The sequence below is a fragment of the Serratia proteamaculans genome (genome assembly GCF_008830365.1).
Classification (GTDB): domain Bacteria; phylum Pseudomonadota; class Gammaproteobacteria; order Enterobacterales; family Enterobacteriaceae; genus Serratia; species Serratia proteamaculans.
In genome coordinates this window covers 798,165-855,302 of record NZ_WBKI01000002.1, presented here as the reverse complement: position 1 = coordinate 855,302, position 57,138 = coordinate 798,165, and the positions used below count along the sequence as shown (strand labels likewise).

The window sequence follows — 57,138 nt, the reverse complement described above, 5'->3', positions numbered from 1 at the left end:
CCAGCGTGTTGACCGGCGGATCGCTGCGTCTTAACCGTGCCCATATTGTCGAACTGGTTCGCCAGTGCGCACAACAGCATGCAGCGGGTCACCGCATCGTTATCGTCACCTCTGGCGCGATTGCCGCCGGGCGCGAGCATTTGGGCTACCCCGAACTCCCCGCCACCATCGCCTCCAAGCAGTTGCTGGCGGCGGTCGGGCAGAGCCGGTTGATCCAACTGTGGGAGCAACTGTTCTCCATTTATGGCATTCACGTCGGGCAGATGTTGCTGACGCGCGCCGATCTGGAAGACCGCGAACGCTTCCTCAACGCGCGTGACACCATGACGGCGTTGCTGGACAACCGTATCGTGCCGGTAATCAATGAGAACGACGCGGTAGCGACCGCAGAAATCAAGGTGGGCGACAACGACAACCTGTCGGCATTGGCGGCGATCCTGGCCGGGGCCGATAAACTGTTGTTGCTGACCGATCAGCAGGGGCTGTACACCGCCGACCCACGCAATAACCCGCAGGCAGAGCTGATCCGTGAAGTGCACGGCATCGACGACGCCTTGCGCGCCATCGCCGGCGACAGCGTTTCCGGTTTGGGTACCGGTGGCATGGGCACCAAGCTGCAAGCTGCCGACGTGGCCTGCCGCGCCGGTATCGACGTGATCATCGCCGCCGGCAGCAAGCCGGGCGTAGTGAGTGACGTGATTGAAGGCAAACCGGTGGGCACCCGTTTCCACGCGTTGGAAACCCCATTGGAAAACCGCAAACGCTGGATCTTCGGCGCACCACCGGCCGGTGAGATCACCGTCGACGACGGTGCGGTCGACGCCATTATGGCGCGCGGCAGCTCACTGCTGCCGAAGGGCATCCGCGAGGTCAAAGGCGATTTTTCCCGTGGCGAAGTGATCCGCATCCGCAACCTGACGGGGCGCGATCTGGCGCACGGCGTCAGCCGTTATAACAGCGATGCGATGCGCATGATTGCCGGTCACCACTCGCAGGAAATCAGCGAAATTCTCGGTTATGAATACGGCCCGGTGGCAGTTCACCGCGACGATATGATTGTCAGCTAAGGAGTGAGCATGCTGGAGCAGATGGGGAAGGCCGCCAAGCAGGCCTCCTGGCAACTGGCGGTGCTGAGCACGGCGAAGAAAAACCAGGTGCTGTCGGTGATTGCCGACAGACTGGAAGCCGAAAGCGAAGTGATTTTACAGGCTAACGAACAGGACATGGAACAGGCACGCGCCAGCGGGATGACCGAAGCGCTGCTCGATCGCCTGTTGCTGACCCCGGCACGTCTGGCGGCGATCGCCAACGACGTGCGTCAGGTATGCCGCCTGAACGACCCGGTCGGCCACGTATTGGACGGCAGCCTGCTGGACAGCGGGTTGAAGCTGGAACGCCGTCGGGTACCGCTCGGGGTGATTGGCGTGATTTATGAAGCACGGCCGAACGTCACCATCGACGTAGCCAGCCTGTGCCTGAAAACCGGCAACGCGGTGATCCTGCGTGGCGGTAAAGAAACCCACCACACCAACCAGGCGACAGTTAAAGTGATCCAGCAGGCGCTGGAACAGTGCGGCCTGCCGGCGGCAGCGGTACAGGCGATTGAAAGCCCGGATCGCGCCTTGGTGAATGAACTGCTGCGCCTGGATCGCTACGTCGACATGCTGATCCCACGCGGCGGCGCCGGCCTGCACAAGCTGTGCCGCGAACAGTCAACCATCCCGGTGATCACCGGCGGTATCGGCGTTTGCCACACCTATGTAGATGACAGCGTTGATTTCGACAAAGCGCTGACGGTGATCGAAAACGCCAAAATCCAACGCCCAAGCGCCTGTAACTCGTTGGAGACGCTGCTGGTGAACCGCAATATCGCTGCAGAGTTTTTGCCAGCACTGAGCAGCAGAATGGCGGCGGTCGGCGTCACCCTGCACGCAGCGGAGAACGCCATGCCACTGCTGCAAGACGGCCCGGCAACGGTGGTGGCGGTCGCGGCGGAAGATTACGACGATGAATGGCTGTCGTTGGATTTGAACGTGGCGCTGGTGGATGACATTGATCAGGCCATCGACCATATCCGCACCCACGGCACCAGCCACTCCGACGCGATCCTCACTCGTTCACTGAGCAGCGCCGAGCACTTTGTGCGTGCGGTGGACTCCAGCGCGGTGTACGTCAACGCCAGCACCCGCTTCACCGACGGCGGCCAGTTCGGCCTTGGCGCAGAAGTGGCCGTCAGCACCCAGAAACTGCACGCCCGCGGCCCAATGGGCCTGGACGCACTGACCACCTACAAGTGGATCGGCTACGGTGATGATTTGGTTCGTAACTAAGGTTTAGTTCGGTGTTTAGATATAGGGGCGCAGTTCATTTGGACTGTGCCCTTTTTGTATTTGAGGGGATCGTAGCGTTGCTGGCCTAAGCGGAACCTTATCTGACAGTCGGCTTTGTGCCAAGAACAAACGTTGGTCACATCATTGCCCATCAATCAATTGACAGTTATTAACTTTATATATCTGTAAGATACAGACGGTGGGTAACTTTATCGACATCTACTAGCGGAATAAAGCCAGCACGTTCATAGAAGATGAATGCTGATTGAGGCGCGTTAGTGTTGATAAAATCAAACCAGCGGCCAGAACCCTCCAGTATTGCCCTGAGCAAAGCAATGGCAACTTGCCTTCTTCTCCATTCAATTCCTACATAGAGATGACGGAGTCGTCCAGTCCGAACTGAAGGCGTGTAGGGGTCTTGGTTTAATCCACACACGCCAATGAGTAGCCCGTCGGCATAAAAACCTAACAGGTTCTCACCTGCCTTATCAAAGCGGTTTTGCCCGTTCAGCCAGTTTTCTTCCAGTCTGTGTAGCATGTTAAATCCAGCAGCCATGCTCTCTGCTTTTAACGCAAAAAAGCCTTTGTTATCCGGGGTAATGCTCTCGATAAGAATATTCATGAGTAGTCCCTTTGCATTTAAAGTATTAAGTATCCCGAATAGCTGACTGTGCGCCAGGAGCGGCAGTTAGATCCGATAAATGCAATCAGTACAATGACTTTGAGAAACAGACGGCTTCTTCTCTGCCTATGTATGGGCCATAATTATCAATACGAACATATCCATTTTTCTCGTAAAAATTGACAGCCCGGAGGTTGATATGTCGGGTTTCCAGCTTAAGTTCTCGATATCCCATTTGCTTTGCAGAGGTTTCCAGAAAAGTAAGTAATGCACTACCCACGCCTGGCTCGCTTCGGTCCGAAAACATTCTTTTAAGCTCAGCTATGTTTTGTGTTAATGGGCGGATTGCACCGCATCCTATCGCGTCGCCATGTGCATTTTTTGCCAATACCCATAATGCTTTGTCATTGTTCATAGTTTCAACGGTGAAGTTGGTTTTGCCATTCTCGCCAGTAATAGCGGCAAGTTCAGCTGACAGCATTTCGATTAAGCGATGGGATTCTGAAGAAAATGGATCTGATTTCTCTAATGTTATCATGGTTATATCCTGCAAAGGGAGTTTAACCAGAATAAAGTATGCTGCCTGAAAAATCACCATATTGGAACAGATAATGGGACAACCCTGATCCTTGGCTTTATCGGGGATGCAATGTCCGCTCCTCGCTCATAGCTGCCGAAGTCTTCAATGGGAGTTCCAGTCCAACTATAGGGCAGGATCGTCTAGCGACACAGAGTCAGTCACCAATGGACCGGAAGTGCCTAATTTACCCATGGCGATTCGATACGCATTGATATTGGTTCTATTTACGAATTCGTAATGCAAAGGTCGGCGGTTAGATTTTTATCTAACACAATGGCGCAACCCGCCCACCAATCATTCCCAGCACAGCCCCGGCATCAACCCCAAGCAACCGAGCGTTCAAAGCAAACTCCACCACATCGAGTTTGCGCTCGCCGTTCTCAACCTTGGCGATAAACGACTGCGAGCATCCCGAAGTATTTTTATAACTAATTGATACTCGGTTGAATAAACTGAAGTCATGGCGATTCCCGCGAGTGATATCCCAAAATCGAATATCTGCCATTATCCCCAAACGGGATTGTTAAGCAATCAGTTAACCCGGTGGACGTTATCGTTTTATTAGACAAGGGGCCATGGCAGTAAAAACCACCAAAGCCCCCAGTATTACCCAATTTATATGCCCGCTACTTCTTAACCATAAGCTGTTTGCGTTCCTCTTTACTCATCGCCTTGTCTGAGCTGGAAATAACGCAGTTATATTCTTTACCTTTATTAATAATCATAAAGGTGCTGACCGGGTTTTTAAAATCCTTGTCGATGGTGAAATAAACATAGTCTTGCGGTAACACATTGGGTTTAAAGGCACCAAAGGCATAAACCCCTTCGATGCCGAGTGGGGATAAATCAACCGTCAACTCTAGCGGTTGGGTAGCCATCGGGGAGGGCAGCATCGATTTCGCCGACATCATCATCGAGCTGGTGTTAACGGTGTATTCGCTGGTGACTTTCATCCCGACATACTTGGACGTCGGCATAGAAAGCTCTTTCATACAGGCGGCATCGTGCTGGGGCGCGGGGCTGCCATTTTCTTGCACGGCATGTACGTGCTCCAGGGTAACCGTCTCTTTGCCGGTCACCGGTTGTTTGCTATCTGCTGCGTGCGCCATGCCCGCTATTGCGAGGGCGGCAACGGTAGGTAAAATAACGCCAGTTATTATTTTCATTACTTTGCTCCTGACTTTTATGTTTGGAAAAGTAATATTAACTTTCCCGTGTGTGTAGCCGATGGAATTTAATTAATGAAATCATGGGTGCACCGCATCGCCTTGTGTTTCCACAGGGCATGACACAGCTCTCCTGAAAAATAACTGGCGTTTTTAAGATAAATATAATGAGTGGTTAATAATATTGGTTGCGGATCTTCGTCAGCCCGTGGGCTTATAATTTGTATGAATAACCTTAGTCAATAAACGGAATAGATACAACTCGCCGGATGCAAATTTATTTTCAATCGCCATAAACTATAAAAACAATAAGCCAATGGATTATATCTATTGGCTTATATATACATGCTTATTATTACACTGTGGGTATTGTCACCTATAGCTAAGGCTTTTTCAGCCATGGCAGCATACGCACCAGCGCATTGTCCTTAACGAGGTAGTGATGGAACAGCGCCGCTGCGGCATGCAGCCCAATAAGCCAATAGCCGAAGGCTGCCAGCGTCTTGTGCCAGCCGATAATCATCCGCGCCTGTGGCCGGTCGGCGACTTCGGCAAAGGGCATCGGCAGCCCAAACAGAAACCACTCTTTTCCGCCCAGATAGCGGGAATAAACCCCCAGCACCGGTAGCGTCAGCAGCAACAGATAAATCAGGCTGTGCACCAGATGGGCAGCGCCGGTTTGCCATTTAGCCGGTTTCGGGTTGATGGCAGGGCTGGTGTGGCGCCAGCGCAGCAACAGACGGGCGATCATCAATACAAATACCGTCACCCCACAGCTGAAGTGGGTCACCACCAGCACGTACCACAGCGGAGTGCCCGGTACGCTAAAGCCTCTCAGCTCAATCGTCGTACAGGTCACGATCAACAAGATCGCCACCAGCCAGTGCAGGCGGATCTGCATCGGCATATAAGAGTTCTGCACCGGTTTGCCTTCGAATGTTAAATCACAGTGCTGATGAGAGTAACCAAATGTTACAGATGAGGAAAGCGCCGGATGTGAATATCATCCGGCGCTGGCTGCGACTCAGTCGACCTTGGCTTTGGCGAAGTCACTGCCGTTAACGTCAACCACATAGCCACTGACGTTGCTGCGGGTGGCGTAGAACACCTTGCCGTTAGCCAATGGCAGCAGTGGCACCTGTTTGGCAAAAATCACCTGCGCCTGCTGGTAAAGCTTGGCGCGTTCGGCCGGGGCGCTGACCGAAATTGCCTGATGGATCAGCTTGTCATAGCTGCTGTCGCACCAACGGGCCACGTTGGCACCGGTCTGTACGCCAGCGCAGTTGAGCAGCGTGGCGAAGTTGTCCGGGTCGCCGTTATCCGACATCCAGCCGTACAACGCGCTCTGCTGTTCCCCTTTGCGCAGCCCGGCCAGGTATTGGCCCCATTCCCAGGTGACGATTTTGGCCTTCACGCCCACTTTCGCCCAGTCGCTCTGGACCATCTCGGCGATGCGTCGTGAATTAGGGTTATAAGGCCGCGCCACTGGCATTGACCAGATGTCGGTCTCAAAGCCTTTTTCCAGCCCGGCCTGTTTCAGCAGTTCACGCGCTTTGTCCGGGTTGTAAGCGTATTCCGGCAGCTTGTCGTTGTAGCCCAGCATGCCCGGCGGCAGTATCGAGTTAGCCGTGGTGCCACTTTCTTTAAACACCGCCGCGACGATGGCCTTTTTGTCCACCGCGTAGCTCAGCGCCTGGCGCACCAGCACGTTATCAAACGGCTTCTTCTGGGTGTTGAACGCCAGATAGCCGACGTTCAGGCCGTTGATATCGTGCAGCTGCAGGTTTTTGTCGCTCTTGATGGCGTCAAACTGTTCCGCCAGCGGGGCAGGGATGATCTGGCACTCGTTGGTTTTCAGCTTCGCCAGCCGGGTTTGCGGGTTAGGTGTAATGGAAAAGATCAGGTGCTTGCTGGCCACTTCGCCCTGCCAGTAATGCGGGTTGGCGATGTAGCGGATCAGTGAATCCTGTTTGTACTGTTGCAGCGCGAACGGACCGGTACCGATAGGCCAATTGTCGACATACTCTGGCGTGCCTTTTTTCAGCATGGCATCGGCATATTCGGCGGACAGGATCGAAGCGAAGTCCATGGTCCAGTCTGCCAGAAACGCGGCGTTAGGTTGGCTGAGGGTAAAGCGCACGTGGTCGTTATCGACCGCTTCCACCTTGGTGATCAGTTTGTCCAGCCCGGTGTCGGTAAAGTACTCGTAGTTGCCGCCGGACACCTTGTGATACGGATTATTGGCATCTTTTTGACGCATCACGGTGAACACCACGTCCTCGGCGTTAAAGTCACGTGTTGGGGTGAAGTACTTGTTGCTGTTGAATTTCACGCCCTTGCGCAGCGTAAAGGTGTAGGTCTTGCCGTCCGGGCTGATGGTCCACTCGGTCGCCAGTGAGGGAGCGGGGGTTTTATCGCTTTCACGCAGCGTCAACAGGCGGTTATACAGCACCTGCGAGGTGGCAATAAAGGTGGTACCGGAGCTTGAAAGCTGCGGGTTGAAAGACTCCGGTGAGGCCACGGTGCAGTAGACCAGGGTATCGCTGGCGGCCAGGGCATTGCCCGCCGTCAACAGGCCGGTTCCCGCTAATAACAGACCCACAGTGCTTGGTTTTAAACGCATAAAATGGATGGCTCCCTCAGGTTGATTGAGGACACTGCCGCCGCTGTGGCATTCAGGCAGCCCTCAAATTAAATATAAGTGATTGATAGCAGATATGGGAACTGGGGGATGAGAGTTCTCTCCCGATCTGCCGCTTCGTCATGCTCCGGTTAGTCAAGCCAGTTTGCGGTTTGAACAGGTTGTTCTATATTCATGAAAATGATAATAAGTGTTATTATCATTTTCATTTGTAACTGAATCGAAACATCTTCCGTGCTGCGGTTGCTCAGTCAAGTGGCCCACGCCGTCTCTTTTTAACCTGTACCAGGGAGGTCAGGCACGCCAACCACAATAAGAGGGATCACGCCGGGCAGCCCGCGAGCTGGCCGTCCAGCCGTGTCCGGCATTCACCCCGTTTTGGCCGCTATCAGATGCACTTTGCGGCGGTGGGGTTTTAGCTTCTGTTGTTTCAACATTTGTTTATGGCTTATCAAAGGTAGGTAACATGTTGGGAACTGTTTTGGCTACTGAATGGCTGCCGCTAACACCGGCGCAGTTAGACTTCTGGGAAGAATTTACTCTGCACCCTGAGCAGCCGTTTTCCACCGTCGCCCACGTCACTGAATTACGCGGTGCAGTGGACGAGGCAGCGCTGTCTCGTGCAATTACGCTCACCATGGCGGAAACGCAGGCGTTTGCACTGCGCTTTGGTGCCGACGCGGAGGCGCACCCACCGCTCCAGCGTTACGATCCTCAGTGGGTGCCCGAGTTGCATCGCATTGATCTGCAAGCACAGGCCGATCCTTATCAGGCCGCGATGCGGCTGATGCAGGCGGATGTCGAACAGCCGATGGACTTGTGCAGTCAACCAGTAGCCGCGGTGTGGTTGCTCAAACTGGGGCCAGCGCGCTTTATCTGGTATCTGCGTGCTCACCATATTGTGATTGATGGGTTCGGGATGGCGCTGGTCGAACACCGCTGTGCCACGCTATACGCGCACTTCCTTGGCAGCGGCACGGCGGGGCAGGCGCTGGGCTCCTTCAGCGCTTTCCAGCATCATGAACTGGCCTATGCTGCTTCTGAACGCTGCTCAAAGGATCGGCATTTTTGGCAGCGCTATCTGCCGCCGTCGCAAACCTTGCCGACGGTGCGCAAGGGCGGTCGGGAATACGGCGTGAAATGCCTGAGCACCAGCACGGCACTGCCGGAAGAGATCTCGCAGCGGCTGCGTGAGCTGTCGGAGCGTAGCGGTATCGGCTGGCCCGATCTGCTGTTGGCGCTGTCCGCCGCCTGGCTGTTCTTTACCTTACCGCCGTTGCCGCATGATAAAGGCGATACGCGCACCCTATGGATGCCGGTGATGAATCGCCGCAGCAGCCAGGCGACCAATACTCCGGCGCTGGCGGTGAATACCTTGCCGCTGTTGGTATCACTGCGCCCGGAAGAAACGCTGGGGCGTTTTCTCTCTGAGATGGCACAAACACTGCGCGAGCTGCGCAGCCATGCTGCTTATCGGCTGCGGCAGATAGCCGCCGATCGTGGTGTGACGCCTGCTTCTCGTTTATTTATCTCCCCGTTTATTAACGTCCAGCCGTTTGATCCGGCTGGTTTCAGCGGTTGCACCAGCACGCGTCGGGTATTGGCCGGTGGTTCTGGCGACGGCGCAAACCTGACCTTTCGTGGCCGCACCGATGCCGGCGATCTGTATCTGGACATTGATGTCTACGTGCAACAGTTCCCTACGGCAGGGGTTGCCGACTACGGCAATGCCTTGCAGGAATTTTTACTGCGTGCGTTGCGGGAAGAGGCGTTGGAAACGGCGGTCGGTGAACTGGTGGCGGTGCCGGCCTGATGGCGATCCGGTAGGGGGCGAACACGTTCGACCCGATTTACCCTTGGGTGATGTGAGAGGGCGCAGCATGCAGCGCCCCTACGTTTAAACAGTGTTAACGCGCCAGCAGCGCTGCAACCTCCCGGGCATTTTTACAGGGGATCAGCAGTGTGGGCGGCAGACGGGTGCCGAAGGCCTCATTGAGCTGCGCAGCCACCTGTCGAATGTGCGGCAGTTTCAGCCCCATGCTGATAAAGGCAGTTTCTTCCCCCCACTCCGGGCGCGGCGTTGTGCCGATCGCCTGCCAATAGATAGCCAAAATCTTGCCGCTGTTCGCCGGTGGTGCACTTGGCAACGGTGCTGCACAGGCGTTGAGTCCCGGCGCTGCCCGATCGGTGCTGAAAGCGGCACGGATGCGGTGGCGGTCTGTCTTGCCATTGCCCGAAAGCGGCAGCGCTTCGGCGTGGATAAAGCGCGTCGGGATATGAGTGCAAGGCAAGTAGCCGGTTGAGAAGGCGCGGATCGCCGCCAGTGACAGCGGTTTACCGTCGTGGGTAAGGTACATCGCCCCCAGCGTGGCCTCGGCATTATCACCCCCAGGGTAATCCACCACCACGATATCGAGGATCGCCTCGTGTCCTCGCAGAACATCTTCAATCTCCGGCAGCGAAACGCGCACACCACGGATTTTCACGTAGCCGTTCACCCGGCTGGCGAACAGAATGTTGCCGTCCGGACGATAGTAACCCTGGTCACCGGTACGGAAGGTGCGCAGCGGTTGCCCATCGGGGCCGTCCAGCGTGACGAAATCATGCTGTTTTAAATCGCCGTCTTCCAGATAACCCAATGCCAGATTCACCCCTGCAGTGTGGATGCGGCCAACCACGCCGACCGGGCAGTGGCTGCCGTCGTCATGGCAAATAAAGTATTGGTTGGCCGGCAGTGGCTGACCATAGGGCACGGTTCCGGTGTCCTGCGGCGCAATCGGGTGCCAGATACTCCAGATGGTGGTTTCGGTTGGGCCGCCAAGCGAGAACAGGCTGATATCCGGACGCAGGCGGCGTAGTTGCTGCACCGTGGCCGGTTTGATGTAGTCGCCGCCCTGAGCCACCAACCGCAGTGAGCGCAGGCTGTCGTCGGTTTTGCAGGTGAGCAGCATCTCCAGAATGGCGGGAACCGAACACCACAGGCTAACTCGATGGCGCTCCACCAACTGGTTCCAGCTGATGGCGTCTTTTTCCTGATGCGGTGCCGGTAACACCAGTGTCGCACCGGCGCTGAGCGAGCCGAACAGATCAAACATCGACATGTCATGGTGCGGCGGGGTGACCGAGATCATCACGTCATCGGCGGTGACTGCCCAGCGTTGCAGAGTCTGGCCGATAACGTTAGCGGTGGCGCGGTTGTTGAGTACCACGCATTTTGGCTTGCCGGTGGTGCCGGAGGTATACAGGTAATAGCTGGCCTCGGTACTGGCGCTGCGATCGGCCAGCGTCTGGCTGTCCGGGAGTGCCGCATTGCCCGCCGTTGGGACGAGCAGTTCCGCAGGCGTGACCCCGTGCGGCGTATCCAACTCGCCGTGATGCACCACCAGATCCGGCCGACAGTTGGTCAACAGATAAGCGGTGCGCTCCGGCGGCGAGTTGATGTCGATCGGCACCCAGATAACGCCCAACAGCGCACAGGCTAAGGAGATAGTGACATGTTCCGGGCTGCGCGCCAGATACAGCGCCAGCACGCTGCCGGGCCCCAGACCGCGCTGCTGCAGATTGGCCATTACCGTGCCGACCTGTTGACCAAGCTGCGGATAAGTCAGGCTCTGCTGATCGCAGATTAACGCCGGTCGTGGCTGTGGATCGTTAAACAACCGCTCAGCCAGTTGCGTCAGGTACGGATAGGCGGTAAATGCCGCCTCGCTGTGGTTATGCCGGTAGTGCTGGTAATCGATAAATTGCGCCGGAGCAATTTCCAACTCGCCCTCTTGGCACATCAGCGTCACCCGGCGTTGCAGCGCGTCCAGCATCGCCTGCACCTGTTCGCCATCCAGCGCCTGCTCGGCGTAGTCAACGCACAGCAGCAAATTCTTGTCGGCATCCTGCGTCAGCCGAATATCGATCGCCACCTGCGGCGTCTGGGTCACGCCGTCATGGTAATGCACCGACGCATCGGCCGGCAGCGTCTCCCAGCCCAGGCAGTTGGTAAGGATCACCGGTAGCGCAGGGGATCCCTGGCTGTGATTCAGCAACTGTCGCGCCAGATCAATGCCGGAAAATTTCAGGTGATCGAGCGCGCCCAACACATCGTCTTGCAGCGCCTGCGCGCGGCTGACAAAGGTGCCGCCCAGGCGGCTATAGCGCACTGCCACAAAGGTGGAGGCGTTACTGAGTGAGCCATCCGCCGCCGGAAATGCCACGGGTACGCCGACGCAAAGCTCGCCGTCGGTGGTCCATTGCGCCAGCGTATCGAGGATCAACGCCGAAAGGCTGCTGTTGCGCAGCAGGGCATGGGCAGAACCCAGGCGTGAAAACTGTTTCAGCACTTCGCGCGGCAGGGTCAGGTTGGCGCGACGGTAGCGCGAAGATTTGATGTTGGCCAGCGGAGTGAGCCATGGCAAGGCCGACGGGGTGGTGATGCCCTGTAGCTTGGCCTGCCAATAGGCGGCATCGGCCTGGCGTTGTGCCGCCGTGGCAGCGACCGGTGGGCTTGACGGGGCGATTGGCGGCAGTGGGACATCGTCAAACAGCCGGGCGATCACGGTGGAGATGCCCTGACCGTCGAGGATCAGCGCGTCGAAGCTGGTGAAAATCACGGTGTCGTAGTTATTGCCCGTTACATCCGGCGTTACAGGTAACTGAATGGCGGCAATGCGCCACAGCGGCTGTGCGGGATCGTGGCGCTGGTGCGAATACTGTTCTCGCAGGATCGTCAGACGTTGTTGCGCGGCCTGAGGATCGAGTGCCCGCAGATCGTGCCGATCCAGATTCAGCGTGGCTTCTGATCGTACCCGCTGAGTAAAACGCTGGGGATCGATGCAGGTGCGAAGCGCTGCGTAGTGTTGCACCAGTTCGCTCAGTCGGGCTTCCAGCCGGGCCAAATCCAGCTTCAGACCGCGATATTCGCGAAAATCGTGCATTGCCACGCCGCCGAGCGGCCATTGTTCGCTGCGGCCGAGCAGATAAGCCTGCTGCAGTGCGGTTAATGGTGTCTCCATGGTATTTCCCTATTGTCGCTAACCAACGAAAAAGAAAGCAGGGCGCATGAGGTTACGCGCCCGGAACCGATATCAGGCTTTGGGGGCCAGTACCTTCAACAGCATTTGCACCGCCTCGTCGGCGTGGGGTGCCCGCTCACAGATCAGGGCGGCAAGGGCGGCCGGGGTAGGGTGAGTTGCCACGTCTGCCGGGGTCAGCGCCACCGGCAGATATTTGTTAACCACCTCCAGCAAGGCCAGCAGACCGGCCTGCGGCAGTTGCAGGGTGTTGATGTCATCGTCGTCGCCCAACCTGGCATCCGGCACGACACGCGCCAGCAACCGGTGCAGCAATTGACGCACCGGTATTTGGCGGGCCAACGCGGCTGCGGAGCATGGTTCCAGCCACTGTGCCAGCGGCTGCCTGAAGCTGTCAGGCCGGTTGGCGGCCCGTTTCAGCAAGGCGCCGTAGGTGGCGAACAACTGTGACAGCAGCCGATCTGGAAAGGCGTCCAGGCGCACGTCCCAGTTGATCAAAATGCCGCCGTTGGCGTGTGCCACCTGAGCATCCAGCGCCACCTGTGGCCCCTGGGATATCACCCATTCCAGCGGGCCAAAGGTGTGGGTGACGTTGTCGGAGAACAGCGCCTTACCGTGGATGCCGAAACCGGCGGTAAACACCACCGGTGAAGGCTGAATGCTGCCCTGCAGGCGCGACAAATCGCGCATCACGCTGACGCCCGGATAGTCGGCATGGGTAATCAACTCCGCCAGTTGCGCCATCAGGCGTTGGCAGAAGGCAGGCAGGTTTTCAGCAGGATCCAGCTCCACGCCGAGCAGCACCAAATTGGAGAAGTCGCCAATGATATTGCCGACGTTCTCCTCGGCCCGATGGAATAACGGCACGTTTAGCCGAAAACGCGACAGGTTCCAGCCGTGGCCGACGGTGACGGCGAACAGCGCTAAAAACAACGATGAAAGCGTGATGCGGTGCGCTTTGGCCGCATCTTCCAGTGCTTTGGTTTCTTTGGCGTTTAGTTGCAGCGCCAGCCGATCGCTACGGCAGCGGTCCGGCGTTCGCAACAGGTGCGGGGCGGGTGGCAATTGAGCCAGGCGTTCCCGCCACCAACCCTGAGCGTGGGTGCGGCGTACTTGCAGCGCCGTATCGGCATGCTGTCGGTCGAGGTAGTCAAAGTAGGCCACGCCGTTGTCGTTGGGGGCGGCGGGACACTGATGATAAAAGCGCGCCAAATCTTCCATTAGCACACGGAAACCCATGGCATCTCCGGCGATCATGTCCAGATCGACATGCAACCGGCTGTGGCCACCCGGCAACAGACTGAGGCTGATATCACAGGGGATACCCTGTTCCAGCGGCAACTTTTGGCTGCTTTTTGCCAGACGTTTTTCGGCAAGCCGGTGGGTGACATCGACAGTATTCGCCTGGCTAAAATCGTCCAACTGCAGGCCATGCTGCGGGCCGCAGGGGGCGATGGTCTGCTGGCCGTCGACGGTGATCTGCAGGCGCAGCATCGGGTGATGCTGGTAAAGAGTGGCAACGGCCTGTCTCAGTCGTTCGACGTCCAGGTCGCAGCAGTTAAATTCCGCATACAGGTGGGCGGACACGCCCCCCAGCGGCGCTTCGGATTGCCGGCCCACCCAGTAGGCGGCCTGCATCGTGGTCAACGCTTTCATTGGGTTTCCATCAGTATTGAGAGACTGTAAGAATATATTGCAATGTTAATGGGAATGAAAATTATTACTATTTTTATTTGTTGGTATAAGGCGCGGGAGTAATGAGGTTAATCACGGTATTTCCTCAGGGTGATAAAATAGTAATATCGATATAGTTATGTTTTATATTCATTTTAAATGAAATCATTGGCTTTTTTGGTGATTTGAAAATTTCGCTTTATTGCTTTCCCTTCTGATTGTTTTTTAACGCGCTCACTTACTTAAGTGATAATGATTTGCATTAAAAAATGTAAAATATTATCATTATTAACATTTCTTTACGTTTCCAGACAAAAAACCGCTTCCGCCCGCAGTCTCTCTGGCGTGGGGCGGTTGTCCGCGGCAGGGATATGCATAGCAAGGTCAGGAAGGCCGCAATGCCATTGTCAGTGTGAGAATCAGCGTCGTTACCTATGTGAAAACAATTAAATTTTTGTGCATCTGGGATGAAAGGAGAATACATCTATGAGCAAGCATTCAGCGGCTCAAAGGCATAAAATCGTAGGAAACAAGGAAAAAGCAGGCTTACAGGCCATTGGGGCATTTTCCTCACTCTTTCTGGGTCTTTGCTCTTTGTCGGTGGGCAGCGTTAACGCCGCCGTCGTGGACGAGAAGGTTCAGGAAACCGCCGACAGCAAACGTAACGATAATTGGCAGGACTCGGAGAGCCTGTTGGTTACCGGCGAAAAAATTAAACGCAGCATTTTTGATACCGGCTCCAGCGTGCAAGTGTTCGACAGTGAACGTATTGCATCTATGCCCAATGCATTGCAGATCCCTGATTTGCTACGTATGACCACCAACGTGGTGGATTTGGGTATTGGCAACAATTTGCCCACCGTGCGCGGTATCGATGGCTCCGGTCCTAACACCGGTGCCAATGCCTTTCTCAGCGGCACCCGTCCGCGCCTCAATCTGTCACTGGATGGCCGCTCGCTAACCTATAACGAACAAGCCTACGGCCCGCAGTCGCTGTGGGATCTGGATCGTGTTGAAGTGTTCCTCGGCCCACAGAGCTATATCCAGGGGCGTAACGCCATTGCCGGTGCCATTGTGATGACCAGTAAGGATCCCACTTTCGACTGGGAAAGCGCCTTTAAGGGCGGGGTTGGCAATCAGCATTCTTCGCAGTTGTCCGCCATGGCCTCCGGCCCATTGGTGGAGGATCAGTTGGCGTTCCGCGTCAGCGTTGATCGTCAGCGTCGCCGCAGTGATGCCGACCTCCCTGCTTATGAACCGGTGGGCGATCCGCGCGAGGTAGAAGCTACCACCGCCCGCGCCAAGCTGTTGTTCAACCCGGCAGGTATGCGCGAACTGACCACCAAGCTGACCTTTAACCATTTTGGCAGCACCTCACCGCAAAACGAGAGCCTCAACCCACTGGTTCACCCTACTAACCCACGCCACGATCCCCGTCGCGCGGTGTTTAAAAGCAACAACAACAGTGGTGTTTGGGATATCGCCTGGGAACAGTCCGACAGCCTGACGCTGGAAAACCGGGTGATCTACACCGACTTTAATATCAACCGTCCTACTGCTTACAACATTCAATATGCTGAAGTTAACGGTAAAGAGGTGCATGTGGAGCCGGTGGCACGCTTTGGTGGGCCGGATAGCCGTCTGCATGGGTTGGCGGGGTTGCGCTATTTCCACGCCAAGCAGGATGAATTCGTCAATATTTTCGGTGGTTCCAGTTTCAAGGATAAAACCGACACTAATTCAGCCTTTGCCGAACTGACCTTTGCCATCACGCCAAAAGTTGATCTTACCGCTGCCAGCCGCCTGGAGCACGAGCATCGCCGTCGTACCGGCGGCAGCAACACCGCGCGTATCGACTTCGACGAGACCTACGACGTGTTCCTGCCGAAGCTCGATCTGGCCTGGAAACCGACGGATACCCAGACCTACGGTGCCAAGGTGGCGCGCGGTTATAACGCCGGTGGCGCAGGCATCACTATCGGCACGCCGGTGGTCAACTACACCTATGGCTCCGAGTATGTCTGGAACTATGAGCTGTATTCCCGTCATCACTTGAAAGATGCCAACGTCATCCTGACCAGCAACGTTTTCTATAACGACTACAAGGATATGCAACTGCCTTATTCTTTGGGCGAGAACTCGAGTGTGATACGCAATGCCGACAAGGTGGAAACCTACGGTGCGGAAATGGGCGCTACCTGGCAGCCGCGCTGGGACTTCGAGCTGTTCACCAACGTTGGCCTGCTGAAGACCAAGATCAAGAAGTTCTCGGGTAGCGGCGTAGAAGGGCATGAGTTGGCGCGCGCACCGGCCTATACGGCCAACATGGGTGCCAAGTACCAGCTGATGGCCGGGCTGGAATTGAGCGGCAACGTGGCGTTCTCAGACTCTTACTACTCACAGTACGACAACGACTCACGCGGGCATATCGGTTCCTATTGGTCGGCAAACACCCAACTGGCGTACACCTTTGCCTATGGCCGCGCCACTCTGTATGCACAGAACCTGTTTGATTCGGAACGTCGCGTGATGGTGACCGGCAATGATGTGTATACGGCGTCTCAACAGCGTCCGCGTATGATCGGTGCGGCACTTGAACTGACCTTCTGATGCGTTAGCAGCCAGTCTGCACAAGGGGCGTATCGACGCCCCTTCTTATCATCAGCGTTCCCCGATGTTCCGGCGTGGCCGGGCACAAGGAGATAGAGCAGTGAGCGGTTATTTTGACAATATTCTTAGCGATGACGAGGCCCAGCGTCTGGATCTGGCGTTTGAGAAGCTGGGCGCGCGGGCGGCAGAGGCCTCTCAGCCATTAAGCGAAGCGGAAGAGCTGGCGTGGTTTATGCACCAGCAGCGGGGTGATGGTGGCAGCCAGCAGGCAATGGCTTGGCGATTAGGCGGTGAGCCGGATATCGGCCGGTTGGTCAGTGCGCTTGAAGCCCTGACGCGGCTAATGCCAGAGCTGGACGTGCGTTATGACTTTGATGACGAGCAGGGCTTATGCAAGTTGCGCGGTAACGCGACGCTAAACCCGGTGAGCATTCAGGCAGTGACAGATGAACGACAGGCGGTTAGCCGTGTGTTGCAGGTGCAGGCCACGCCTCTCGAACTGGCGTGTGAAGCGCCGATGCGTTTTCTATTATTCACCGGTGTTGGTACGGTACTGGGCGTGGTGGCACACGATATTTTGGCCCCAACGCTCTCCTGTCGGCAATTATTGACCACGCTGTCGGCGCTGTATAACGGAATTGAGCCGACGCAGAGCTTTGCCACGACCCCTGCGGTGGCCCCGCAGCCGGAAACGGCAGATTTGGTACTGCCGTGGCCACGTCAGGCGACGGCTCTGCGGGATTACCAGACATCCGTACCCCAGGATGCGCTTCTGGCACAGGCCGGGGTGCGTATAGCGACCCGCGTAGCGCGCAAAGTCTTGCCGGTCGCAGACAACCCGGCGACGCTGCTGGCGGCGATTGCCGTGCGCTTTGGTCGCTTTATCTCAGCTCAATCCGGCGGGCTGCCGGTGCAATTGAGTGTGCCGCAGGACGACGCGCAGCAGGCGAGTGGTCTGGATGCCTGGATGAGCATGGCACGATTGAAACGTCTGACCCTGCAGCCTACGGATCCTGCGGCGGAAAGCCGACTGCTGGCACAGCAAACGGCAGAAGCGGCCAATCCTCAGTGGGCCCAACTGCTGGTGACCTGGCTGGCGGACCCGTCGGTGGCGCTGCAACTTGACGGTGTCAGTGCCGAACGGCTATTACTGCCGCCGCTGCACACCCCTTTTGAATTGGTGCTGGCGTTGAGCCTGCCGGATCCGGATTCGGTGGTGTTGGAACTGGTGGCCGATCCCCGCTTAACCCCACATGCAGCCCCTTTCCTGCTGGAGCAGTTTGTCGCTTTCCTCGCCGGAGGGATGATAACCACGGCGCTGCTTGCCGCTGCAGAACCACCGTCCACCCTGGCCGAGTGCATTTTGGCCGTCGAAGATACGCAGGAAGAAAATGCAGAGATCGCCCAACTGATCCTGGCGGAATTCCGCGATGCGCTGGTCGCACCGGAGATGACCGCCGATGAAGATTTCTTCGACCGTGGCGGACACTCGCTGGTGGCCACCCGCGTCATCGGTCGTTTGCTCAGCCTGCACCGCATCGAACTCAATATTAACGATCTGTTCAGTCACGCCACCGCCCGAGGATTGTCGGCTTACGCCAAACGTCATGCGGTGGCGCTACCGGTCGCGCAGGAACTCGCCACGCAATCCCAGGGCGAAGCCGTCCAAGCACCGTTATCTCTGGCGCAGCATTCCCTGTGGAAAGTTTACGAGGCGTTTGGTCACGACGAGATCTTCAACCTGCCCTTTGCCATCAGCTTCCTCGATCCAGTAGACGAAACGGCGCTGCGTCAGGCGTTTATCGACGTGATGACGCGCCATAGCGTATTACGCTCGCTGTTTATTCAACGTCAGGGGGAGGTGTATCAACAGGTGGTGCCGGTCGCTGAGCTGCTGGATTACGCCTGGTTCTCTTTCTCCGATGACACACCGGCCGGTAAGGCCAGCGAGTTGCTGGCCAGGGCGGGGGATCACCGCTTTGACCTGACTGCCGAATTGCCGTTGCGCGCCACCTTCCTGCGTGATGCGGCAACCGGTCAGCAATTGCTTTCGCTGTTGTTCCATCATGTGGTGATCGACGAGTGGTCGCTGAACCTGATGATGGACGAACTGGGCATGGCTTACCGTGACCGCATGGCGGGGCAGCCAGCGCAGTGGAACAGTGAAGTACCGCAGTTTCATACCTTTGCCCGACAGCAGCAGGCGGGCGGCGTCGTCCAGCAACACCTGGATTACTGGCTTGATAACCTGCGCGATGCGCCGGTCGGCCAGCCATTGTTCCAGCAGGAACCCTCGCACCACCCTGCGGTACCGGCAGAGGCCGACGTCAACGGCGGCTGGCTGGAGTTCGACATCGACCCGGCGGTGGCCGATGGGCTGTATGCGCAGGCCAGAAAGAACAACGCCTCACTGTTCAACGTAGTCTACGCCGGTATTACCACGGCGCTGCGGCTGCTGGGTGGTCCGGCGGATCTGCTGGTGGGCACCTCTACCTCAGGCCGTAACGACGCCGAGTTCTTCGACACCATCGGCTACTTTACTACCGTGGTGGTGCACCGGGTGCGCTTTGGTGAACAGCTTACGGTGGCGGGGCTGATCGACCAGGTTAAAAACACCATTAACGGTTCGATGCCCTACACCGATATTCCCATCGATCTGGTGGAGGAAGGGTTGTTTGGTGTAGATGCCGATCGCAAGAACCACATGTTCGAAGTGTTTATTCAGATCCACAGCCGCATCAAGCTGAACGGCGCATTTACCCTGCAGGACGGCAGCACGGTAGCCTACCGTCAGGTGGAGCCGGAGAAAACCGAATCCTTGCTCGGCCTGCAGTTTGAAGTGATGGAAGAAAATCTCGATGGCGTGAAATCCCTGCGCGTGATGATGACCTACCGTACCGATCACTATACCGCGCAACAGGCGGGGCTGATCGCCGGCACCATTGAGCACGTGTTTTCGCATTTTTCTCAGCAGGCAAGTGGGGAGATGCAACTTGCGGCTCTGCCACCGGCACCACAGCAATGACGTTGTTCACCCTAACTGACTTTATTACTTTCATGGAGATAAACGGATGTCTGGAACACCAGGAACACCTCGCGCTTTATTGTCACTGTTGATCGCCACGTCGTTGGTGGTAGCGGGGGCGGCACAGGCCCGTGATAGCGGGATTAAGCCAGAGGATATCAAGCGTCAGCCGTTGTCGTCGGCGGTGGTGGAGATGGCCTATAGCCCAAGCCAGCAGTCGCTGTTTGTTAGCGCACCGGACTGGAAGGAAGAGGCGAAATCTCGCGTGCTGCGTCTGGATCCGGCCACGCTGGCGGTGCAGGCGGAAATCCCTCTGCAGGTAAAAGGCTTTGGCGTGGCGCTGGATGATGCCGGTCATCGACTCTATCTGACGCAGGGCTTCAATGGCACTGTCGGCGTGGTGGATACCACTACCAACCTTGCTCTGGACAGCATTCCCGTGACCGAAAAATCGATGCTGGCAAAGACCTACAAAGATGCCGGCATCAGCGGCAAGCGGCTGGAGTTCCTGCTCGAGGAGCTGAAGCGCTTCAAGATCACCGAGGATTATCAATACCGCATCCGTGAGGCAAAATATGATGCGCAGACCGGCCGCCTGTTCTTGCCGGGACTGGGGTTCGGGGTCGACAGCGTGCTGTTTGTGGTGGACACCAAAACCAAAAAACTGGAGAAAACCATCCCCGGTTTCGGTTACAACGCGGTGGGGATCACTATCGATGAAAAAGGGCGGCGGGTCTTCGTCTCCAACATGCAGGGGCAACTGATCACCCTGAATGCCGATACGTTGGCGATCGCCTCCACTCAGGAGATCCAGGCGGATCAATTGCTGAACCTGGTGTATGACGGCAAGAACAACCGCTTGTTAGGCGTAGATCAGGGCATCGATCGCGATAACTACCGTAACACTCATTTGGGGCATGACTACGCGAAGCGCAGCAGTGGCCATCGGGTGTTTGCACTGGATGCGGACAGCGGCAAGGTGTTGGCCAGCGAATTAACCGACGAAGTGCCGATCGGTCTGCTGCTGGACGATCGTAACCAGCGGGTTTACGTCGCTAACCGTAAAGGGATCCGTGTCGATCACGGAGCAGGTACCTTGACGGTGTTCGATTCGAAGACTCTCAAACGCCAGCAAAGGGTAGAACTGCCACCGCACCCTAACAGCCTGGCGCTGGACACCCGCAACAACGTGCTGTTCGTGACGGTGAAAAATGACGGTGCCAGCACCAAGGCCGGTAAACCGGAAAGCGTCGTGCGCATTCAACTGCCAAAAAACTAGTTTTACCCTGCTGCGTCAGTGAACGCTGACGCAGCGTATTCCCTTACTAATAGTGATTAGCGGAGCGGCTCTCTGGCGTTTGCTTATTCTGTTGTTTTAAAAGGGCGGGTTAATATCCCGCCCTGAGCATTTCATCGCGTAATACATCGATAATGGCCGGCTCTATATGGGGGAACTTACGTTTAATCTCTGTGATGGCTTCTGCCACGGAAGGGGCGGCAAAGGTCCCGGAGAATGGCAGCAGGGGAAGGCTGGCATCGCTGTCCGGGAATTCACCGCTGATGGTGCCGGTGATCATGTCGGCTCTCTTTTGCGCGGTGAAGTCGTATTCGCCAATGTTCTTATTAATCGATGTCATTTTAACCTCGGTATCGGATTTCCTGGTGCCGCTACGCACCGGTCAACGCCTTCCTTTAAGCATAGTCCCTGAGTTGGAGAGCACCACCGACTCTCAGCCCGACACCTTTGATATGGGTCAATTCCACATAGATACAAGGTAATAAAGCCTGGCCTTGAACCGATAATTTGATTATAAACAACGGCGTTAGGGACAATGTTCTCATCTGAATTGGAGTATTTAAGTTGGCTAAAGTGAATCGACTGCTTGCCGGTGCGTTACTGGCGTTATTGCTTCCTGCTGTCGCTGCGGCGGCGGATTACCGCGCGGGTGAACAATATACCCGCCTGGATAAGCCGGTGGCCTCTGCCCCTGCGGTGGTGGAGTTTTTCTCTTTCTATTGCGGCCCGTGCTATCAGTTTGCCGAGACTTACCATGTGGGTAGCACCGTCAGCCAGGCATTGCCTGAGGGCACCAAACTGACCAAATACCACGTTGGCCTGATGGGTAAACTGGGGAATGAGCTGACCGAGGCCTGGTCGGTGGCGATGGTGATGGGCATTGAGGACAAAATCGAAGGCATGCTGTTCGACGAGTTGCAAAAGAAGCGTGCCATCAACAGTGAACAGGATATTCAGCGGGTGTTTGCCGCTGCCGGTGTCGATGCGGCCACCTATGAAAATGCGCGCCACAGCCTGCTGGTGAAGGGCATGATTGCCAAACAGAATGAAGCGGTCAAAGCGCTGGACGTGCGCGCCACGCCATCGTTTTATGTTTCCGGCAAGTACAAGATCGACAATGCCGGTATGGCGAGCCAAAGCGTTGACGGCTACGCCAAAGAGTACGCCGCCGTGGTCCGCTATCTGCTGACCACCCAGCCTTAAGATTTTCCCCTTACTCTTGTTTTACCTACCCGGCTGCGGCCGGGTTTTTCATGTTGCGTGGAGTAAGGCGCAATCTGTGATCCCAGTGCCAAATCCCGGCTCCGGCATTGCTTGTATGTTATCGGGTTGTTATGTTGATTTTCTGTTCAACGCTGATGTTGGAAGAGGTAAAGCATGGCAATTTCCGCACAGGTCAGGGAGGCCGGTTTCGAGGAGTGGTTGGCGAAAATCAACTCCGCCTGCGGCCGCTTTTGCGCCAGGACATTGGGGCCTGGCTTTAGCGGTGCTATGCAGGAATTCCGTGCCCACGCGCTACGCCTGAGCGTGGTGGATGCCGCTCAGACCCGGTTGTATCGTACCCAACAGGAGATTGTCCGTAGCGACGGTTCGCACTTTTTCACGGTATTTCAGCTACGTGGCAGCTCATTGATGGAGCAGGGCGATCGGCAGGCGGTGTTGTCCGCCGGTGACGTCACGCTAATCGACGCTTCGCGCACCAGCAGCTTTACCTTTCAACAAGACTCCCGCCAAATTTCATTGCTGATGCCGCGCAGCTATCTTGAGCAGTCTGCGTCCGATGTACAGTGCGTGCGGCGGCTTGATGCGCAAAGCAGCGTGGTGCGCCTTAGCCGGCAACTGGTGCTGGGGTGTATGCAAGATTCACAGATGAGTGCTCCAGAGAGTGAGGCGATCCTGAACGCGGTTGCGACGCTGTTGCGTCCGGCGCTGGTCGATCGTGTGGTGGGGGAAGACAGTCCTCCACGCAGCTTCAGCCGTACGCTGGCGTTTATCGATACGCATATTCAGTCGCCGCAGTTACGGCCGGAGTGGATCGCCGATGAGCTTGGCGTTTCGGTGCGCAGTCTGTATCGGATGTTTGCTCGTCAGGGGCTGGTGGTGGCGCAATATATCAAGCACCGCCGCCTGGATTTGTGCGCACAGGCGTTACGCAGCGCGCCGGAGCGGCAGAAACTGGCCACTATCGGTTATGACTGGGGTTTTGCCGATCACAGCCACTTTTCCACCGCCTTCAAAAGCCGTTTTGGCGTTTCGCCGAGCGAATACCGCAAGCAGTATCAATAGCGCCTTCTGCGGCGCTATTGATGATGAAGGCGCTCTTTAGTAACGAATGCACACCGATTTGGATTCGGTATAAGCATCCAGCCAGTCCGGGCCGAAGTCGCGGCCACTGCCCGATTGTTTAAAGCCGCCGAAAGGCATGTTGGCGTCAATCAACGTATGGGTATTGACCCAGACCGTACCGGCCTGAATGCGTGGCGTATACGCCATTGCTGCCTGCAGACTGGTGGTCCACAGACTGGCGGTCAGACCGTAGTCGGTGTCGTTGGCTTTGCGCAGCGCTTCTTCGGCGTCCGCCACCCGAATCAGATTCACCACCGGACCAAACACTTCTTCGCGCGTCAGGTTCAGCTTATCGTCTGGGTTAATTACCAGTGTCGGCGGAATATAAAACCCCTGCGAATCCGGCCCGCTCGCGCCGCTGATCAGCTCCGCATGCTTGGATCTGGCATCGTCCAGATAGGCTGCCACTTTATTACGGTGATCGCTGGATACCAACGGGTTGATCTGGGCATTGGCATCCATGCCCGGCCCGACGGTCAGGGATTTCACCGCCTGCTCGAACCCGGCCACCAGGGTGTCGTAGATCGGTGCTTCAATATAAATCCGCGAACTGGCGGCGCACACCTGGCCCTGATTGAGGAAGCTGCCTGCCATCAGGCCTTCGATGACCTGTTGGGGATCGGCGTCTTTCAGCACGATGGCCGGGTTTTTTCCGCCCAGTTCCAGCGTAACGCGGGTCAGACGATCTGCCGCTGCGCGTGCGATACCTTTGCCGACCGGCGTGGAGCCGGTAAAGCTCACTTTGGCGACCAGCGGGTGTTCGGTCAGTGCCTTGCCGCAGCCGGCGCCTTTGCCGGTTACCACGTTGAATACGCCCGGCGGAATACCGGCCTCGGTGGCCAGTTCGGCCATGCGCAGCACGGTGAGAGGGGTGGTTTCCGAAGGTTTGATGACGATAGAGCAACCCGCCGCCAGCGCCGGCATCACTTTCCACATGGCGATCATCAGCGGGAAGTTCCACGGCACAATACCGGCCACTACGCCAATCGGTTCTTTGCGGGTATATACCTGATATTTGGCACCCGGCGGCATCGGGATCGACACGTCCAGCGTTTGGCCGGTGATCTTGGTGGTCAGCCCGGCAGTGTAGCGCATCCAGTTCAGCGTACAGCCGACTTCGAACATGCGGGCGATATTGATCGACTTGCCCTGTTCCAGCGTTTCCAACTGGGCCAGTTCTTCGGTGTGTTGCTCAACCAGATCGGCATAGCGCAGTAAAATGCGTTCGCGCTCGGCGGGTAAACGCTGTGCCCAGATCCCGGAGGTAAAAGCCTGATGGGCCGATTGCACGGCATGCGCGACGTCCTGTGCGTTGGCATCGGCGGTGGAGGATATTTGCTGTCCGTCGGCGGGGTTATACACCGCCAACCGGCCTTCGGTGCTGGCTTCGCACCATTGGCCGTCGATATACAGCCCATGATGACGATCGAGAAAACGCGAAACGCTGTCCATCACTGCTAGGGTATTGTCAGGCATACGCCCTCCTGTCAGACAAAAAAGGTCGTACCCTTAATTATTGAAGCTACATCTGTGTTGGTTTCACTCACTCACGCGAATTACTTACTTGTGTAAGCTCATCGGGATTCACTCGCTAGCCGCCTTGATGCAGCTCCAATTATTTTGGGTAAATCGTTAACCTTAAAAGCTTACAGCAGGTGGAGAGGATCGACTTTTGTCTGCCTGACAATCGGTTTGCCCTGCGTGACATTATGGAGGAAAAGCTAACGGCTGAACGGGTCAGCCGTTAGGGAACCGGATCAGGAACTGAGGGTCGCCAGACGGGTGGCGAAGCCGAGGAACAGCAGACCAATCAGACCATTGCCCAGTTTTGCCAGGCCTTTCTTGTGGTTGAAGAAGTGCGCCAGCATCGCGCCGGAGAAGATCAGCGTGGTCATATAGAGAAAACTGACCGACTCGAGGATCAACGCCAGAATGGTGAACGACAGGCCGGTGTGGGCATAGTCGAAGTCGATAAACTGTACGAAGAATGATACATAGAACAGGATCGCTTTCGGGTTGGTCAGGCTGAGCGTCAGCGATTTGCGCAGAATACTGTGGCTGCCTTCAATCTGTTGATGCTGCGCCGCGTTTTTCTGGATAAAGGTGGCATAGAGAATTTTTGCACCCAGAAACAGCAGGTAAATCGCGCCGAGAAAACGCACCAGGGTAAACAGGAACGGCGTGGTGCGGATCAGCGAAGCCACGCCGATATAGGCGCAGAAAATCAGAATTGCATCACCGATAAACACGCCCAGTGCGGCGGTATAGCCAGCTCGCACACCGCGTGTCACGCCGGTTTTCAGCACGTACAACGTATTCGGGCCCGGCAGGATGATGATAAAAATCACCCCGGCCAGATAGGTCCAAAGATTCAGGACGCCAAAACTCTCTAACACAATAACCTCTCCATGCGCGGAACTGACAGCCAATAACACTGGCTACACCCGTAGCCGGGCGCGATCCTAACGCCGCGGAGGCGGGTTGGCAACGTAATAAACTTCATGTTGTTTGCCGTATTTCGCCGCTCGTTACACACGGGTCAAAAAGGGGTTATGGCTTGCGTGCCAGCAGCGTAGCGAAACGCAGTGAAATGCGGTTACCGGCGGCGTCGGTCTTGTGCAGTTGGCCAACCTCTTCGTTGTACTTAAGCACTTCCCAACCGGCGTAATACTCTTTCAGCTCACCCTGTTTAAAGGTGAACGGGAAAGGCAGGCTACAAGGATAATCCGGTGTATCCATCGCCGCGACAATCAGGTTGTAACCGCCGTTGACGGTACTGTCCTGCATGTTTTTCACCAGCGAGGGGATCTGCGCCGGGTTGAGGAACATCAACACCACGGTAGAAAGGATAAAGTCGTATTCGCCGCTGAAGCTGTGGGTGTTGAGGTCTTGCACGCTGGCGCGAAGGTGCGACAAACCTTCGCTATCGATGATGCCGTTGAGATTATCAATCGATGGGCCGTGTTTGTCCCATGCCGTGACGTCAAAGCCTTTCAGGTTGAGATAAAGCGAATTGCGCCCGCCGCCGCAGCCCAGATCCAGTGTTTTGCCGGGCGCGATACGCTGCACGGCTTCGATCACTTCGGAGTGGGTACGCGTCAGTTGGTATTTCTTGTGGTAGTAATCTTCCGGCGAACAATAGAAAGCCAGTTGGCAGGTCATATCATCGGAGAATGAAACGATGCGGTGCCATTGCTGCGGCTCGATAAACGGCGGTTGGCTCTCGGGGCTGAACTGCCAGGTTTCGGTAGTCTCGCCCTGTTCGTTCATCAGTGCGAAGGTCAATGTCCCGCTCAGTAGCCTGAGTTTGGCCCAGGTGCCGCTTTGGGTGTTGTGCTTTTGCTGGAAACTCTCCGGCAGCGTGGTGCTGTTCCATTCTGGCAGGGTTTTATAACAAAGCAGTTCGTTCATGTATCACTCCTTGGGTTCTGCGTTGCCGCATGTGGCGGGCGAACAGAATGATTTTATATGTTGCATATAAAATACATGTTTATGGGGCCATTGAAAATGCCCAGTAGCATGAAAGGCGTGATTTAGAGCTTACGGTGCATTCGGGTATTGACCGCCCTGAAGCCGAGCCGGGTATATAGTCTGGCCGCCGTCGGATTGTCGTCGAAGACCGCCAACTCGGCATATTGTGCACCGGCAGCCCGTCCTGCGTCCAACACCGCGCTGAGGATTTTCTCACCGTAGCCCTTGCCACGCCAGGCGGCATCGACTTCAAAATCATAAACAAATAGCTGCTTACCGTAGGTGCGTTGTTTGATGTTGTACCAGACGATGGCAATATTCTCTTCTGCTCCCACCAGCCGGGCACAAACCAACCTGTGGTTGGGCGTCGCCAACCCCTGGGGCAACGAGTCGTTATAGGTGGCTGCGGCTTCCACCAGCGCCTGTTCCTGGCTCAGCAGCAGAGAACGCTGCAGATCACTGGCATATTCTTCGATTGCGTGAGTGCAGTAACGCTCGAATTCCTGCTGGCTCATGTCTCTGAGTTCAATCATTGGGTTGTTCCTTGACGGTTATTTTCCTTTCATGGCCCGGTACTAACGACCGAAACGGCATATTTAAACTGGATCAGGGTCTGCGACTGGGCTAACGTCAGTGCAGTTTAAGCTAAAACGATCAGGGAAAAGATGCTAATTCGCCGTTTTATCAACCCGATGACCTTACGTCCGTTGAGTCTGCTCGCGCTGCTGGTGCTGGCTGGCTGTACCACTAAAACGCCTACGGCGCCGGTGCAACGTCCGGCAGACGTCAAAGCCCAGTTGGTGCGGTTAATGCCGGCCAATACCGCCGATCGCCAGGGCTGGGCCACCGATATCACTGCCGCCTTTGCCGCGCAGGGTATTGAACCCAGCGACCAAAACCTGTGTTCGGTGCTGGCTGTCACCGAGCAGGAGTCGACCTTCCAGGCCAACCCGCCGGTGCCGGGGCTGCCAAAAATCGCCTGGAAAGAGATCGACCGCCGCGCCGACCAACTGCATATTCCCAATTTCCTGGTGCACACCGCCTTGCTGATAAAATCGTCGAATGGCAAGAGCTACAGCGAACGGTTGGATAAGGTGCGCACAGAGAAAGACCTGAGCGATATTTTTGATGACATGATCGATTCGGTGCCGATGGGGCAGAAGCTGTTTGGCAGCCTGAATCCGGTGCATACCGCTGGGCCAATGCAGGTGAGTATTGCCTTCGCCGAAGCCCATGCCAAAGGTTATCCGTACCCGATTGACGGCTCAATCCGCCGCGAAGTGTTCAGCCGCCGTGGTGGCATGTATTTCGGTATCGCTCACCTGCTGGGGTATCCGGCCAACTACAGCCAACCAATTTACCGCTTTGCCGACTTCAATGCCGGTTGGTACGCCAGCCGCAACGCGGCTTTCCAAAGTGCAGTCAGCCGGACGACGGGTATTCCGCTGGCACTGGACGGCGATTTGATTAACTACGGCACCGACAAGCCGGGCACTACCGAACTGGCCGTGCGTACCCTCGGCAAGCGCCTGGATATGAGCAACTCGTCGATTCGCCGGGCGTTGGAAAAGGGTGATTTGCTGGAGTTTGCCGACACCGACCTGTATGAGCGAGTCTATGCTCTGGCGGAGAAAACCACCGGCAAGAAACTGCCACGGGAAATGCTGCCGGGCATTCAACTGGAAAGCCCGAAAATTACCCGTAAGCTGACCACCGCCTGGTTTGCCAAGCGGGTGGACGAGCGACGCCAACGTTGTATGACGCGCGCCTCGGCGGGTTAAACCTGTGGAGTATTGATAAACGCAGGATGCCGCTCGGCCTGGGCGGCAAATGCCGCCAGCGTCGGGTGGTGATCGGCGCTAATCAGCGCGGGTAGCATGAGTTGAGTGAAGCTCCAGGCCACCGCCAAGCTGACCTCAGCGCTGCCCGTAACCTGAGGTGTTGCGGGGGCTCGCAGCAACTGTTTCTCCAGTTCGGCGTAGGCTGCCAGCAGTTGGCCCTGAACGCGATCCAACCAGGGTTGATGCTGTTTCTCCTGCGGCCGTAACTGCTGCTCATAAACGATCTGCACCGTCTTTTCGCAGGCGGCCAGCGCCAGCCCAGTCAGTTGCAGAGCATAGAGTCGTGCAGCGCCCTGAGTCGGCAGCAGAGCCTTGCCGGTGGGGGCGATGCCGGCGGCATACTCCAGGATCAACGAAGAGTCCATCAGGATTTGATCGTCGGCCAGCACCAGCGTTGGGGCTTTCACCACCGGATTAATGGCTTTGAATTGTTCAAAACCGCGGAACACCGAAATGGCGTGATGCTCAAACTCGATCTCCAATAATTTCAGACAAATTGCCACCCGGCGCACATAGGGTGAATCCAGCATGCCAATCAGTTGCATCATGTTCTCCTGGGTCTATTCGACCGATTTAAGTGAATGAATAAACGTCACCAGCCGTTGGGCTACCGTTTCCGGCGCGTCTTCCATTAAAAAATGTCCTGCCTGTGGGATCACCTGCAGCCTGGCTCCGGGAATATCGCCCTGCAAACGGTAGGCGTAACTTACCGGCTGCCATTCATCGTCCTCACCCCAGAGGATTTGCACCGGCAGGCGGAGCTCTGGCAGGCGCTGGGCGAAGTCTTCAGTATAGCGGGCGTCGTAATGGGCGATTTGATGTTGATAAAATGCCGGTTGGCCGACCACACCGACGATCGGCGCCAGATAGTGCTGCAATAGCTCTCCGGACATCCGCGACTTGTTGAACACCGCCATTTTCAGTTGGCGAGCCAGCGTTTGCTCGTGCTGTGACGCGTCCATGACCGCGTACTGGCGATAGCTATCACGGATGCCGCGCCAGGTCGGAGAAGGCCAGGAGTCGTAACTGCAAATATCCGCGATGGTCAGCGAGCGAAAGCGTCGGGAGTGCTCGAACGCTGCACGCAGTGACAATGCGCCCCCAATATCGTGACCAAACACGTGGGCGGAATCCAGTTGCCAGTGGTCCAGCAGGCCGATCAGGAATTCCGCCTGTGCTGCAATTGAGGTGTCTGCCGACAACGGGCGTTCTGATGCACCGTAGCCCAGTAAATCGTAGATATAAACCCTGAAGCCCGCTGCCGTCAGGCTGGGTAACAAATCTCGCCAGATGATCGAGTGGGCAGGGGTGCCGTGTACCAACACCAGCGGTTCACCTGCGCCCTGGATGCCGGTGGCAATACGGTGACCCTGAATGATAACTTGCTGATTAAGCAGAGAGGTTAAGTCGTTCATGATGACTCACTGATTGTCGTGTTGTAGACAAACCATACCTACCGTCTTTCCATGACGCTAATGACAAGTTATGGTGATTAAATCCAACTTTTGTCATGGTCTGCTTATGAATCAGCGTTTATCCATTGATGCATTGCGAGCGCTATTGAGCGTTATCGATACCGGTAGCATGACGCGTGCGGCACAACAGCTCAATCTCAGCCAGTCGGCGGTGAGTTGGAAAATCAAACGTCTGGAAGAGCAGTTGGGGCGCAGACTGGTCGATCGTCAGGGCATGACGTTGACCGCCACAGCGGATGGCGAGGCCCTGTTGTCGCATGGGCGGCAGATTTTGCAGGCTCACGATCGGGCATTGGCGCATTTCGCCCCCTCGTTATTGCAGGGCAGGGTGCGTTTTGGCGCCACGGAGCAGATGTCTTTACCGCAGTTGGCGGCCTTGCTGGCGGCATTCACCCACCAACACCCGCAGGTGGATGTGCAGTTGGTAATCGAGCAAAGCCAGGTGCTGCGTAACGCACTGGATCAAGGGACGCTGGATCTGGTGCTGCATCAACAGTTTTGCGATGCGCTGAGCGCAGAAGATGTGGTGCTGGCAACGGAGCGCATTCACTGGTGTGTGCCACCGGGGTGGCGCTATCAGTCAGGAGACAGGGTGAAGCTGGTTAGCTATGGGCCGGACTGTTTTTACCGCCGCCTGGCGGAAGAGCGGCTGAGCGCCGCGGGTATTGCCTGCCAGGTGTCGGTGGAATGTCCGTCGGTGGCGGGGATGTTGGCGGCCATTGCTGCCGGGATGGGCATTGGCCTGCTCAATCAGCAGTCTATTGATCGACGGGTGCAGATCGAGACCCGCTTCGAGCGTATGCTGCCCTTACCGAGCGTGGCGCATGCGTTACGTCTGGGGGCCAAGCGGCACCACCCACTACTGCAAACCTTGCAACAGCAGGTGGTGCAGGCTCTGGGGCCAGCCGCCGTTCCCTGAGCAACGGCGGATGGATGCTGATGGGGTTAAGCGCGACGCGGGTTGGTCAGGCCGAAGTTAAAGTGATTACAGCGATTGCAGAACTCCTTCATCACCGGCGGGGTGTCCATCATCGGTACCTTCACTTCGATAAAGGCCAGCCGATCCTGCCGCGAGGCATGCTCCAGCGCAATTTCCAACTGTTGAGTGGTTTCTACCGCCACGCTGAACGGCGTCGCCTGGGTGTTGAGCACCGCCGGCAGTTTGGCGTAGTCCCACGGCCCAATGTCGTTGTATGACGAGTTCTCCCCGAGAATGTAGCGCTCGATGGTGTAACCGTCGTTATTAATCAGGAAGATAATCGGCTTCTGATCGTAACGCAGCAGGGTGGAAACTTCCTGCGCGGTCAGTTGGAAGGAGCCATCGCCGATAAACAGCAGATGTCGGCGATCCGGTGCGGCCATCATGGTGCCCAACAGCGCCGGTAAGGTATAACCGATCGAGCCCCAGATCGGCTGATTGACCACCTGGACGCCGTCCGGCATCCGCATGCCGCCAATCGCCGCGCCCGAAGTGCCATTCTCTACCACCAGGACATCATCGGCCCGAATAAAGCGTTGCAGGCGCTGCCATAAATAGGCCTGGTCGATCGGGGTTTCACTCGGCGTCGCCAGCCGATGGCGCGCTTCCGGCAATGGAGCCGGATGATAATTTGCCACGCCTTCGCCCAGCGCCAGCAGTGCCTGCAACAGGTCTGCCGTTGCCACTGCCGGGTAAGAAGTGTCACCCAGCTTCACTGAAAACGGTTGAATATCAATTTGCGCGTCGGACGGGATGCGATGCGAGAAATAACCGGTGGTGGAGTCCACCAGCCGTACCCCAAAGCTCAGCACGCAGTCGGCATGCGCCATGTGTTCATACAGTTCGGGGCGCGACAGATCGCCGCTGTAACCGCCTATCCAACCCGGTGTGGTTTCCGAAATAATGCATTTGGCCGTCGGCATGTTGGTGAGTGGGATAGCGAATTTATGCGCCACGTCGATCACTAACTGCTGTAGCTGGAAGCGATCCACCATTTGGTCGACCAGAATAATCGGTTTTTTCGCCTGTTTGATCCGCGCCAGCAATGCCATCGCCGCCAGTTGAACATTATATTTGTCGCTGGCCGGCAATTGTGGCGGGGTTATCACCTGAGTAATTTCAATTTCCACATCGCAAATATCCGAAGGTAATTGCAAATAAACCGGTTTCTTTTCCGTCCAGGCTCGGGAAATAACCCGGGGAATTTCCACCGCCGCATTTTCCGGTGTAATTAATGCCTGGGCGACGGTGAATTGTTTAAAGCAGTTCATCACGTTATCAAAGTTACCGTCTGCCAGCGTGTGGTGCAGCAGCAGATGGTTTTTCATTGCGTGCAGCGGCGGGGTGCCGGACAGGCAGACCACTGGAGCCGATTCGGCGTAGGCACCGGCAATACCGGACAGCGCGGCCAGATCGCCGACGCCGTAGGTGGTGATCAGCGCCCCGGCACCTTTTAGCCGTGCATAGCCATCGGCCGCATAGGATGCATTCAGTTCATTGCAGTTGCCGATGAACTCAAGGTTGTCCTCCTGTTCAATCAATTCCAGCAGCGCCAAATTATAGTCGCCGGGTACGCCGTAAATACGATCGATGTTCAGGGTGCGGAGCTGCTGCAGGATGAAAGCTCCAATAGTGATTTTCATGTAATTCTCCGGATTTTTTATCTTTCTTTTATCAGGCAGAGAACAGCAAGTTAATTGCCGACGATGTTGTGTAGAGAACCTTAAAATAACGCTGAACCCTTACAGTCAGGGGGCGCTGGTTAGCTTTAACAATTATTTAAACTATCTGCTTGTTCAAGTTGAGGCGACTGTCTCGGGGGCGGGGGATTTGTATTCCCGGGTTTACGTTGTGACTAATCGGTATTAAAGGTGGGGTTATCGGCGGTGGTATTTTTCATTGAATGTAATAGAGATGTAAAATCTGGCTTGTGTCGCCAGTTCATAGCGTGCTGAGTGAGTGCCCGGTACTTTTGCCCGCAGATTAAATGGCTACCGGTCATCTGCCCGTTTTTGATGGCACCGACCTCTACGGCAGTGATGTAACTGCATATTTACAGCAGTGCCAGGCGACAGAACCCTTAGCGTGGCAGGAGCGCCGGTAAAACGGCTTTTCAGTCCCGATTAAAAACGTGATCGCCGTTACATTAGCTTGCCGGGCAACAGTAAAGATTCCGCTACACCTGGCGAAGAAAAGAAGTTTTACCGCATGCCAGCTAACCGCTAGCGCCCTCTGCGCTGACGGCACGATTGCGGAGTTTTCTGACAGACGCTGCACTGAGGGAAGGGTAGCCTGTGCGCCGCAAACCGCCTTTCCGCCTGCCTGACCGCAGCTAAACTTAACCAAGTGACAACGAGTAAGGAAAAACTGGCTGGATAAATAAGATACAGCTTGATCTTGATTAGGTGATAGGTAAGAATCCCCGGCCTTATTTTTTACAGGAGTTTGATAATGCTTTTTAAACGGACCATTTTGGCTTGCACAGTGGCGCTGCTATTTCCTGCACTACCTTCTTACGCTGAGGTTGGTGCCGAAAATAGCAATGCCGTGCAGGCTGAAAAACCGGGTCTGTGGCAGCGTTTCACCCATAACGTGGCGGAAACCTGGAACAACTCACCGAATAAAGATCTCTATGTGCCGGCGATTACCTGGCACAACCGTCTTACCTACAGCCAGGAAAAAATCGACTCCTACAACGAGCGCCCCTGGGGCGGTGGTTATGGCATCTCGCGCTACGACAGCGACGGTGACTGGCATGGTCTCTATCTGATGGTATTCAAAGATTCGTTCAATAAGTGGGAACCGATCGGCGGTTACGCTTATGAGAAGATCTGGCGGCCGCTGGAGGACAAGGATTTCCGTTTGGGTCTGGGCTTTACCGCCAGTATTACCGCGCGCGATAACTGGAATTACATTCCTATCCCGGCGCCGTTGCCTCTGGCCTCTATCGGCTACAAACAACTGACCTTTCAGGCCACCTATATTCCCGGTACCTACAATAACGGTAACGTGTTCTTTGGCTGGTTCCGTTGGCAGTTCTGATCACCGGCGGGTCGTTCGATCTACCCCCCCCCCCCCAACTCTCCCTGTCGTGCGTTTCCCCGCCAGAAAACCACCTGAATTCTGAAAAAATCGCTGCATTGTCAGATAAAAGGAACTTGTCGCGGGTGGTGGCGTCCGAAGAGGTGACCCAGCGCATTGCGCTTATTGCACACGATATGCCCACCTGATTTCTCCCGCCGCAGAGCCAGGGGAAACAGGCAGGGATGGCGAGATAAACAGGAGTTTTACCCCATGAACACCAAGCATCGTTTACTGTTGGCGCTGACATTGACCACCGCTATGACCTGTGGGGCGGCTCAGGCTGCCGGATTGATGGATTCCCTGAGCAGCGCAGCCGGTGAGCTGAGCAAGTCAGGCGACAGTACGGGTGGCACTTCACTGTCCTCGCTGACCGGCTTGCTGAACGGTGGCGATAAAGCGCTGAGCTCCAGCAGCATGACCAATGCCGCCGGTATCCTGCAGTACTGTGTGAAAAACAACGTACTGTCGGCCAATGGCGTTGAAGGCGTGCAAGACAAACTGTTGAACAAGTTGGGCATCAGCAGCACTGAGAACGCCAAGAGCCAGGACTACCAGCAAGGGCTGGGTGGTCTGCTGCAAACCGGCGAAGGCAAGAGCCTGGATTTGAACAGCCTGGGCACTTCGCAAATCACCGAAAAAGTGAAGCAAAAAGCCTGTGATCTGGTCCTGAAGCAGGGCGCGTCCTTCATTTCCTGATAACGTAAACGGCGGTTGCTTATGCACCGCCGTTTTTAATTTGTATAAGCTGAAAAAATGAAAAAAATTCTGATGGTCTCCCTGCTTGCAGGGATGGCGATGCTACAGGGCTGCACCATGAAATCCAACGATGCGCCACCTCCACCGCAGATGAAACCGATCGGCATGGCCAACCCGGCAGACGTTTATTGCACCGAGATCGGCGGTAAATTGAATGCCAAACAAAATGCCAACGGCCAGTATTCCACCTGCACCTTGCCTAATGGCCAGGAAATTGAAAGCTGGGAACTGTTCCGTCGTGACCACCCGGTGAAGAAATAAGCGCTCGGGTTAAAACTCACGATCGCTGATCGGCTGGAGCCGCACGCTGCCGTCCGTTTGCGTATTGAGCGGCAGCCGCCAGTCCAGATGGCTGCTGAGGGTGAAGGGCCTGGAGCGGAAGTTACAGCCGCTTTTGATGTTTCTGATCTTCATGATGTACTCGCCGGCCGGATTGGTTTTGATATTGAAACTGCCGGCAGCGGGAATAAACACTTCAGCCAGTTGTTGTGGCTGGCCGGGCGTTTCCAGTTTGACCAGCACCGGAAAATCGTTGTTTTGATTGTCCAGCGTCAGTTGCTGCAAGCGACCGCTGTTTTTGTGCTCTGGTTGATGCAGGTAACCGGCCGACGCGGGCCAGGGTTGTCCGGCATTGTCATGCAGCGGACCTCCGCACTGTTCGCGAGCCTCGCGCAGCGGCATTTCGCGCTGGATGGCCCGGTTGTAATCCGTGGGGGTGACCGAGATAAACTCATCGTCATTTTGATGGGCACGCAGATAGCGCTTGGTGCTGAACACCCCAACGGCAATCAGCATAAAGAAGATAAAAATCGTCAGGCGACTCCTGAAAATCCCGCCAAACAGCCTGCCCGGCAATTGAAACAGCCACTTCACTATTTTTGACAGCATCTTTTTCCCTTAGCGCCCAAGCTGTTACGTTCTGCGGTAACGTTGCCTGCCTCAGTATAGCCAAATCGTTCGCCAAGAGGTGAGCGTCTCATGAAATTCCCGTGTTTACCCGATCCCTTGTTCCAGCAACGTTAGCAGTAAATGCCCACAACGACGGCAACCACAAACTCACCAGCCTAGCCCTGCTCTCGAATTATTTGTACGTTTATGCACGTTTGTGTACATTTATGATCACTTGTTCGCCAGCGAGAGGCAAAATGTCCAAACTGTTACCCAACCAACGTCATGAGGCGATCCTCACCACGCTGCAACAGCAGGGGCGAGTGCTGGCGGTTGAAATGGCGGAGCGTCTGAATACCACCGAAGCGACCATTCGACGCGATCTGCGCCAACTGGCGGCACTAAACCTGTGTAAACGCATCTATGGCGGAGCGTTGGCCCCCACACCGGCAACCGGGCCGATCGGGGATCGATTGCATTTGAGCGGTGATGAGAAACAGGCATTGGCGCTGGCCGCACTGGCGCTAATCGAGGATGGGCAGGTGATTTTCCTCGATGCCGGCAGCACCCATCTTTATCTGGCCGATCTGTTGCCCGCCGACCAGCGGCTGACGGTGGTCACTAACGCGCTGAGCATCGCCGCTAAAATGCTGGAACGGCCGGGGATCCGCACTATTTTAATTGGCGGTGAGCTGGATGCCGGCATCGGCGGCTGTGTCGATGCCAAAGCGGTGCAGGAAATTGACGGTTTTCATTTCGATATCGCTTTCACCGGCATCTGCGCTTACGACCCGGCCAGCGGTTTCTCTGCGTTGAATTATCAGGATGCCCAGTTCAAGAAACGCCTGTTGACGCGTTCCGGTAACGTAGCGGTGCTCTGTACCGGCGACAAATTGAATACCTACGCCCCCTACAGCTTCCTGCCCACCAACCGCGTTGATTATTTGGTGACGCCGCCTGGCCGACATCCGCAGCTCGAACAGCAGGTGACCCACAGCGGTGGCAAGGTGCTGTACAGCGACTCATCAATTGGAGAGTGAAATGAAAATAGCCCATGTTGCCCTGTGGACCCGCGATATTGATGCCCAGGTGGCGTTCTGGCGGCGTTACTTCAACGGCGTTGCCGGAGAATTGTACGTCAGCAAAAACCGTCCGGGTTTTGTTTCCCGTTTTGTCAGCCTGGCTAGCGGTCCGACGCTGGAGATCATGGGTTTACCGGCGTTGCTGCCGGCGGCTCAGGCTGAAGAACGTGTGGGGTGGGCGCACATTGCGCTGTCGTTAGGCGACGAGGACCTTGTCGATCAATTAGCGCAGCGTGCGCAGCAGGAGGGGATCCTGCAGGCGCCGCCGCGCTGGACCGGCGATGGTTTTTACGAAGCGATCATCCGCGATCCGGACGGCAATGCCATCGAAATCACCGGCTGATCACTCTTCTTCAATGATGGCGAACTGCTGCGCCAGATAGTCGAGCAGCAGCCGCACCGCTGGCAGTAACCCACGGCGTGACGGGTAAACCGCGTGCACCACGCCGCCCTGTGGCTGCCAGCCGGGTAACAGTTGCACCAGTTCCCCACGCAAGATGTTATCGCGCATCATCATCGAGGGCAGTTGCACAATACCGGCACCGGCAATCGCGGCAGTACGCAGCATCAGCATGTCGTCAGTAACCAGCCGTGGCCTGTGTTCCCACTCCACTTTTTCACCGTCCGGCCCGGTCAATTGCCACAGGTGCTGCGCGCGTGCGGGACCAAGATCGAGCGTGGGATATTTATGCAGATCCTCCGGCCGTTGTACCGGCCCGAGGGTGCGCACCAGTGCCGGGCTGGCAGCGACGCACCAGGTACGCTGCGCCAGGATCTTCAGCACCAGATCGCTGTCTTCCAGCGGCGGCGGCCGCACGCGGATCGCCAGATCCAACCCTTCTCCCACCACATCTACCCGGCGGTTGGTGGCATCCAGATGCACCGTGACTTTCGGGTAATCGGCCATAAAGGCCGCCACCATACTGCCGACCCGGGTATGCAAGATCGCTACAGGACAGGACATGCGCACCGTACCGCAGGGTTCGGCGCGGGTTTGTTCGATCGCCTGCTGCGCCGCATCGGCTTCCACCAGCATCGCCTTACAGTGTGCGTAGTAGTTCTGGCCGACGTCAGTGACGGAGAAACGTCGCGTAGAGCGCTGGATCAGGCGCACACCCAGACGTTCTTCCAGCAGCGCCACGCGGCGGCTCAGTTTGGACTTCGGGATGCCCAGCGCACGACTGGCGGGGGCGAATCCCTGATGGTCGACCACGCTGGCGAAATAAAACAGATCGTTCAAATCGGTGAACATCGCCTGTCCTTATCGTTCTATTAATAGAACGCTGAGTGTACATCTTGCCTACTACTGCAGCAAATGGCGTTGAATTAAACTTCTGGCATCAACCTAAGGTCGTGAGACCTGAAACAGGAGTTCAAGATGAAAAAGATCCTCGGTATTTACAACAGCCCTGAAGCCCACTGGGTCGGCAACGGCTTCCTGGTGAATTCGCTGTTCTCCTATAACGATCTGGGGGCGGAAATGAGCCCGTTCCTGTTGTTGGATCATGCGGCGCCAACCAAGTTCCGCTCTGCCTCCGGCACCCGTGGCGTTGGCCAGCACCCGCATCGCGGGTTTGAAACGGTGACCATCGTTTACCAAGGGGAAGTCGAGCACCGCGATTCCACCGGCAGCGGCGGGGTGATTGGCCCTGGTGACGTGCAGTGGATGACCGCCGCCTCAGGTATTTTGCACGAAGAGTTCCATTCCCGGGATTTCTCGCGCAATGGCGGCACCATGGAAATGGTCCAGCTGTGGGTAAACCTGCCGGCCAAGGACAAAATGGCTGAGCCGGGTTACCAGACGCTGTTGAATGCGGATATTCCGGTGGTTCCACTGGCGGACGGCGCAGGGCAGGTTCGGGTGATTGCCGGTAGCTTCGGCGACGCAGCCGGCCCGGCACGCACCTTCAGCCCGCTCAATGTCTGGGACATGAAGCTGAACGCCGGTCATACCACCACGTTGACAGTGCAAGAAGGCCATACGCTGGCGCTGGTAATGCTGCACGGGGCTATTCATGTTAACGGCGAGGAAGTGGTGCGTGAAACCCAAATGGTCAGGTTTGACCGGGCGGGGGATTCTATCACCATCGAAGCCAACAACGACGTCAGCTTGCTGGTACTGAGCGGTGAGCCAATCGACGAACCGATCGTCGGCTATGGCCCGTTTGTCATGAACAGCGATGCGGAAATTCAGCAGGCTTTCCATGACTTCAACGGTGGCAAGTTCGGCAGCATGGCGACAGAGCATGACGTCGGCTAAGCCCATCCACACCCGAGAACCGATCCGGTAAAACAATGCCGGATCCGGTTCTACACTTTAAGACAACCTCTGCGCTCTGGCCTAACGGTCAAGGGCACTTTTAACTGCAATAATCAAAACCCCACAGGAGTAAACCATGACTGCAAATTACAAACGCCTCGACAAGGATCAGGCCGCCGTATTGCTGGTGGATCATCAGGCAGGGCTGCTTTCACTGGTACGAGATATCGATCCCGATCGTTTCAAAAATAACGTACTGGCACTGGGTGATTTAGCGAAGTATTTCAACCTGCCGACCATCCTGACCACCAGTTTTGAAGACGGCCCCAACGGCCCACTGGTACCAGAGCTAAAAGCTCAATTCCCCGATGCGCCCTTTATTCCTCGTCCTGGACAGATTAATGCCTGGGACAACGATGACTTCGTCAAGGCAGTGAAAGCGACCGGGCGTAAGCAGTTGATTATTGCCGGGGTAGTCACCGAGGTGTGTGTGGCTTTCCCGGCGCTGTCTGCCCTCAGCGAAGGTTTTGAGGTGTTTGTAGTCACCGACGCCTCCGGCACCTTTAATGAATTGACGCGCCAATCCGCCTGGAGCCGCATGGAAGCCGAAGGCGCGCAGCTGATGACCTGGTTCGGCGTTGCCTGTGAACTGCATCGTGACTGGCGTAATGACGTCGAAGGGCTAGGTGCACTGTTTGCCAACCATATCCCCGACTACCGCAACCTGATGACCAGCTACAGCACGCTGACCAGCGGTAAGTAATGCGATACAGGAAATACACGCCGATGAGTCTTTACATAATCCTTAAGCTTTCATCACGTTAGCTGTGGGATGTAAGTAAAGATCATCGGAGTGAAAAGGTCGTGAAAAGCGACTTTCTCATGTGCCGGGGGCGGGGTAGGTTAAGCCCAATCCCGACACATGAGGTCAATGAGATGAAAAACACCATCAAAGTACTGACACTGCCTTTTCTGGCTGCCGTGACGCTGTTCAGCGTCAGCGCGCTTTCCGCTCCGGTGCCTACTGATAAAAATGCCCCACCACTGACTGAGCAAGGCTTCCGCTTGCCGCCATTCCCTGGCGGGCATATGCCCAAACCGGGTTTCTGCCATGGGGGTGAGTTGTTCTGCGCGACTTCCGCCAGCGATAATCCGACCGAAACCATCAATAAGCTGACTTCGGTGATCCCGGCCAGTGCGGCCAAGCATTATGAAGTCCGTGTTTCGGTGGTGGCATTGCCGGATAACCCCCTGGCTCCTTCGGTGCCTTAAACGGGTCTGCTGGCCCTGAGGGGGAATGCGCGTTAGTCTGGTGGCATTCTCTCAGGAGGCCAAATGGATCGGTCAACGCTTCCCCCTTATCTGCAGCCTGGTGATCGGGTGTTGTTATTCGATGGCGAATGCAACCTGTGTCACGGGCTGGTGCGATTTTTGATCCGTGCCGATCGGCAGGGCAAAATCTTGCTGGCCACGGTGCAATCCGAGGAAGGGCAGGCGATCCTGCGTTGGCTGGCGTTACCCACCGACCGTTTTGACTCCATTGTTTACCTGCAACAAGGCCAGCACTGGTTACGTTCAGCAGCATTTTTTCAGGCACTGCGCCAGCTTGGCTGGCCATTTCGCCTGCTGGCATGGGCCCGCTTTCTGCCGCAGCGGCTGGCGGACGCGTTTTACAATGCGGTTGCGAGCAACCGCTACCGATTGTTTGGCCGCAATCAGGGCACCGCCTTGCCCGGTGAGCATTTACCAGGGCGTTATTTGCATCATCGCAGTGAGTAAATCTGCTGAACTTTACGCTTCTTTACCCTTTGATCGATTGAAATATCAGCACTCCGGCCCCATATAATGGAACGTTCAGTCAATCAGGAGAGGGTATGGGAATCAGTAAAGAAGAGCACATTCGCCGTTTAAGCCAGGAAAAGAATGCGGTGGGAAATACGGCGAAATGGGTGGCGATGGTCTCTGCCATTTACTTCGCCATGATGGTGTTTTATGGCCATCCGATTGGCGTACTGACCATGTCCGGGCTGATTTTTATCGTCTCCACCACCACCTGGCTGAAGAAGCGCCAAAAGGTGAAGTCCTATCGCCGGGAACTGGCGAAAATCAACGATGATTCGCCGGCTCAGTAGCTCTCTGATACTCGCTGCGTAGCAGGCTGTAAACCAGGCTTGGCCTATCGCCGGGCACGTCATCCAGGGTATCTACCAAACGTAAACCCGCTTTTTCCAGCACGCGGCACGAGGCCAGATTTTTTTCACGTACAATCGCGGAAATTTCTGCCAGCCGAAGCTGTTCAAAACCATATTCCAGTGAAGCTTGCGCCAGTTCCGTCGCCAATCCACGGCCCCAAACTTGCGTATCAAAGCGATAGCCCAGATTTACCGTGCGCTGTGCCCCCAGTGGCCGCCAGGAAATCCCGCCAAATCCAATAATCCACTCTGGCCGTTCATGTAATGCAATTGCCCAGGAACCATAGCCGTGCTGCTGCCAGTTTTCGATCCGTTCCATCAGTGCCTGTCGTGCCAACTGTTCACTGGCGACAGGTCCGGCGGGGTTAAAGCGTTGAGTTTCCGGATCGCCAAAAATGGCGTAAAAGCGGGCAACATCGTCGGCCACCGGCGGACGCATCAGCATACGGGCGCTAACAAAAAGAGGGGGAGGGGGAATTTGCGGCATGGTTTCTCGTCACCTGCGGTTATTGGGAGGGGTTAACTGTAGACCAGGATGCGGGGAACAAGAAGCACTAAACCCCTCCCCGGGCGGAGAGGGGCTGCATCAGATAAACGAATCGTCGTCGTTGTAGTCGTCATCAGAGAAGTCGGTATTATCGTCGTTTTGATAATCCGCGTTCTGGAAGCCGTTGTCCTGATTGAGGAAGCGGTTATCGGCACCGTTGAAGGTGTCGAGGTTGTTGGAGGCGTCGAAATTACTCATCGCGCTATCATCCACCGGTGCCGCTGGAGTCTCGTCGATGATATTCACAATCTCTTGCGGCTGCGAATGGCGGAACATGCCGGTCAGCATATCGGCCAGCACCACACCGCCCGCCACGCCGGCTGCGGTCTGCAATGCCCCACCGAGGAACCCGCCGGCGCGTGAAGGTGCCGCCTGCTGAGGTTGACTGTAGGTCGGCTGCTGCTGTTGCGGAGCATAGCCCGGCTGCGGCTGATTGTTCCAGGCCGCGTTATTCTGCTGTTGTGCCTGATACTGCTCGCGCGGGCTTGGCGTACTGCGGTTACCGCCGCCGAACAGCCCGGCCAGAAAACCGCCGCTGCTTGGTGGGTTGGCACTATTTTGCTGCTGTTGGGCAACCTGGCTTTCCAGATCTTTCACCCGTTGGTCCAACTGCTTCAGTGCCGCTTCCTGGATGATCATCGCCTGCGCCATATAATAGGGGGCGGAAGGTTGTTCACGGATGTGCTGATTGATTTGCTGCTCTGCCTGGAGATCCCTCTGGCCCGTCTTGGTCTCGGCTTCTTTCAAGCGGCCAAACAGACCATCGATAAGACGTTGTTCTTCGGATTGCATAGGATTACCTCAAGGAGATTAATAACGTTACTGGATGATGACTATCATCGGTAACTATCACCCTAGCGCGTTTATATGAACCAATAAATAAATGGCAGGTAAACCTGTTCATGAATTTGTTACCAGTTACGGCAAAGGGATCAGCATTACCAGCTTCAGTCCGCTATTTTCCGCCGGATTAAACGTCAGTTGCCGATAGCGCAACACCCCCTGCTGCAAATGGGTGAATGCTCGCTCACCTCCCTCCCGCGCCAGCACGTCCTGCTGTTTCCACCAGTAATGAAAGGCCTCGCTGTTGTGCGTCATGTTGCGCACGAAAGCGCGTATCTCTTCGGTGTTCTGGTGGTGGCTGGTTTCGGCACGGAACTCGGCGACCACGCGCCGTGCACGATCGTCCCAGTCGCTGACCAACGTTTTTGCCAACGGGTGGAAAAACATAAAGTACAGCAGATTGGGGCTGCCGGCCTGATCCAGCCAGCCGCTGAACAGGCTCTCCGCCTGCGGATTCCAGGCGACAACATTCCAGGTGATATCCAGCAGGTAGCAAGGCACCGTTACCTGGTGAACGCTTTGCAAAACGGCACTGTTGGCCGTTTCCTGATGATGCTCCTGCTCGGGATCGGCTACACGCGCCAGGGTAAACAGGTAGTGACGTTCGGCTGGCCCCAGCCGCAGTGCTTTGGCAATGCGTGCCAGCGTATGGGGTGATATGGAAACTTCGCGCCCCTGTTCTATCCAGGTATACCAGGTGGCGCTGATACCGCTGATTTGAGCCAGCTCTTCACGGCGCAGGCCGCTGGTGCGACGGCGTGGGGCGCTGGGTAAACCCAACATTTCCGGTGTGATGCGTTCCCGGTGCGCACGCAGGAAGGCCCCCAGGGCTTTAGGGCCGGATAAGGCTTCTGATTGCATAGACTGGTACCTCCTGATACTAGGATAACTGCTTATATTGTACCCGTATAATAAGCCAATTATAGTCATTGAAAGCCATCCGGCACAGGCGCAAGCCATACAATAAAGGGAGCACCTATGAGCATCAGCAATAGCCATAAAAATGCGGTCGACCGCCAGTTTGGTGAGCAGGCCAGCGCCTACCTGACCAGTGCAGTGCATGCACAGGGAAAGGATTTACAACGGCTGGCACGACTGCTGGAACCCCATGCCAACGCCAAATTACTGGATCTGGGTTGTGGCGCAGGGCATGCCAGCTTTACTGCTGCGGCTAAAGTGGCGCAGGTGGTGGCCTATGATTTATCGGCGCAGATGTTGGATGTGGTAAGCCAGGCGGCGCAGGATAAAGGTTTCAACAACATTCAGGTGCAGCAGGGCGTGGCGGAATCGTTGCCGTTTGACGATGCCAGCTTTGATCTGGTGATCAGCCGTTACTCGGCGCACCACTGGCATGACGTCGGCCAGGCGCTGCGCGAAGTTCGACGAGTATTAAAACCGGGCGGCAGGGCCATCTTTATGGATGTGGTTGCACCGGGGCATCCGCTGTTGGATATCTATCTGCAAACCGTAGAGGTACTGCGTGATACTTCACATGTGCGCAATTACGCACCAGGTGAATGGCTGAGTCTGCTGACAGAGTCTGGACTGTTGGTTCGGGAGGTGACGTCGGATCGGCTTTATCTGGAGTTCAGCAGTTGGGTGGAGCGTATGCGTACGCCAGAGCATTTCGTCACTGCGATTCGCGCGTTGCAACAGGGACTCTCTGAAGATGTGCTGCAGCATTTTGCCATCGAGCCGGACGGTTCATTCACCAGCGACATTATGATGTTTGAAGTCGTCAGAGGTTAAATAATTCAGGGCAGCCGATATACCCTTCATTTTCCCGATGGCAATCGGAAACACGCGGGATATACGGCTGCCCTGACAGAATATTGCCAGGTAAGAAATTACTTCTTGTCTTCCAACAGGCAGCGATAAATCAGGCCGCCGATAACACCGCCCACTAATGGCACCAGCCAGAATACCCAAAGCTGTTGCAATGCCCAGGTTCCCTGGAATATTGCCACGCCGGTACTGCGCGCCGGGTTAACGGAAGTATTAGTTACCGGAATACTGATCAGGTGTATCAGGGTTAACGTCAAACCAATGGCCAACGGGGCAAAACCCGCAGGCGCACGTTTATCGGTCACACCGTGAATAACGATCAGGAAGAATGCGGTCAGTACCAGTTCAATAACGATTGCAGACTGCAGAGAATAGCCGCCCGGTGAGTGCTCACCGTAACCGTTTGAGGCAAAGCCGCCGCCGGTCGCGTCAAAACCTGCTTTGCCGCTGGCGATCAAATACAACACTGCCGCTGCAGCAATCCCGCCAATAACCTGAGCAATCACATAGGGAATAACGTCTTTGGCAGCGAAACGGCCACCGGCAAACAACCCCAGGGTAATGGCCGGGTTAAAGTGCCCGCCAGAAATATGGCCAACGGCATAAGCCATAGTGACTACGGTCAGACCAAAAGCGAGTGCCACACCAAGAAAACCAATACCCAGCTGTGGAAATGCTGCTGCTAATACTGCGCTACCACAACCACCGAACACCAACCAAAATGTGCCAAAAAATTCGGCAAAAAGTCGCTTTGACATAGACTCCATCCTACGGAAAATACTAACGGGCGTTAGCACTAAAAACTATAGAACACCTTTTTCATTTAATGCAGGTTTCTATCAGGATTATTCTTAATGCAGCTTAAATAACAGCAGATATTAAATCCCCGTCAATTAACTTTGTCTATGCGAATACGGCTATATTTGGGGCGTTGCGGTGCGTTTGCTGGTTTTTTTATCGCTGTTATAAGAATTTACCCTAAGCTTAAGCGGTATAAGTATTTCTGGCGGGAAATAGCTACGGTTAAATTCAATTTTTCATATGATTTTCCCATTCGATTTGTCCGTGTTAATTGTTAATTCCTATTTGCCATATTTAATTTTCACGAAAATTCAGGGTATTAGACCGGTTTGTCATCAAATTGTCATGTCGGGCTAATACCTTAGCAAGCTGCCAACTTCACACCCTTAACTCTGAGCCATACCATGAAAATAAAATCGGTTTCGCTGTTAATCAGTTCGTTGTTTCCTCTGTTTTCCTATGCTGCCACTGACGTTGAGGTGGCGCGCTATGTGGTCAGCTTTCCCGGCGGCGAGCATGTAAGTTATCAGGGCGAATTCGCCCAGCATTTTCCGCAGGGATTGCCGGTGGGTATTGGTTCTGGCTTGGTATTCAATGGCCGTGAAGGCAATGATCTGCTGTTGACTACCCTGACCGATCGCGGCCCCAATGCTGATGCGCCTGCGGTCGGTGAACAGGAAGCGAAAATCTTCGCCAACCCTGAGTTTGTTCCTTTATTGATGGATATTCGCGTCGGCGGCGGTAAGGCGGTTGCCAGTAACTCAAGGCCGCTGCATGACCAGCAAGGGCCGATCAGCGGGTTGCCGCTGCCGGCGGGTCTGATTGGTTCAACCAACGAAGTGGCGCTGAGCGATACGCTGAAAACTTTGCAGGGCGATAAACGTGGGCTGGATACCGAAGGGATCACGGCGGACGGCAAAGGAGGCTACTGGCTGTGTGACGAATACGGCCCGTTCCTGATCCACATCGACAGCCAGGGCAAGATCCTCGCCAAGTACGGCCCAATGCCGGAGCAGGGCGAGCAGGCGGTGGCCGGTGGGTTGCCGAATATTATCAAGTGGCGTCAGCCGAACCGGGGCTTTGAAGGCATCACCCGTTTGCCGGACGGGCGTATTCTGGCGGCGGTGCAGAGCACGCTCGACGTTGAGGGTAAAAGCAAGAACAAGGCGCAGTTCACCCGTCTGGTCAGTTTTGATCCGGCCAGCGGGAAAACGGCAATGTACGGTTATCCGATCGATATCAACAGCTATAAAAAAGCCAAGGATGCCAAGGTGGGCGACATCGTGGCGGTAGACAATCAGCACATCCTGTTGGTTGAGCAGGGCAGCGATAAAGACAAGCAAATGATCAACAAGATCTACCTGGTTGATCTCAGCCAGGCGACCGATCTGACCGCCTTTGACGGCAAGGGCAAGGCGCTGGAGTTTGATGATGCAAAAGATCTCGCTAAACGCGGCGTGAAGCTGGCGCAGAAGCGGGAAGTGGTGGATCTGCGTAAATTAGGTTGGCAGCAGGAGAAGGTCGAAGGTCTGTCACTGATTGACGATCGCACGCTGGCAGTGATTAACGATAACGATTTTGGTCTGCAGGCCAAGCTGGTGGACGCACAACCGAAGGCGAAGAAAGTCGGCGATTACCAGTTGGATCAACAGGGTAACCTGAGCCTGGAGGGCAAAACCGTATCGACCCGTATCGAACTGCGCCCGCTGGATAAACCGGAATCGCTCAGCGAACTCTGGGTCTTGACGTTGCCGCAATCGCTGAAGTAAACATCACGGCCGGGGGTGAGGCCCCCGGTCAGACTACTGACAAAGCCCGTTATTAGGGAGAGCGTGCCGAAGGGGTCGTAGCGGCTTGCCCGCCGACCAATTTGCCGGGAGCAAATTGGAACGACTTCCAGTCGGCCCGAAGGGTGGGACACATGGACGTGTCCCATAATGGCCCCTCGGTGCGCTAGGCCCGGGTATCTCGGATTCAAAGACAACTTTGCCATCAAACTCACAGGGGCATGGCCCCCTGTTTCCTTCTTTATATGATAGCGTCGCGGTTAGCCTGTGACGCTTTGCCACGCGAGATGCTTTCCCATATCGCCACGGCCACCATAATCAGTGTGGTCAGGCCGTTCACCATCAATAAATCGGTGAGATAGGCAATCGGTGCCAGCACCGCCAGCGCGATCAGCCCCAGCAGATGCGATAGCGGAAAACGGCGATATACTAGTCGCTTGTACAGCGCATTGGCGAGCAGATAAATCGCCGGGCCGAGCAGCAGCACCGCCGCTGTCACGTTGTTGATATGGCCGTCAGGGTGGGCAATCACCAGCTCATTGGCGACGGCGCAGACGATGATCGCGCCAACCAGTACCACATGAACATAATGGAAGTTGGCACCCAGTTGCCCGGGGTTTTCCGCCTGGCTGATAGCATGGCTACCGGCTTTGCTGCTGGTATCGAAATAGACCCACCACATCGCCAGGCTGCCGAGAAAGGCCACCAAAGACGCAATCAGTACCGGCGCGCTCCAGGACTCCATTTCGCTGAGGGTGGAGCCGGTGATCAGAATGGTTTCCCCCAATGCCACTATCACGAACAGTTGGCAGCGTTCCGCCAGATGATGGCCTTCGATGGTCCATTCACTGCTGCTGTCGGAGCGACCAAGCACCGGCAGGCGGAAACCGAACATCGGCGAAACGTATTCGCACAGCACCGCGATGGCCCACAGCAACAGCCGGTGATGGCCTTCCGCCAGCCCGCCGAGGATCCAGAACAGCGCCGAAATGCACATCCAGCCGAGAATGCGCCGAAAGTTTTGCTTCAGTGGATGGTGGGCGGGGAGCAGCTTCAGCACCACCAGCGAGCGGCCAACCTGAATGGCTACATAGAACAGCGCGAACATCAGCCCGCGTTCACCAAACGCCTGGGGTAGCGCGGAGGAGGCGAATAGCCCCAGCAGCATGATGGCGAACAGCAGGATACGGATGGGCCGGGTGTCCGGGTTAAACCAGTTGGTGACCCAGGCGGTGTATTGCCACGCCAGCCAGACGGCAAACCACAACAGCAGGGTTTCCAGCGCACCGGTCAACGTCAGATGGTGCAGCAGATAGTGGGAAAGTTGGGTCACGGCAAAAACGTAGATCAGGTCGAATAACAGTTCCGAGAACGAAACCGAGGCGCCACGACCATCACGCACACGAAGCAAGGTTTGCGACATAGGGGATCCTTCCAAAATGATAACCTTAAGCAATAGCGTAGTTCAGCCACCTGTGGGTGAGAGAGAAATCTTAAAAGTGAGGTTTTTTATCTTTCCCTGACCAAACGGACTTTTAATTGTCATCTGCCGGGAGTAGAGTCGCTGTGTAGTCCGCTATTATTCCCTGTAAGACATATCTGCACGCACCTCCTCCTTATTTCCATCACAATGATTGATGTTCTTTACATTGGATTACGTCTATTTTCATTGCCTGGCGGATAATTAACTCCATTGATACGAGAAAATAAACAAAAACACCTGGAGTTAATCATGAAACTATTACCTGGCATTGCAGCAGTTCTATTGGCAGCCGCTTCGTTCTCTTCCTTTGCAGCGCCGCTGTCGTCGGTAAAACAGGTCAGTACAGAGCAGGCCAGCGGCCTGCAGAGCCTTGGCGTGGTATCGGTTTCCGGCGTCAGTGGTTCACCGGGTGATGCGGTTCACGCGCTGAAAGAAAAAGCTCAGGCCGATGGTGCCAGCCACCTACGTATTATCGGGCTGGACACCCCGGGAGATTCCAGCAACTGGCGTGGTAATGCGGAAATATACCGCTAGTAATCCGGCAATAAATACAATTCGGCCACTGTAATAGGTGGCCGATAAAATAAACGGTTGTGGATAATAATCTGACCGGTAATGCCATTCCTGGCTTACCCGATGATGATGACCACAACCGTTTTTTTGCCTGTAGTCAGTCGCATTTTATTACAACTGTGTCGGTGGTTTTAGGAAACATGTTAATGAATACTTAAGGAATTGAGTTCAGATTGGTGGCTACTCAACCTAAGGAGGCCCCAATGTTAAATGCGACACGGCTGCAACTGAAGAACCACTTTTCCTACCTCCAGCAGTTTATGGCTTCGCCGCGAACCATTGGCACACTGGCGCCTTCTTCTCCCTGGCTGTGCCAGGCGATGGTCAATCAGATTGAATGGACCGGCGCGCTGTCGATCGCGGAGCTTGGTGCGGCGGACGGTGTGTTGACCAAGCGGATATTGGGGCGCATGCGTGCCGATGCTTCGCTTGAGGCCTTCGAAATCCAATCCCATTTTGTTCATCAGCTACGGAAAATTGACGATCGACGCCTGCAGGTGATGGACCGCTCGGCGGAACAGATGGCCCGTGATTACGACGTGGTGTTTTCCTGCCTGCCGCTGCTGTCGATCCCGCTTAAAATCAGTATCCGTATTTTGCAGCAGGCACAGCAATGCTTGCGTGCACGCAACGGGACCCTGGTGTTGTTCCAGTACAGCCATCTGTCAGAAAAGCTGCTGTCCCGCTATTTCCACTGGAAACGGCTGCGGGTGGTGCGTAACTTCCCGCCGGCGCTGGTGTATGTCTGTACGCCGCGTTAGCTAAAGCCTTTTTTCCATCACCACTACCTGCTCTTCATATTGTTGCCGACGTTCGATGGTTTGCCAGCCCCAACCCGTATACAGCGCATCGGATTGATCGGTGATCAGGTGTAATACCGGGTGATTGCGTTGGCGCGCCAATTGTACGATGGCGGCCTCCAGGCGTTGCGCGATCCCCTGACGACGGTGGTCAGGATGAACAAACACCCCCGCCAGCCAGGGGGAAAGGTCCATCCGGTGATGATCATCGCTCGGCCACAGGCTGGCCATTCCCAGTGGGCGCTCCCCCTCAAGCATCAACAACGTGGTGTAGTCTTCACTCGGCTGGGTACACAGTGCAAAGCGCTGACGCGTGCGTTCCAGCGAACCACCGCGTTGCGAGCCCCATTGCCCAAATGCCCATGCGGCACAGACGTCGCTGAACTCTGGGCGCTCCGTCAGGGGAATAATGCGTTGGGTCATCTCCGTACCTCCTGAATCTTCAGCCAATCTGGCTCTTCCATAATCGGGTTATCGACCAAATTTTTAACTTTATAAAACCGTATTTACAGCGGTTTTGCACGCATCAGCGTCGAAATAGCGTAATTCAGCGGATTTGACCCGCTCCGAGCGTGTTGGGATTGAAAGTGCTAATGAGAGTGATTATCATGCGCGCATAATTTAGCTAATCCGGCTTACTGATGCGCAATTCCCTCATTTTTCTGCTGCTTTCCCTGCTACTCGGCGCTTTTGGCGTTCAGGCTAAAATGGTCACCGACATCATTGGCCGTCAGGTGAAAGTGCCAGACAACCCACAGCGCATCGTGCTGGGCGAGAGCCGAATGTTGTATACCCTGGCGCTGCTGGAGCCGGGTAACCCTGCCCAGCGTATCGTCGGCTGGCCAGAAGATATGGCGCGTTTCGATGCGCAAAGCTGGCAGCTCTATACGCAGAAATTCCCACAGATCAAAGCGATACCTTCTATCAGCAAGGGCAATTTTCGCCAGGTTAATATTGAAAACCTGATCCGGTTGAAGCCGGATCTGGTGATCCTTGCGCGCTATGCACGGGAAGAGGGCGACAGCGATTTAGTGCTGAGTACGTTGAGCAAGGCCGGCATTGCGGTGATCTACGTCGATTTACGGGTCGATTTGCTGAATAACACCGTGCCGAGCGTCCGCCTGTTGGGGGAGGTGCTTAACCGTCAGCAGCGTGCAGACCAATTCATCAGCTTCTATCAGAAGCATATGACGGTGATCCAGCAGCGGCTGGCCGGCTACCAGGGGCCGAAACCCAAGGTGATGCTGCACCTGCACCTCGGGCGGCGCGAAACCTGCTGCACCACGGCGGCCCATGGCAACCTCGGCGACCTGCTGGCCTTTGCCGGCGGTGACAATATTGCCAGCGCCAGCATCAAGGGCGTCTACGGTGAGCTGAACCCGGAAACCATCCTGACCGCCAATCCTGACATCTACATTGCCACAGGCATGGCCGGGCCGCAGGGCAAGCATTTCTCCGATCTACGCCTTGGGCCACTGGTCACCCAGCAGGAAGCCGATGAGAGCTTCCGCAGGGTTATGCAAAAACAGCCGATGCTCGCCAACCTGAAAGCAATAAGAAACCACCAGGCCTGGAGCATCTGGCACAACTTCTATCTCAGCCCTTACCACGTGGTGGCGGTTGAGATGTTCGCCAAAGCCTTCTATCCGGATCTGTTTGCAGACATCAACCCGCAGCAGACCTTTAAGCAGTTATATCAACAATTTTTGCCGTTACCTTTTTCAGGGACCTATTGGAGTCAGTTAAATAATGAATAACACTCAGCGTGGCTGGTGGTGTGCACTGCCTTTGGCAGCCTGTGCTTCTGCATCGGCGATCGGTGCCGACAAAACTGCACAGAAGGGCGAGACCCTGGTGGTGGTCGGCCAGGCGCAGACCGATGGCGTGCAAAGCTATCAGCCGCTGACCAGCGTGACCGGTACCCGCACGGAAACCAGCTTGCTGAACGTGCCGCAGGCTATCGACGTGGTGCCGCAGCAGGTGATTACCGATCAGGCGGTCAGCAGCCTGGATGAGGCTTTGTATAACGTCAGCGGTATCACCCAGGCGAATACCTTGGGCGGAACTCAGGACGCGGTGATGAAGCGTGGCTTTGGCGATAACCGCGACGGCTCAATTCTGCGTGACGGTGTGCGCTCGGTGCAGGCACGCAACTTTACCCCCACCACCGAACGGGTTGAGGTGCTGAAAGGCCCGGCCTCGATGTTGTACGGCATGGGTGAGCCGGGCGGGATGATCAATATGATCACCAAGAAGCCGCAGTTGCAGCAACATACCCATGTGGAAGGCTGGGGCAGCAGTTTCAAGGGCGGTGGCGGCCAGTTGGACGTTACCGGACCGTTGGGGACTTCCGGATTCGCCTATCGGATGATTGTCGATCATGACGAAACTGACTACTGGCGCAACTTCGGGCGTAATCGCCAGACGGTGATCGCGCCGTCGTTGATGTGGTACGGCGAGAGCACCACGGTGCGCGTTGCCTACGAGCATATGGAATATCTGGTGCCGTTCGATCGCGGCACCATCATCGATTCGCGTACCGGCAAGCCGGTGAATACGCCGCGCGACCGCCGCTTCGACGAAGGTTATAACGCCACGCGTGGCGATCAGGATAGCGTTACTTTACAGGTCGATCAGGTGCTGAATGAGAGCTGGAAAAGCTCGCTGACTTACGCCTACAGCCGCAACAGCTACAGTGACAATCAGGCGCGTGCGCTGGCTTTGGATCCTGAAACTGGCGTGCTGTCGCGGCAGGCTGACGCCACCGCCCACGCCGTTAGCCATGCCAATGCGGTGCAACTGACGCTCAACGGTGACGTCGATTGGGGCAGTATCAACCACCAGATGCTGTTCGGCTTTGATTTTGAAGATAACCGCACCTACCGCGGCGATATGATCCGCGGTAAAAAGAATAGCGATTTCAATATCTACAATCCTGTGTATGGCCAGATGCCCACCTCGAACGCCGTCAGTGCCAAAGACAGCGATCAGCGTGAAAACCTCACCAGCTACGGCTGGTTTATGCAGGACTCCGTGCAACTGACCGATAAATGGCTGGTGATGGGCGGATTGCGCTACGACGCTTTTGACGTGTTTGCCGGCAAGGGGCGCCCGTTTGTCACTAATACCGACAGCTCCGACGGCAAACTGGTGCCGCGTGCCGGGGTGGTTTACAAGCTGACGCCGTATGTGTCGCTGTACAGCAGCTACACCGAGTCTTTCAAGCCGAACTCTTCCATCGCCAGCCAGATTGGTTCGTTGCCTCCGGAACAAGGCAAGGCCTGGGAAGTGGGCAGCAAGCTTGAGTTGCCGAATGGTATTACCGGCACGCTGGCGCTGTTTGACATCACCAAACGCAACGTGATGGTCAGCGAGTTGGTGAATGGGGAAACCGTCACCCGTACCGCTGGGCGTGTGCGCTCGCAGGGTGTGGAGCTGGATGTCGCCGGAAATCTTACCGACTCCCTGAGCCTGATCGGGTCTTATGCCTATACCGACGCGCGGGTGGTGGATGATCCTGACAACAAAGGCAAAGAAATGACCAACGTAGCGCGTCATACTGCCTCATTGTTCCTGACGCAGGATCTGGGTTCCCCAGGGTTGTACAGCGGGGACAACGTGCGAATGGGGGCCGGTGTGCGTTACGTAGGGCGCCGTCCGGGTGATGCTGCCAACAGCTTTAATCTTGATAACTACACCGTCGCCGACGCCTTTGCTGCTTACACCATGCCGGTGAATGGTTACCGGGTGAAATGGCAGTTGAATGTAAAAAACCTGTTCGACAAAACCTATTACCCTTCCAGCGGCGGCAATTTACGCGTGGCAGTGGGGGAACCGCGTGAAGTGGTGCTGGGTGCTAGCGTTGATTTCTGATTTGGCGGTTAAAAAGCAGGTCCGGTGGCAGGTATCTGCCGCCGGGGAAATTTGGTTAAATACCCGGCCCTGTTGTTGAGGAGTGCCCAATGAGCCTGAAGATCCGTCTAGCGCAACCGCAGGATATTGCTCAGTTGATTGCCGTTGAACGATCGGCGGCGCAACTGTTCCATCAATATCCGGCCTGGCGTTATATCGCCGAAGGTCCGGTGATGAGCTCAGAGCAGCATGCCGATTTTATTCAGCGGCAGGGTGAATGGCTGGCGGAAAGCGCCGCGGGTGAGGCGGCCGGATTTATCGCCGTGGTGCCGCAACCGCAGGATTGGCATATCGCCGAACTGTCGGTTGCTGCCGACTGGCAACGCCTGGGGATTGGGCGTCGATTGATCGCCAAAGTGGCTGCTCAGGCCCGATTGCAAGGGGCGCAGCGCCTGACGCTGACCACCTTTATTGATGTGCCCTGGAATGCACCTTATTACCAACGGCTGGGGTTCCGGCCGGTAGCCGTCGAACGGCTCAGTGCGTCACTGAGCCATCACCTGGCGGAAGAACTGGCACAGGGCTTTGCCGCAGGCAGTCGCTGTGCCATGGAATTTACACTATCGTAAATATTGAAATACAGGCGGATGGCGGTATGATGCAGCAACCTCCGTCATCGCAGGATCTGCACGCCGGTTTCTGGCGGGCAAAAATGTATTCAAGTCACCGTATAAGGGACAACCCGTAATGACACAAACCATTTTCATGGTAGGCGCGCGCGGAGCCGGTAAAACCACGGTGGGTAGCGCACTGGCGTTGGCGCTGGGCTATCAATTTATCGATACCGATCTGTTTATGCAGCAGACTACGCAGATGAGCGTGGCGGAAATGGTCGAAAAAGAAGGCTGGCTGGGATTCCGCCGCCGTGAAAGCATTGCGCTGCAAACGGTGACTCAACCGTCAACTGTAGTTGCCACCGGTGGTGGCGCGATCCTGGCGGAAGAGAACCGCCGTTTTATGCGTCAGCACGGCACCGTTATTTATCTGCGCTCCCCGGCCGAAGTGTTGGCACAGCGGCTGGAAGAGTACCCGCAAGACACGCAGCGCCCCACGTTGACCGGCCGTCCGATTACCGAAGAGATGCTGGAAGTGCTGGCGGCGCGCGAAGCCTTGTATCAGGAGGCCGCACACTACGTGATGGACGGCACCGGCAACCCGCAGCAGGTGGTAGAGCAGATCCTGGCCGCCCTGCAGTTGGAAACGGTAAAGTAACCCACCTTTCGCTTTTCCTTCGGGCACAGCCACTGGTGCCCGAACCTCTGCTATTCCTCTCTTTTTTCCTCACTCTCGATAGATTGCCCCGTAGCCGTGCTGCCCCTCGGTGATTTTTGGATGAAGGTCATCATCTATTGAGTGCCGTTCGGGGATGGCCTAAGATGGTGTCTGAATTGATAAGGGGAAACGCCATGGCACGGGTATCAAAGCAACAGATGGAGCGCAATCGCGAGGCGATTGAGCAGGTGTCCTCACAACTGTTTCGCGAACGTGGCCTGAATGGCGTCAGTGTCAACGATCTGATGGCGGCTGTGGGGCTGACACACGGTGGTTTCTATGGCCATTTTGCCTCCAAGGACGAATTGGCCGCGGTAGCCAGTCGCAGGGCGGCAGAAGAGTCCGCTCAGCGCTGGGAAGCGATGAGTCGTCAACCTGGTCAACACAATTTGCAGGCCCTGATTGACGGCTATCTGAATGTTAAGCATCGCGACTGCCCGGCCGAAGGCTGTGTGGTGACTGCCCTGGCCAGCGATGTGGCGCGAGAGGGCGTGGATAAACCGGTACATCAGGCTTACCTGAGTGGCGTGAAATCCATGCTGGCACGGCTGGAGTCGCTGTCCTCGGTGGAAGATGAGCAACAACGGCTGCAGCAGGCACTGGCGCAGATGGCGATGCTGGTGGGCGCGCTAACGCTGGCGCGCGCGACCCAGGGTGATGCTGTGTCGGAACAGTTTCTCAACGCGGCGCGTCAGGCATTGCTGCCGGCGGACGCTGAGTAAAATAGAGCGCTGGGGTAGTGCCAAAGCGTTGGCGGAAAGCGGCAATATAGGCGCTGACATTGTCATAACCACAGTCGCCGGCAATCTGATTGACGGCTTCACCGCGTGATAGCGGCTCCAGTGAGCGGATCACCCGGGCTTGCTGACGCCAGCGGGCGAAGGTCACGCCGGTTTCGCTGAGAAAATGCCGGCTTAGGGTGCGGACGCTCAACCCGGCCCAGGCGGCCCATTCACTCTGGCTGTGTTTGCTGGCCGGCTCGTTGAGTAGCGCCCGGGCGATTTTTAGCAATCGGGCATCCTGCGGCAACGGCAGTTGCAACGGCGTGTTTTCCTGCGCGCGCATCTCATCCAACAATACTTGTAGTAGTCGCCGTTGCGGCGCGTTCAGCCTTTGGCCTGCGAATTGTGCAATGCGTTCCATTAACGCCAGAATCAACCCGGATGCGCTGCTCAGATGCGGCTGTTCCGGCAGCGCTGCACATTGGGATCCAGGCAGATACAGGCTCCAGCCGGCGACGTTGCCACAGGCCAATGCCTGGTGCGCGCAGTTCGGTGGCAGCCAGCCGATGCTGCCGGCGGTCATAGCCCATTGCTGCTCCTGGGTTTCCAGCGCGATCATGCCGTGGGTTAATAAATAGACCTGTCCGCTGGCGTGTTGATGCCAGGGCGTTAAGTGTTTTTTCTCATGCCAAAGTCGTTCGCTTTGCAGGATCATGATGATTGGCCGATTTACCGTATAGAAAGTCCAGTTGCGGTTATTATGCCACCTTCTGCCTGATCTATGATCTCCACATCATTCAATTTTGGAGATAAATGATGAGCCTGAAAACCCCAACCGCCCTCGTGCTCGAGGCCTTGCAACGGGTCGTCGCGGCACCCCAACACCAGCCGGTGTTGATCGCTGAGTTTTTCAGTGCGGATTACCATCAGCAGGTGGACGGTAACACGCTGGATTACGCCCATTTTATCCAGCATATGGCGTTACTGAAACAACTCACCCGTAGCATGACGCTGGAGATCGTCGCCGTGGCCGGGCAGGGAGATTCGGTACTGACCCACCACCGGGTACGGGTGGAAAAACGTGACGGTGCCCGCAGCCTGATCAAGGTGTTGGCGCATTTCACCGTACGAGACGGCAAGATCTGCGCCTGTGATGAGCTGACGCAACTGCTGGAAGGCGAGTACGACGATCGCGACTTGGGGTCGCGCGTGTCGGTATGAATCTCGCTGCTATACTTAACTCTGTGTAAACGACAGGGGAGATCAGCATGCG

55 protein-coding genes and 1 pseudogene (2 of these 56 running past the window's edge) are annotated in these 57,138 nt (G+C 56.0%); 31 read left to right on the top strand and 25 right to left on the bottom strand.

From position 1 onward, the window contains the following. Together proB and proA are read left to right on the top strand one after the other, a co-directional pair. Positions 1–1,067, top strand: the 3' portion of a protein-coding gene (proB, locus tag F8R23_RS13055) for a glutamate 5-kinase (protein WP_085115352.1). Its footprint begins 37 nt before the window's first position; only the last 1,067 of its 1,104 coding nucleotides appear in the window; its start codon lies beyond the left edge, outside the window; it ends in the stop codon at positions 1,065–1,067. Positions 1,068–1,076: 9 nt separating this feature from the next. Next, positions 1,077–2,330 (top strand): glutamate-5-semialdehyde dehydrogenase, encoded by a 1,254-nt coding sequence (gene proA / locus F8R23_RS13050; RefSeq protein WP_170287989.1) that lies wholly within the window; start codon positions 1,077–1,079, stop codon positions 2,328–2,330. 175 nt (positions 2,331–2,505) lie between these two features. Here the strand turns inward: proA and F8R23_RS13045 are convergent, their stop codons facing one another. From F8R23_RS13045 to F8R23_RS13020, 6 genes and pseudogenes are all read right to left on the bottom strand, one after another. Continuing rightward, on the bottom strand, positions 2,506–2,952 hold the full coding sequence (locus tag F8R23_RS13045; protein WP_112348985.1) for a GNAT family N-acetyltransferase: 447 nt from the start codon (positions 2,950–2,952) through the stop codon (positions 2,506–2,508). Positions 2,953–3,037: 85 nt separating this feature from the next. Further along, positions 3,038–3,490 (bottom strand): GNAT family N-acetyltransferase, encoded by a 453-nt coding sequence (locus F8R23_RS13040; protein WP_151415697.1) that lies wholly within the window; start codon positions 3,488–3,490, stop codon positions 3,038–3,040. Positions 3,491–3,797: 307 nt separating this feature from the next. Continuing rightward, positions 3,798–3,994: pseudogene (locus tag F8R23_RS13035) on the bottom strand (helix-turn-helix domain-containing protein). 164 nt (positions 3,995–4,158) lie between these two features. Then, positions 4,159–4,698, bottom strand: coding sequence for a hypothetical protein (locus F8R23_RS13030; RefSeq protein ID WP_151415696.1), 540 nt, complete (start codon positions 4,696–4,698; stop codon positions 4,159–4,161). Between the two features lie 382 nt (positions 4,699–5,080). Beyond that, entirely contained in the window at positions 5,081–5,605 is a 525-nt protein-coding gene (gene cybB / locus F8R23_RS13025) for a cytochrome b561 (RefSeq protein WP_129936122.1), read from the bottom strand. Positions 5,606–5,722: 117 nt separating this feature from the next. After that, a complete protein-coding gene (locus F8R23_RS13020; protein WP_151415695.1) occupies positions 5,723–7,321 on the bottom strand; it encodes an ABC transporter substrate-binding protein in 1,599 nt (532 codons plus the stop codon). A 484-nt stretch (positions 7,322–7,805) separates the two neighbouring features. On the opposite strand from F8R23_RS13020, the gene F8R23_RS13015 reads away from it, so the two are divergent. Further along, entirely contained in the window at positions 7,806–9,152 is a 1,347-nt protein-coding gene (locus F8R23_RS13015; protein ID WP_151415694.1) for a condensation domain-containing protein, read from the top strand. A 94-nt stretch (positions 9,153–9,246) separates the two neighbouring features. On the opposite strand, the gene F8R23_RS13010 is transcribed toward F8R23_RS13015, so the two are convergent. Together F8R23_RS13010 and F8R23_RS13005 are read right to left on the bottom strand one after the other, a co-directional pair. Beyond that, positions 9,247–12,342 carry an amino acid adenylation domain-containing protein gene (locus F8R23_RS13010; RefSeq protein ID WP_129939053.1) on the bottom strand — a complete coding sequence of 1,032 codons (3,096 nt, stop codon included), beginning with the start codon at positions 12,340–12,342 and terminating at the stop codon, positions 9,247–9,249. A gap of 72 nt (positions 12,343–12,414) precedes the next feature. Further along, positions 12,415–14,016: a condensation domain-containing protein gene (locus F8R23_RS13005; RefSeq protein ID WP_151415693.1), complete on the bottom strand. Its 1,602-nt coding sequence runs from the start codon at positions 14,014–14,016 to the stop codon at positions 12,415–12,417. Between the two features lie 504 nt (positions 14,017–14,520). Here F8R23_RS13005 and F8R23_RS13000 point away from each other — a divergent pair. The 3 genes from F8R23_RS13000 to F8R23_RS12990 all read left to right on the top strand — a co-directional run bounded on the left by F8R23_RS13000 (position 14,521) and on the right by F8R23_RS12990 (position 20,948). Beyond that, complete coding sequence (locus F8R23_RS13000; protein ID WP_129936044.1) at positions 14,521–16,644, top strand: TonB-dependent receptor; 2,124 nt, start codon at positions 14,521–14,523, stop codon at positions 16,642–16,644. 100 nt (positions 16,645–16,744) lie between these two features. Continuing rightward, positions 16,745–19,669, top strand: a complete 2,925-nt coding sequence (locus F8R23_RS12995; protein WP_151415692.1) for a condensation domain-containing protein — start codon at positions 16,745–16,747, stop codon at positions 19,667–19,669. 46 nt (positions 19,670–19,715) lie between these two features. Continuing rightward, a complete protein-coding gene (locus F8R23_RS12990; RefSeq protein ID WP_129939050.1) occupies positions 19,716–20,948 on the top strand; it encodes a YncE family protein in 1,233 nt (410 codons plus the stop codon). Positions 20,949–21,057: 109 nt separating this feature from the next. Here F8R23_RS12990 and F8R23_RS12985 read toward each other — a convergent pair whose 3' ends face one another. Next, positions 21,058–21,306 (bottom strand): hypothetical protein, encoded by a 249-nt coding sequence (locus F8R23_RS12985; protein WP_129936041.1) that lies wholly within the window; start codon positions 21,304–21,306, stop codon positions 21,058–21,060. A 224-nt stretch (positions 21,307–21,530) separates the two neighbouring features. Here F8R23_RS12985 and F8R23_RS12980 point away from each other — a divergent pair, with 224 nt between their 5' ends. After that, positions 21,531–22,169 carry a DsbA family protein gene (locus F8R23_RS12980; RefSeq protein WP_129936040.1) on the top strand — a complete coding sequence of 213 codons (639 nt, stop codon included), beginning with the start codon at positions 21,531–21,533 and terminating at the stop codon, positions 22,167–22,169. 174 nt (positions 22,170–22,343) lie between these two features. Beyond that, on the top strand, positions 22,344–23,252 hold the full coding sequence (feaR, locus tag F8R23_RS12975; RefSeq protein WP_129936039.1) for a transcriptional regulator FeaR: 909 nt from the start codon (positions 22,344–22,346) through the stop codon (positions 23,250–23,252). 36 nt (positions 23,253–23,288) lie between these two features. On the opposite strand, the gene F8R23_RS12970 is transcribed toward feaR, so the two are convergent. From F8R23_RS12970 to F8R23_RS12955, 4 genes are all read right to left on the bottom strand, one after another. Continuing rightward, entirely contained in the window at positions 23,289–24,788 is a 1,500-nt protein-coding gene (locus F8R23_RS12970) for an aldehyde dehydrogenase family protein (RefSeq protein WP_129936038.1), read from the bottom strand. A gap of 281 nt (positions 24,789–25,069) precedes the next feature. Beyond that, positions 25,070–25,708 (bottom strand): leucine efflux protein LeuE, encoded by a 639-nt coding sequence (gene leuE, locus F8R23_RS12965; RefSeq protein WP_085115370.1) that lies wholly within the window; start codon positions 25,706–25,708, stop codon positions 25,070–25,072. Between the two features lie 154 nt (positions 25,709–25,862). Further along, positions 25,863–26,723, bottom strand: a complete 861-nt coding sequence (tehB, locus tag F8R23_RS12960) for an SAM-dependent methyltransferase TehB (RefSeq protein WP_129939049.1) — start codon at positions 26,721–26,723, stop codon at positions 25,863–25,865. A gap of 122 nt (positions 26,724–26,845) precedes the next feature. Continuing rightward, a complete protein-coding gene (locus F8R23_RS12955; RefSeq protein ID WP_112347770.1) occupies positions 26,846–27,316 on the bottom strand; it encodes a GNAT family N-acetyltransferase in 471 nt (156 codons plus the stop codon). Between the two features lie 132 nt (positions 27,317–27,448). Here F8R23_RS12955 and F8R23_RS12950 point away from each other — a divergent pair, with 132 nt between their 5' ends. Next, positions 27,449–28,564 carry a DUF1615 domain-containing protein gene (locus F8R23_RS12950; protein WP_129939048.1) on the top strand — a complete coding sequence of 372 codons (1,116 nt, stop codon included), beginning with the start codon at positions 27,449–27,451 and terminating at the stop codon, positions 28,562–28,564. On the opposite strand, the gene F8R23_RS12945 is transcribed toward F8R23_RS12950, so the two are convergent. Both F8R23_RS12945 and F8R23_RS12940 read right to left on the bottom strand, forming a co-directional pair. Beyond that, positions 28,561–29,169: a glutathione S-transferase gene (locus F8R23_RS12945; protein WP_129936121.1), complete on the bottom strand. Its 609-nt coding sequence runs from the start codon at positions 29,167–29,169 to the stop codon at positions 28,561–28,563. The genes F8R23_RS12950 and F8R23_RS12945 overlap by 4 nt on opposite strands. Positions 29,170–29,184: 15 nt before the next feature. Continuing rightward, positions 29,185–30,042 (bottom strand): alpha/beta fold hydrolase, encoded by an 858-nt coding sequence (locus F8R23_RS12940; protein WP_129936035.1) that lies wholly within the window; start codon positions 30,040–30,042, stop codon positions 29,185–29,187. Positions 30,043–30,109: 67 nt separating this feature from the next. On the opposite strand from F8R23_RS12940, the gene F8R23_RS12935 reads away from it, so the two are divergent. After that, positions 30,110–31,018 (top strand): LysR family transcriptional regulator, encoded by a 909-nt coding sequence (locus F8R23_RS12935; protein ID WP_129939047.1) that lies wholly within the window; start codon positions 30,110–30,112, stop codon positions 31,016–31,018. Positions 31,019–31,044: 26 nt separating this feature from the next. Here the strand turns inward: F8R23_RS12935 and F8R23_RS12930 are convergent, their stop codons facing one another. After that, positions 31,045–32,721: an alpha-keto acid decarboxylase family protein gene (locus tag F8R23_RS12930; RefSeq protein ID WP_129936033.1), complete on the bottom strand. Its 1,677-nt coding sequence runs from the start codon at positions 32,719–32,721 to the stop codon at positions 31,045–31,047. 805 nt (positions 32,722–33,526) lie between these two features. Between F8R23_RS12930 and pagP the strand changes: the two genes are divergently transcribed. The 3 genes from pagP to F8R23_RS12915 all read left to right on the top strand — a co-directional run bounded on the left by pagP (position 33,527) and on the right by F8R23_RS12915 (position 35,179). Beyond that, a complete protein-coding gene (gene pagP, locus F8R23_RS12925) occupies positions 33,527–34,120 on the top strand; it encodes a lipid IV(A) palmitoyltransferase PagP (RefSeq protein WP_176979065.1) in 594 nt (197 codons plus the stop codon). A gap of 252 nt (positions 34,121–34,372) precedes the next feature. Next, on the top strand, positions 34,373–34,858 hold the full coding sequence (locus F8R23_RS12920) for a YjjA family protein (protein ID WP_112347763.1): 486 nt from the start codon (positions 34,373–34,375) through the stop codon (positions 34,856–34,858). A gap of 57 nt (positions 34,859–34,915) precedes the next feature. Next, positions 34,916–35,179 (top strand): putative hemolysin, encoded by a 264-nt coding sequence (locus F8R23_RS12915; RefSeq protein WP_085115377.1) that lies wholly within the window; start codon positions 34,916–34,918, stop codon positions 35,177–35,179. A 9-nt stretch (positions 35,180–35,188) separates the two neighbouring features. Here F8R23_RS12915 and F8R23_RS12910 read toward each other — a convergent pair whose 3' ends face one another. Next, positions 35,189–35,806, bottom strand: a complete 618-nt coding sequence (locus F8R23_RS12910) for a hypothetical protein (protein ID WP_129939045.1) — start codon at positions 35,804–35,806, stop codon at positions 35,189–35,191. A 257-nt stretch (positions 35,807–36,063) separates the two neighbouring features. Between F8R23_RS12910 and F8R23_RS12905 the strand changes: the two genes are divergently transcribed. Beyond that, on the top strand, positions 36,064–36,846 hold the full coding sequence (locus tag F8R23_RS12905) for a DeoR/GlpR family DNA-binding transcription regulator (RefSeq protein WP_151415691.1): 783 nt from the start codon (positions 36,064–36,066) through the stop codon (positions 36,844–36,846). Between the two features lies 1 nt (position 36,847). Beyond that, a complete protein-coding gene (locus F8R23_RS12900; RefSeq protein ID WP_129939044.1) occupies positions 36,848–37,231 on the top strand; it encodes a VOC family protein in 384 nt (127 codons plus the stop codon). On the opposite strand, the gene F8R23_RS12895 is transcribed toward F8R23_RS12900, so the two are convergent. Next, complete coding sequence (locus tag F8R23_RS12895; RefSeq protein ID WP_129936029.1) at positions 37,232–38,140, bottom strand: LysR family transcriptional regulator; 909 nt, start codon at positions 38,138–38,140, stop codon at positions 37,232–37,234. It abuts the gene before it with no gap. 126 nt (positions 38,141–38,266) lie between these two features. Between F8R23_RS12895 and F8R23_RS12890 the strand changes: the two genes are divergently transcribed. The 5 genes from F8R23_RS12890 (at position 38,267) to F8R23_RS12870 (ending at position 41,280) form a co-directional block, all read left to right on the top strand. Further along, positions 38,267–39,148 carry a pirin family protein gene (locus F8R23_RS12890; RefSeq protein WP_129936028.1) on the top strand — a complete coding sequence of 294 codons (882 nt, stop codon included), beginning with the start codon at positions 38,267–38,269 and terminating at the stop codon, positions 39,146–39,148. Positions 39,149–39,284: 136 nt separating this feature from the next. Then, positions 39,285–39,911: an isochorismate family cysteine hydrolase YcaC gene (ycaC, locus tag F8R23_RS12885; RefSeq protein WP_012005442.1), complete on the top strand. Its 627-nt coding sequence runs from the start codon at positions 39,285–39,287 to the stop codon at positions 39,909–39,911. 173 nt (positions 39,912–40,084) lie between these two features. Next, positions 40,085–40,420 (top strand): hypothetical protein, encoded by a 336-nt coding sequence (locus F8R23_RS12880; protein ID WP_129936027.1) that lies wholly within the window; start codon positions 40,085–40,087, stop codon positions 40,418–40,420. Between the two features lie 63 nt (positions 40,421–40,483). Further along, positions 40,484–40,927, top strand: coding sequence for a thiol-disulfide oxidoreductase DCC family protein (locus tag F8R23_RS12875; RefSeq protein ID WP_129936026.1), 444 nt, complete (start codon positions 40,484–40,486; stop codon positions 40,925–40,927). A gap of 95 nt (positions 40,928–41,022) precedes the next feature. Beyond that, entirely contained in the window at positions 41,023–41,280 is a 258-nt protein-coding gene (locus F8R23_RS12870; protein ID WP_129936025.1) for an ABC transporter ATP-binding protein, read from the top strand. Here F8R23_RS12870 and F8R23_RS12865 read toward each other — a convergent pair. From F8R23_RS12865 to F8R23_RS12855, 3 genes are all read right to left on the bottom strand, one after another. Beyond that, complete coding sequence (locus F8R23_RS12865) at positions 41,255–41,827, bottom strand: GNAT family N-acetyltransferase (protein WP_112347754.1); 573 nt, start codon at positions 41,825–41,827, stop codon at positions 41,255–41,257. The two genes, F8R23_RS12870 and F8R23_RS12865, sit on opposite strands and share 26 nt — an antisense overlap. 99 nt (positions 41,828–41,926) lie before the next feature. Then, positions 41,927–42,679, bottom strand: coding sequence for a DUF2076 domain-containing protein (locus tag F8R23_RS12860; RefSeq protein ID WP_151415690.1), 753 nt, complete (start codon positions 42,677–42,679; stop codon positions 41,927–41,929). Positions 42,680–42,805: 126 nt separating this feature from the next. Further along, the gene (locus tag F8R23_RS12855; RefSeq protein WP_129936023.1) at positions 42,806–43,591 is read right to left on the bottom strand and encodes a helix-turn-helix transcriptional regulator; all 786 of its coding nucleotides are present in this window, start codon (positions 43,589–43,591) and stop codon (positions 42,806–42,808) included. Positions 43,592–43,708: 117 nt separating this feature from the next. Between F8R23_RS12855 and F8R23_RS12850 the strand changes: the two genes are divergently transcribed. Then, on the top strand, positions 43,709–44,479 hold the full coding sequence (locus F8R23_RS12850; protein ID WP_151415689.1) for a class I SAM-dependent methyltransferase: 771 nt from the start codon (positions 43,709–43,711) through the stop codon (positions 44,477–44,479). Positions 44,480–44,577: 98 nt separating this feature from the next. Here the strand turns inward: F8R23_RS12850 and aqpZ are convergent, their stop codons facing one another. Beyond that, a complete protein-coding gene (gene aqpZ, locus F8R23_RS12845; RefSeq protein ID WP_112347750.1) occupies positions 44,578–45,273 on the bottom strand; it encodes an aquaporin Z in 696 nt (231 codons plus the stop codon). A gap of 447 nt (positions 45,274–45,720) precedes the next feature. Between aqpZ and F8R23_RS12840 the strand changes: the two genes are divergently transcribed. Then, on the top strand, positions 45,721–47,085 hold the full coding sequence (locus tag F8R23_RS12840) for an esterase-like activity of phytase family protein (RefSeq protein WP_129936022.1): 1,365 nt from the start codon (positions 45,721–45,723) through the stop codon (positions 47,083–47,085). Between the two features lie 259 nt (positions 47,086–47,344). On the opposite strand, the gene F8R23_RS12835 is transcribed toward F8R23_RS12840, so the two are convergent. Next, positions 47,345–48,526 carry a low temperature requirement protein A gene (locus F8R23_RS12835; protein WP_151415688.1) on the bottom strand — a complete coding sequence of 394 codons (1,182 nt, stop codon included), beginning with the start codon at positions 48,524–48,526 and terminating at the stop codon, positions 47,345–47,347. 309 nt (positions 48,527–48,835) lie between these two features. On the opposite strand from F8R23_RS12835, the gene F8R23_RS12830 reads away from it, so the two are divergent. Next, positions 48,836–49,120 (top strand): YdgH/BhsA/McbA family protein, encoded by a 285-nt coding sequence (locus F8R23_RS12830; RefSeq protein WP_099064876.1) that lies wholly within the window; start codon positions 48,836–48,838, stop codon positions 49,118–49,120. 242 nt (positions 49,121–49,362) lie between these two features. Next, entirely contained in the window at positions 49,363–49,920 is a 558-nt protein-coding gene (locus F8R23_RS12825) for a class I SAM-dependent methyltransferase (protein ID WP_129936020.1), read from the top strand. Here the strand turns inward: F8R23_RS12825 and F8R23_RS12820 are convergent, their stop codons facing one another. Further along, positions 49,921–50,382, bottom strand: a complete 462-nt coding sequence (locus F8R23_RS12820) for a GNAT family N-acetyltransferase (protein ID WP_151415687.1) — start codon at positions 50,380–50,382, stop codon at positions 49,921–49,923. Between the two features lie 218 nt (positions 50,383–50,600). On the opposite strand from F8R23_RS12820, the gene F8R23_RS12815 reads away from it, so the two are divergent. The 5 genes from F8R23_RS12815 (at position 50,601) to F8R23_RS12795 (ending at position 55,865) form a co-directional block, all read left to right on the top strand. Continuing rightward, positions 50,601–51,716, top strand: a complete 1,116-nt coding sequence (locus F8R23_RS12815; RefSeq protein ID WP_129939040.1) for an ABC transporter substrate-binding protein — start codon at positions 50,601–50,603, stop codon at positions 51,714–51,716. Next, positions 51,709–53,832 (top strand): TonB-dependent siderophore receptor, encoded by a 2,124-nt coding sequence (locus F8R23_RS12810; protein WP_151415686.1) that lies wholly within the window; start codon positions 51,709–51,711, stop codon positions 53,830–53,832. The genes F8R23_RS12815 and F8R23_RS12810 overlap by 8 nt, the downstream gene beginning before the upstream one ends. A gap of 89 nt (positions 53,833–53,921) precedes the next feature. Further along, the gene (locus F8R23_RS12805) at positions 53,922–54,440 is read left to right on the top strand and encodes a GNAT family N-acetyltransferase (RefSeq protein WP_112347742.1); all 519 of its coding nucleotides are present in this window, start codon (positions 53,922–53,924) and stop codon (positions 54,438–54,440) included. Between the two features lie 118 nt (positions 54,441–54,558). Beyond that, on the top strand, positions 54,559–55,083 hold the full coding sequence (aroL, locus tag F8R23_RS12800; RefSeq protein ID WP_112347741.1) for a shikimate kinase AroL: 525 nt from the start codon (positions 54,559–54,561) through the stop codon (positions 55,081–55,083). A 194-nt stretch (positions 55,084–55,277) separates the two neighbouring features. Then, entirely contained in the window at positions 55,278–55,865 is a 588-nt protein-coding gene (locus tag F8R23_RS12795) for a TetR/AcrR family transcriptional regulator (RefSeq protein ID WP_112347740.1), read from the top strand. Here the strand turns inward: F8R23_RS12795 and F8R23_RS12790 are convergent. Further along, positions 55,822–56,583, bottom strand: a complete 762-nt coding sequence (locus F8R23_RS12790; protein ID WP_129936016.1) for a helix-turn-helix domain-containing protein — start codon at positions 56,581–56,583, stop codon at positions 55,822–55,824. The genes F8R23_RS12795 and F8R23_RS12790 overlap by 44 nt on opposite strands. Before the next feature lie 98 nt (positions 56,584–56,681). Between F8R23_RS12790 and F8R23_RS12785 the strand changes: the two genes are divergently transcribed. Both F8R23_RS12785 and F8R23_RS12780 read left to right on the top strand, forming a co-directional pair. Beyond that, complete coding sequence (locus F8R23_RS12785) at positions 56,682–57,086, top strand: nuclear transport factor 2 family protein (protein ID WP_129936120.1); 405 nt, start codon at positions 56,682–56,684, stop codon at positions 57,084–57,086. 47 nt (positions 57,087–57,133) lie between these two features. Next, on the top strand, positions 57,134–57,138 hold the 5' portion of the coding sequence (locus F8R23_RS12780) for a YaiA family protein (protein ID WP_099064866.1). It continues 196 nt past the right edge of the window; only the first 5 of its 201 coding nucleotides appear in the window; the start codon lies at positions 57,134–57,136; the stop codon falls past the right edge of the window.

Bases quoted from the DNA above. Each gene is read 5' to 3' on its own strand.
- F8R23_RS13000 (WP_129936044.1), top strand. From the start codon at position 14,521: ATGAGCAAGCATTCAGCGGCTCAAAGGCATAAAATCGTAGGAAACAAG.
- F8R23_RS13005 (WP_151415693.1), bottom strand. From the start codon at position 14,016: ATGAAAGCGTTGACCACGATGCAGGCCGCCTACTGGGTGGGCCGGCAA.
- F8R23_RS12880 (WP_129936027.1), top strand. From the start codon at position 40,085: ATGAAAAACACCATCAAAGTACTGACACTGCCTTTTCTGGCTGCCGTG.
- F8R23_RS12955 (WP_112347770.1), bottom strand. From the start codon at position 27,316: ATGATTGAACTCAGAGACATGAGCCAGCAGGAATTCGAGCGTTACTGC.
- F8R23_RS12825 (WP_129936020.1), top strand. From the start codon at position 49,363: ATGTTAAATGCGACACGGCTGCAACTGAAGAACCACTTTTCCTACCTC.
- F8R23_RS13020 (WP_151415695.1), bottom strand. From the start codon at position 7,321: ATGCGTTTAAAACCAAGCACTGTGGGTCTGTTATTAGCGGGAACCGGC.
- F8R23_RS12870 (WP_129936025.1), top strand. From the start codon at position 41,023: ATGGGAATCAGTAAAGAAGAGCACATTCGCCGTTTAAGCCAGGAAAAG.
- F8R23_RS12835 (WP_151415688.1), bottom strand. From the start codon at position 48,526: ATGTCGCAAACCTTGCTTCGTGTGCGTGATGGTCGTGGCGCCTCGGTT.
- F8R23_RS12795 (WP_112347740.1), top strand. From the start codon at position 55,278: ATGGCACGGGTATCAAAGCAACAGATGGAGCGCAATCGCGAGGCGATT.
- F8R23_RS12920 (WP_112347763.1), top strand. From the start codon at position 34,373: ATGAACACCAAGCATCGTTTACTGTTGGCGCTGACATTGACCACCGCT.
- feaR (WP_129936039.1), top strand. From the start codon at position 22,344: ATGGCAATTTCCGCACAGGTCAGGGAGGCCGGTTTCGAGGAGTGGTTG.
- F8R23_RS12970 (WP_129936038.1), bottom strand. From the start codon at position 24,788: ATGCCTGACAATACCCTAGCAGTGATGGACAGCGTTTCGCGTTTTCTC.
- F8R23_RS12990 (WP_129939050.1), top strand. From the start codon at position 19,716: ATGTCTGGAACACCAGGAACACCTCGCGCTTTATTGTCACTGTTGATC.
- aqpZ (WP_112347750.1), bottom strand. From the start codon at position 45,273: ATGTCAAAGCGACTTTTTGCCGAATTTTTTGGCACATTTTGGTTGGTG.
- F8R23_RS12785 (WP_129936120.1), top strand. From the start codon at position 56,682: ATGAGCCTGAAAACCCCAACCGCCCTCGTGCTCGAGGCCTTGCAACGG.
- F8R23_RS12805 (WP_112347742.1), top strand. From the start codon at position 53,922: ATGAGCCTGAAGATCCGTCTAGCGCAACCGCAGGATATTGCTCAGTTG.
- tehB (WP_129939049.1), bottom strand. From the start codon at position 26,723: ATGAACGAACTGCTTTGTTATAAAACCCTGCCAGAATGGAACAGCACC.
- F8R23_RS12900 (WP_129939044.1), top strand. From the start codon at position 36,848: ATGAAAATAGCCCATGTTGCCCTGTGGACCCGCGATATTGATGCCCAG.
- F8R23_RS12850 (WP_151415689.1), top strand. From the start codon at position 43,709: ATGAGCATCAGCAATAGCCATAAAAATGCGGTCGACCGCCAGTTTGGT.
- F8R23_RS12890 (WP_129936028.1), top strand. From the start codon at position 38,267: ATGAAAAAGATCCTCGGTATTTACAACAGCCCTGAAGCCCACTGGGTC.
- F8R23_RS12810 (WP_151415686.1), top strand. From the start codon at position 51,709: ATGAATAACACTCAGCGTGGCTGGTGGTGTGCACTGCCTTTGGCAGCC.
- F8R23_RS12860 (WP_151415690.1), bottom strand. From the start codon at position 42,679: ATGCAATCCGAAGAACAACGTCTTATCGATGGTCTGTTTGGCCGCTTG.
- F8R23_RS13030 (WP_151415696.1), bottom strand. From the start codon at position 4,698: ATGAAAATAATAACTGGCGTTATTTTACCTACCGTTGCCGCCCTCGCA.
- F8R23_RS12840 (WP_129936022.1), top strand. From the start codon at position 45,721: ATGAAAATAAAATCGGTTTCGCTGTTAATCAGTTCGTTGTTTCCTCTG.
- F8R23_RS12820 (WP_151415687.1), bottom strand. From the start codon at position 50,382: ATGACCCAACGCATTATTCCCCTGACGGAGCGCCCAGAGTTCAGCGAC.
- F8R23_RS12865 (WP_112347754.1), bottom strand. From the start codon at position 41,827: ATGCCGCAAATTCCCCCTCCCCCTCTTTTTGTTAGCGCCCGTATGCTG.
- F8R23_RS12895 (WP_129936029.1), bottom strand. From the start codon at position 38,140: ATGTTCACCGATTTGAACGATCTGTTTTATTTCGCCAGCGTGGTCGAC.
- aroL (WP_112347741.1), top strand. From the start codon at position 54,559: ATGACACAAACCATTTTCATGGTAGGCGCGCGCGGAGCCGGTAAAACC.
- F8R23_RS13040 (WP_151415697.1), bottom strand. From the start codon at position 3,490: ATGATAACATTAGAGAAATCAGATCCATTTTCTTCAGAATCCCATCGC.
- F8R23_RS12905 (WP_151415691.1), top strand. From the start codon at position 36,064: ATGTCCAAACTGTTACCCAACCAACGTCATGAGGCGATCCTCACCACG.
- F8R23_RS12815 (WP_129939040.1), top strand. From the start codon at position 50,601: ATGCGCAATTCCCTCATTTTTCTGCTGCTTTCCCTGCTACTCGGCGCT.
- F8R23_RS13045 (WP_112348985.1), bottom strand. From the start codon at position 2,952: ATGAATATTCTTATCGAGAGCATTACCCCGGATAACAAAGGCTTTTTT.
- ycaC (WP_012005442.1), top strand. From the start codon at position 39,285: ATGACTGCAAATTACAAACGCCTCGACAAGGATCAGGCCGCCGTATTG.
- F8R23_RS12910 (WP_129939045.1), bottom strand. From the start codon at position 35,806: ATGCTGTCAAAAATAGTGAAGTGGCTGTTTCAATTGCCGGGCAGGCTG.
- F8R23_RS12855 (WP_129936023.1), bottom strand. From the start codon at position 43,591: ATGCAATCAGAAGCCTTATCCGGCCCTAAAGCCCTGGGGGCCTTCCTG.
- F8R23_RS12935 (WP_129939047.1), top strand. From the start codon at position 30,110: ATGGTGATTAAATCCAACTTTTGTCATGGTCTGCTTATGAATCAGCGT.
- F8R23_RS12915 (WP_085115377.1), top strand. From the start codon at position 34,916: ATGAAAAAAATTCTGATGGTCTCCCTGCTTGCAGGGATGGCGATGCTA.
- F8R23_RS12950 (WP_129939048.1), top strand. From the start codon at position 27,449: ATGCTAATTCGCCGTTTTATCAACCCGATGACCTTACGTCCGTTGAGT.
- F8R23_RS12945 (WP_129936121.1), bottom strand. From the start codon at position 29,169: ATGCAACTGATTGGCATGCTGGATTCACCCTATGTGCGCCGGGTGGCA.
- proA (WP_170287989.1), top strand. From the start codon at position 1,077: ATGCTGGAGCAGATGGGGAAGGCCGCCAAGCAGGCCTCCTGGCAACTG.
- F8R23_RS12985 (WP_129936041.1), bottom strand. From the start codon at position 21,306: ATGACATCGATTAATAAGAACATTGGCGAATACGACTTCACCGCGCAA.
- F8R23_RS12830 (WP_099064876.1), top strand. From the start codon at position 48,836: ATGAAACTATTACCTGGCATTGCAGCAGTTCTATTGGCAGCCGCTTCG.
- F8R23_RS12875 (WP_129936026.1), top strand. From the start codon at position 40,484: ATGGATCGGTCAACGCTTCCCCCTTATCTGCAGCCTGGTGATCGGGTG.
- F8R23_RS12930 (WP_129936033.1), bottom strand. From the start codon at position 32,721: ATGAAAATCACTATTGGAGCTTTCATCCTGCAGCAGCTCCGCACCCTG.
- F8R23_RS13010 (WP_129939053.1), bottom strand. From the start codon at position 12,342: ATGGAGACACCATTAACCGCACTGCAGCAGGCTTATCTGCTCGGCCGC.
- cybB (WP_129936122.1), bottom strand. From the start codon at position 5,605: ATGCCGATGCAGATCCGCCTGCACTGGCTGGTGGCGATCTTGTTGATC.
- F8R23_RS13015 (WP_151415694.1), top strand. From the start codon at position 7,806: ATGTTGGGAACTGTTTTGGCTACTGAATGGCTGCCGCTAACACCGGCG.